This window comes from Microbacterium sp. EG9, assembly GCF_059759475.1.
On sequence record NZ_CM186217.1, the window covers coordinates 1804423 to 1862093 of the forward strand.

The 57671-nt window shown below is 72.3% G+C and carries 49 protein-coding genes and 1 tRNA gene (2 of these 50 only partly in view); 18 read left to right on the forward strand and 32 right to left on the reverse strand.

The window, feature by feature from the left end:
* From AC6CQV_RS08535 to AC6CQV_RS08580, 10 genes are all read right to left on the reverse strand, one after another.
* Positions 1-554, reverse strand: partial view of an FAD-dependent oxidoreductase gene (locus AC6CQV_RS08535; RefSeq protein ID WP_498259225.1) — the 5' end (the start) only. The gene continues 997 nt to the left of window position 1, outside the view; the window shows 554 of its 1551 coding nt (coding positions 1-554); the start codon lies at positions 552-554; the stop codon falls past the left edge of the window.
* Positions 554-1426: an FAD:protein FMN transferase gene (locus tag AC6CQV_RS08540; protein WP_498260693.1), complete on the reverse strand. Its 873-nt coding sequence runs from the start codon at positions 1424-1426 to the stop codon at positions 554-556. Before AC6CQV_RS08540 ends, AC6CQV_RS08535 begins: the two co-directional genes overlap by 1 nt.
* 26 nt (positions 1427-1452) lie before the next feature.
* Positions 1453-1953, reverse strand: coding sequence for an FMN-binding protein (locus tag AC6CQV_RS08545; protein WP_498259226.1), 501 nt, complete (start codon positions 1951-1953; stop codon positions 1453-1455).
* A gap of 133 nt (positions 1954-2086) precedes the next feature.
* On the reverse strand, positions 2087-4807 hold the full coding sequence (locus AC6CQV_RS08550; RefSeq protein ID WP_498259227.1) for an HAD-IC family P-type ATPase: 2721 nt from the start codon (positions 4805-4807) through the stop codon (positions 2087-2089).
* A gap of 70 nt (positions 4808-4877) precedes the next feature.
* Entirely contained in the window at positions 4878-5912 is a 1035-nt protein-coding gene (locus AC6CQV_RS08555; protein ID WP_060959831.1) for a ribose-phosphate diphosphokinase, read from the reverse strand.
* Positions 5887-7359 carry a bifunctional UDP-N-acetylglucosamine diphosphorylase/glucosamine-1-phosphate N-acetyltransferase GlmU gene (gene glmU, locus AC6CQV_RS08560; RefSeq protein WP_498259228.1) on the reverse strand — a complete coding sequence of 491 codons (1473 nt, stop codon included), beginning with the start codon at positions 7357-7359 and terminating at the stop codon, positions 5887-5889. The genes AC6CQV_RS08555 and glmU overlap by 26 nt, the downstream gene beginning before the upstream one ends.
* Before the next feature lies 1 nt (position 7360).
* Positions 7361-7432: transfer RNA gene (locus AC6CQV_RS08565), tRNA-Gln, on the reverse strand.
* 75 nt (positions 7433-7507) lie between these two features.
* Positions 7508-7789 (reverse strand): metal-sensitive transcriptional regulator, encoded by a 282-nt coding sequence (locus AC6CQV_RS08570; RefSeq protein ID WP_498259229.1) that lies wholly within the window; start codon positions 7787-7789, stop codon positions 7508-7510.
* Positions 7789-7950, reverse strand: a complete 162-nt coding sequence (locus tag AC6CQV_RS08575; protein ID WP_498259230.1) for a DUF8730 family Cys-rich protein — start codon at positions 7948-7950, stop codon at positions 7789-7791. Before AC6CQV_RS08575 ends, AC6CQV_RS08570 begins: the two co-directional genes overlap by 1 nt.
* 39 nt (positions 7951-7989) lie before the next feature.
* Positions 7990-9675 carry an FAD-dependent oxidoreductase gene (locus AC6CQV_RS08580; protein WP_498259231.1) on the reverse strand — a complete coding sequence of 562 codons (1686 nt, stop codon included), beginning with the start codon at positions 9673-9675 and terminating at the stop codon, positions 7990-7992.
* 95 nt (positions 9676-9770) lie between these two features.
* Here AC6CQV_RS08580 and AC6CQV_RS08585 point away from each other — a divergent pair, with 95 nt between their 5' ends.
* Positions 9771-10268, forward strand: a complete 498-nt coding sequence (locus tag AC6CQV_RS08585) for a MarR family winged helix-turn-helix transcriptional regulator (protein WP_060959835.1) — start codon at positions 9771-9773, stop codon at positions 10266-10268.
* Between the two features lie 95 nt (positions 10269-10363).
* On the opposite strand, the gene AC6CQV_RS08590 is transcribed toward AC6CQV_RS08585, so the two are convergent.
* From AC6CQV_RS08590 to AC6CQV_RS08605, 4 genes are read right to left on the reverse strand one after another with little or no spacing between them, the layout of a single operon-like run.
* Positions 10364-12160, reverse strand: coding sequence for an ABC-F family ATP-binding cassette domain-containing protein (locus tag AC6CQV_RS08590; RefSeq protein ID WP_498259232.1), 1797 nt, complete (start codon positions 12158-12160; stop codon positions 10364-10366).
* 33 nt (positions 12161-12193) lie between these two features.
* On the reverse strand, positions 12194-13507 hold the full coding sequence (locus AC6CQV_RS08595; RefSeq protein WP_498259233.1) for a GNAT family N-acetyltransferase: 1314 nt from the start codon (positions 13505-13507) through the stop codon (positions 12194-12196).
* A 39-nt stretch (positions 13508-13546) separates the two neighbouring features.
* Positions 13547-14488, reverse strand: a complete 942-nt coding sequence (locus AC6CQV_RS08600; RefSeq protein WP_191008326.1) for a 4-(cytidine 5'-diphospho)-2-C-methyl-D-erythritol kinase — start codon at positions 14486-14488, stop codon at positions 13547-13549.
* On the reverse strand, positions 14485-15549 hold the full coding sequence (locus tag AC6CQV_RS08605) for an aldo/keto reductase (RefSeq protein ID WP_498259234.1): 1065 nt from the start codon (positions 15547-15549) through the stop codon (positions 14485-14487). Before AC6CQV_RS08605 ends, AC6CQV_RS08600 begins: the two co-directional genes overlap by 4 nt.
* Positions 15550-15657: 108 nt before the next feature.
* Between AC6CQV_RS08605 and AC6CQV_RS08610 the strand changes: the two genes are divergently transcribed.
* Positions 15658-17256, forward strand: coding sequence for a stealth family protein (locus AC6CQV_RS08610; RefSeq protein ID WP_498259235.1), 1599 nt, complete (start codon positions 15658-15660; stop codon positions 17254-17256).
* Here AC6CQV_RS08610 and AC6CQV_RS08615 read toward each other — a convergent pair.
* The 11 genes from AC6CQV_RS08615 to hemE form a co-directional block, all read right to left on the reverse strand.
* Positions 17192-18115, reverse strand: a complete 924-nt coding sequence (locus tag AC6CQV_RS08615; RefSeq protein ID WP_060959851.1) for a phosphodiesterase — start codon at positions 18113-18115, stop codon at positions 17192-17194. The genes AC6CQV_RS08610 and AC6CQV_RS08615 overlap by 65 nt on opposite strands.
* Before the next feature lie 78 nt (positions 18116-18193).
* Entirely contained in the window at positions 18194-19039 is an 846-nt protein-coding gene (gene rsmA / locus AC6CQV_RS08620) for a 16S rRNA (adenine(1518)-N(6)/adenine(1519)-N(6))-dimethyltransferase RsmA (RefSeq protein ID WP_101307195.1), read from the reverse strand.
* Positions 19040-19094: 55 nt separating this feature from the next.
* Complete coding sequence (locus tag AC6CQV_RS08625) at positions 19095-19811, reverse strand: hypothetical protein (RefSeq protein WP_498259236.1); 717 nt, start codon at positions 19809-19811, stop codon at positions 19095-19097.
* A gap of 20 nt (positions 19812-19831) precedes the next feature.
* A complete protein-coding gene (gene hemL, locus AC6CQV_RS08630; protein WP_498259237.1) occupies positions 19832-21142 on the reverse strand; it encodes a glutamate-1-semialdehyde 2,1-aminomutase in 1311 nt (436 codons plus the stop codon).
* Positions 21139-22134, reverse strand: coding sequence for a porphobilinogen synthase (gene hemB / locus AC6CQV_RS08635; protein WP_061782172.1), 996 nt, complete (start codon positions 22132-22134; stop codon positions 21139-21141). Before hemB ends, hemL begins: the two co-directional genes overlap by 4 nt.
* The gene (locus AC6CQV_RS08640; protein ID WP_498259238.1) at positions 22131-22913 is read right to left on the reverse strand and encodes a uroporphyrinogen-III synthase; all 783 of its coding nucleotides are present in this window, start codon (positions 22911-22913) and stop codon (positions 22131-22133) included. The genes hemB and AC6CQV_RS08640 overlap by 4 nt, the downstream gene beginning before the upstream one ends.
* Complete coding sequence (gene hemC / locus AC6CQV_RS08645) at positions 22910-23983, reverse strand: hydroxymethylbilane synthase (protein WP_498259239.1); 1074 nt, start codon at positions 23981-23983, stop codon at positions 22910-22912. The genes AC6CQV_RS08640 and hemC overlap by 4 nt, the downstream gene beginning before the upstream one ends.
* The gene (locus AC6CQV_RS08650; RefSeq protein WP_498259240.1) at positions 23980-25221 is read right to left on the reverse strand and encodes a ferrochelatase; all 1242 of its coding nucleotides are present in this window, start codon (positions 25219-25221) and stop codon (positions 23980-23982) included. The genes hemC and AC6CQV_RS08650 overlap by 4 nt, the downstream gene beginning before the upstream one ends.
* On the reverse strand, positions 25221-25910 hold the full coding sequence (gene hemQ / locus AC6CQV_RS08655; protein WP_205282636.1) for a hydrogen peroxide-dependent heme synthase: 690 nt from the start codon (positions 25908-25910) through the stop codon (positions 25221-25223). Before hemQ ends, AC6CQV_RS08650 begins: the two co-directional genes overlap by 1 nt.
* A gap of 9 nt (positions 25911-25919) precedes the next feature.
* Positions 25920-27431: a protoporphyrinogen/coproporphyrinogen oxidase gene (locus tag AC6CQV_RS08660; protein ID WP_498259241.1), complete on the reverse strand. Its 1512-nt coding sequence runs from the start codon at positions 27429-27431 to the stop codon at positions 25920-25922.
* Positions 27428-28462, reverse strand: a complete 1035-nt coding sequence (gene hemE, locus AC6CQV_RS08665) for a uroporphyrinogen decarboxylase (RefSeq protein WP_498259242.1) — start codon at positions 28460-28462, stop codon at positions 27428-27430. The genes AC6CQV_RS08660 and hemE overlap by 4 nt, the downstream gene beginning before the upstream one ends.
* Before the next feature lie 193 nt (positions 28463-28655).
* Between hemE and AC6CQV_RS08670 the strand changes: the two genes are divergently transcribed.
* The 3 genes from AC6CQV_RS08670 (at position 28656) to AC6CQV_RS08680 (ending at position 32363) form a co-directional block, all read left to right on the forward strand.
* Positions 28656-29963 (forward strand): glutamyl-tRNA reductase, encoded by a 1308-nt coding sequence (locus tag AC6CQV_RS08670; RefSeq protein ID WP_498259243.1) that lies wholly within the window; start codon positions 28656-28658, stop codon positions 29961-29963.
* On the forward strand, positions 29960-30916 hold the full coding sequence (locus tag AC6CQV_RS08675) for a LacI family DNA-binding transcriptional regulator (RefSeq protein ID WP_101305995.1): 957 nt from the start codon (positions 29960-29962) through the stop codon (positions 30914-30916). The genes AC6CQV_RS08670 and AC6CQV_RS08675 overlap by 4 nt, the downstream gene beginning before the upstream one ends.
* 160 nt (positions 30917-31076) lie before the next feature.
* On the forward strand, positions 31077-32363 hold the full coding sequence (locus AC6CQV_RS08680) for an MFS transporter (RefSeq protein ID WP_498259244.1): 1287 nt from the start codon (positions 31077-31079) through the stop codon (positions 32361-32363).
* A gap of 29 nt (positions 32364-32392) precedes the next feature.
* Here AC6CQV_RS08680 and AC6CQV_RS08685 read toward each other — a convergent pair whose 3' ends face one another.
* The 4 genes from AC6CQV_RS08685 to AC6CQV_RS08700 all read right to left on the reverse strand — a co-directional run bounded on the left by AC6CQV_RS08685 (position 32393) and on the right by AC6CQV_RS08700 (position 36841).
* On the reverse strand, positions 32393-33061 hold the full coding sequence (locus AC6CQV_RS08685; protein WP_498259245.1) for a hypothetical protein: 669 nt from the start codon (positions 33059-33061) through the stop codon (positions 32393-32395).
* A 97-nt stretch (positions 33062-33158) separates the two neighbouring features.
* Positions 33159-34022: a TatD family hydrolase gene (locus AC6CQV_RS08690; protein WP_498260694.1), complete on the reverse strand. Its 864-nt coding sequence runs from the start codon at positions 34020-34022 to the stop codon at positions 33159-33161.
* Between the two features lie 173 nt (positions 34023-34195).
* On the reverse strand, positions 34196-35758 hold the full coding sequence (gene metG / locus AC6CQV_RS08695) for a methionine--tRNA ligase (protein WP_191008317.1): 1563 nt from the start codon (positions 35756-35758) through the stop codon (positions 34196-34198).
* 69 nt (positions 35759-35827) lie between these two features.
* Entirely contained in the window at positions 35828-36841 is a 1014-nt protein-coding gene (locus AC6CQV_RS08700; RefSeq protein WP_498259246.1) for a LacI family DNA-binding transcriptional regulator, read from the reverse strand.
* Positions 36842-37074: 233 nt separating this feature from the next.
* On the opposite strand from AC6CQV_RS08700, the gene AC6CQV_RS08705 reads away from it, so the two are divergent.
* The 4 genes from AC6CQV_RS08705 to AC6CQV_RS08720 all read left to right on the forward strand — a co-directional run bounded on the left by AC6CQV_RS08705 (position 37075) and on the right by AC6CQV_RS08720 (position 43049).
* Positions 37075-38328 (forward strand): sugar ABC transporter substrate-binding protein, encoded by a 1254-nt coding sequence (locus tag AC6CQV_RS08705; protein WP_191008316.1) that lies wholly within the window; start codon positions 37075-37077, stop codon positions 38326-38328.
* A 73-nt stretch (positions 38329-38401) separates the two neighbouring features.
* A complete protein-coding gene (locus tag AC6CQV_RS08710) occupies positions 38402-40033 on the forward strand; it encodes an ABC transporter permease subunit (RefSeq protein ID WP_498259247.1) in 1632 nt (543 codons plus the stop codon).
* 1 nt (position 40034) lies between these two features.
* On the forward strand, positions 40035-40967 hold the full coding sequence (locus AC6CQV_RS08715) for a sugar ABC transporter permease (protein ID WP_060959322.1): 933 nt from the start codon (positions 40035-40037) through the stop codon (positions 40965-40967).
* 132 nt (positions 40968-41099) lie between these two features.
* Complete coding sequence (locus AC6CQV_RS08720) at positions 41100-43049, forward strand: glycoside hydrolase family 13 protein (protein WP_498259248.1); 1950 nt, start codon at positions 41100-41102, stop codon at positions 43047-43049.
* A gap of 13 nt (positions 43050-43062) precedes the next feature.
* On the opposite strand, the gene rsmI is transcribed toward AC6CQV_RS08720, so the two are convergent.
* Positions 43063-43878, reverse strand: a complete 816-nt coding sequence (gene rsmI / locus AC6CQV_RS08725; RefSeq protein ID WP_498259249.1) for a 16S rRNA (cytidine(1402)-2'-O)-methyltransferase — start codon at positions 43876-43878, stop codon at positions 43063-43065.
* A 23-nt stretch (positions 43879-43901) separates the two neighbouring features.
* Here rsmI and AC6CQV_RS08730 point away from each other — a divergent pair, with 23 nt between their 5' ends.
* On the forward strand, positions 43902-45500 hold the full coding sequence (locus AC6CQV_RS08730; protein ID WP_498259250.1) for a dolichyl-phosphate-mannose--protein mannosyltransferase: 1599 nt from the start codon (positions 43902-43904) through the stop codon (positions 45498-45500).
* Between the two features lie 55 nt (positions 45501-45555).
* Here AC6CQV_RS08730 and AC6CQV_RS08735 read toward each other — a convergent pair whose 3' ends face one another.
* Positions 45556-46383: an aldo/keto reductase gene (locus AC6CQV_RS08735; protein WP_498259251.1), complete on the reverse strand. Its 828-nt coding sequence runs from the start codon at positions 46381-46383 to the stop codon at positions 45556-45558.
* Positions 46384-46507: 124 nt separating this feature from the next.
* Here AC6CQV_RS08735 and AC6CQV_RS08740 point away from each other — a divergent pair, with 124 nt between their 5' ends.
* Genes AC6CQV_RS08740 through AC6CQV_RS08765 form a run of 6 tightly spaced genes read left to right on the forward strand, consistent with a single transcriptional unit; the run spans position 46508 to position 54748 of the window.
* A complete protein-coding gene (locus AC6CQV_RS08740) occupies positions 46508-46927 on the forward strand; it encodes a hypothetical protein (protein ID WP_191008311.1) in 420 nt (139 codons plus the stop codon).
* The gene (locus AC6CQV_RS08745) at positions 46927-48540 is read left to right on the forward strand and encodes an EI24 domain-containing protein (protein WP_191008310.1); all 1614 of its coding nucleotides are present in this window, start codon (positions 46927-46929) and stop codon (positions 48538-48540) included. Before AC6CQV_RS08740 ends, AC6CQV_RS08745 begins: the two co-directional genes overlap by 1 nt.
* Entirely contained in the window at positions 48540-49007 is a 468-nt protein-coding gene (locus AC6CQV_RS08750) for a hypothetical protein (protein ID WP_191008309.1), read from the forward strand. Before AC6CQV_RS08745 ends, AC6CQV_RS08750 begins: the two co-directional genes overlap by 1 nt.
* Positions 49004-49666, forward strand: coding sequence for a hypothetical protein (locus AC6CQV_RS08755; protein WP_060959317.1), 663 nt, complete (start codon positions 49004-49006; stop codon positions 49664-49666). Before AC6CQV_RS08750 ends, AC6CQV_RS08755 begins: the two co-directional genes overlap by 4 nt.
* 21 nt (positions 49667-49687) lie before the next feature.
* Positions 49688-53755, forward strand: coding sequence for an ATP-dependent RNA helicase HrpA (gene hrpA / locus AC6CQV_RS08760; RefSeq protein WP_498259252.1), 4068 nt, complete (start codon positions 49688-49690; stop codon positions 53753-53755).
* A gap of 51 nt (positions 53756-53806) precedes the next feature.
* Positions 53807-54748, forward strand: coding sequence for a quinone oxidoreductase family protein (locus AC6CQV_RS08765; RefSeq protein WP_498259253.1), 942 nt, complete (start codon positions 53807-53809; stop codon positions 54746-54748).
* A gap of 10 nt (positions 54749-54758) precedes the next feature.
* Here AC6CQV_RS08765 and AC6CQV_RS08770 read toward each other — a convergent pair whose 3' ends face one another.
* Positions 54759-56102, reverse strand: a complete 1344-nt coding sequence (locus tag AC6CQV_RS08770) for a M20/M25/M40 family metallo-hydrolase (RefSeq protein WP_061782161.1) — start codon at positions 56100-56102, stop codon at positions 54759-54761.
* A 36-nt stretch (positions 56103-56138) separates the two neighbouring features.
* Between AC6CQV_RS08770 and AC6CQV_RS08775 the strand changes: the two genes are divergently transcribed.
* Together AC6CQV_RS08775 and AC6CQV_RS08780 are read left to right on the forward strand one after the other, a co-directional pair.
* Positions 56139-57170: a Gfo/Idh/MocA family protein gene (locus tag AC6CQV_RS08775; protein WP_191008305.1), complete on the forward strand. Its 1032-nt coding sequence runs from the start codon at positions 56139-56141 to the stop codon at positions 57168-57170.
* Between the two features lies 1 nt (position 57171).
* Positions 57172-57671, forward strand: partial view of an NYN domain-containing protein gene (locus AC6CQV_RS08780; RefSeq protein ID WP_101305977.1) — the 5' portion only. The gene runs 394 nt beyond the window's last position; only the first 500 of its 894 coding nucleotides appear in the window; the start codon lies at positions 57172-57174; its stop codon lies beyond the right edge, outside the window.

Genomic DNA, 57671 nt, shown 5'->3' on the forward strand with positions numbered 1-57671 from the left:
AGCAGGAACAGCGTGATGATGCGCACCTTCTCGGTGCGCACGAGCACCACCAGTCCGAGCAGGATCACCGGGCCGGCGAGGAACGGGGATCCCACCCACCAGGCCGAGGCGCCGAGGTCCGGAAGCCAGACGCTGAGGATCGTGAGGACGGTGGCGCCGACGGCGGCCGGGTTGAAGATGTGTCGCCCCTGCCACACCAGAAGGTACTTGGATGCCGAGGCCACCACGCCCGCCACGAGGACGCCCACGAGTCCCAGCGGCTCGACCGTGGGCCGGAGCACGAACAGCAGGATGAGCGCGGTGATGAGGGAGGACTCCCAGCGCCAGTCCTTGCCGAGGAAGCGGTGCGCGACGGCATCCGTGCCCGCACACGCCAGCGCGAGGACGGCGACGGTGGCCAGCAGCTCCCACGGCGACGGCCCCACCGCGCCGAACAACGACAGCACGAACGAGATCGCCGCGAGCACCGCGAGGGCGAGCACGACCAGTCGGTACATGGAGACGCGGCCGAGCACCGCGAGGGTGCGGTTCCAGGCGGCGGTCAGCGAGGTCATCACAGGAACAACTCTGCCTTACTGTCGGGCGACCACTCCACGCGGCCGTCGGTGGTCATGCGGACCCACGCGACGCCGTGGGCATGGGCGAAACGCGGTCCGCCGTCGAAGAAGAGCGCGGTCGCCGCGGCATCCGCGGTCATCGCGTCGGGCGCCACCGCCCACGTGGCGGCGATCGTCCGCACCGGCTCCCCCGTGCGGGCGTCCAGGACGTGGTGCAGGCCGCCGCCGTCCGCGCCCGGCCAGGCGCGGCGCTGCGTCGCCGACGCGCACAGGGCCGCATCCGTCACGTGCCACACGCCGATCGCACGCGCGGCGTCGAAGGGATGCTCCAGGGCGATGGTCTCGCTGCCGCGGAGGGCGATGTCGCCGCCCGCGTCGACCGTGACGTCTCCGTCGGTGCGGGGGGCGAGGGTCGCGAGCACCAGATCGACCAGGCGTCCCTTCCCGAGCGCCCCGACGTCGATCGTGGCGGCCTCCCGCAGCGTCAGGGTCCCGTCGGTCCACGTCAGCAGTTCCCGCCAGCGTGCCGGCGCCGACTGCGCGCCGCGATCGACGAGGCCGTAGCGGGCGTCATAGCCGCGGCGCGCGAGCGCGTCGCCCACGAGGGGGTTGACCGCCCCTTCGGTGGACTCGCTGAGTGCGCCGTACAGCTCGAGCATCGCGGCGGCGTCGGCGGGAGCCGGGATCGAGCCGGGCTCCGACGCGAGGGGCGCGATCCGCGCATCCGGACGGAACCGGGACCAGGTCCGGTCGAAGTCGTCGATGAGCGCGCTCACCGCGGTGCGGAGAGCCGGCGCGAGCGGCGCCGACGTGTCGATCCGCCACCGCGTGCCGATCGCCTCGAACTCCCACCGGGCCCGCTCCAGCATGTCGCCTCCGCGCGGCGGCGTCGCCGTCACGCCTTCGCTTCGGACTTGATCTCCGCGATGGCCGTGTTGAACCCGCCGCTCGTGAGCGACGATCCCGCGACGCGCGACACCGAGATCTCGTCGATGTTCTTGCCGACGACCTCGCTGCTGATCCCGCCGATGAACTGGCTCTGGTACTGCTCCGACTCGCGCTTGGTGGGGTTGCCCGACACCTCGACGCTCGTGATGACGTCGTCGGCCAGGGTGACGGTGACCGAGATGGTCTCGACGGACTCGGGGGTCGAGTAGGAGCCGTCCGCGGTGTACGTGCCGTCCTTGTAGACGCTGTCGGACGCGGTCGACTCCGCCGCGGCGGTCGACGAGGGCGTCGCGGATGCCGTGGCGGCGGTCGTCTTCTCCGGCGTGGAGCTGGCCGTCGCGTCGGCCGTCGTCGTGGCCGAGCAGCCCGCGAGGGCGACCATGCCGAGGACGGACGCGGCGGCGGCGCCGGCGCGGACGGAACGGGGTACGGCGGTGGTGCGGATCATGATGGTCCTCCTTCTGTCGTGCCCTGCCGCTTCAGATGCACGGGGGCGCATCGCGGTGGCAGTTCCACGGTAGCGGGGGCCGGGTTGGCGTCTGCCAGGCGTTGCCTATGCATTCGCATTGAAAGACGCGCGCTCAGCGCACCGCCGCGACGTCCGGGCCCGACCGACGCCGCAGCGCCTTGAGCCCTTCCACCGCGAAGAACACCGCGACCGACATGCCGACCGGGAGGATCCAGCCCACCGCATCCAGGGGTTCGGAGCCGAACAGCCCATTGAGGAACGGCAGGTAGGTGTACAGCACCTGGAGCACGATGAGAGCGAGCGCCGACCACCAGATGACCGGGTTGCCGCGCAGGACGTCCACCGTGAGGCTCGATCGCCCGAGGAAGCGGCAGTTGAGCAGGAACGCCAGCTGACCGAACGCGAGCATCGCGACGGCCTCCGTGCGCGCGACGTCGACGTCCGAGCCGCGCGCAAGCGAGAGGGCGAAGACCGCGAGCGTCGCGCCGCCGATCAGCAGCGACACCGAGAGCACGAAACCGAGCTCTCGGGCCGACACGATGGATCCGCCCGTGGCGCGCGGCGGACGGGTCATGATCCCGCGCTCGGCCGGCTCGTAGGCGAGCGCGAGCGACAGGGTGACGGCGGTCACCATGTTCACCCACAGCACCTGGACGGGTGTCAGCGGGAGGGTCAGGCCGAACAGCACGGCGACGAGGATCACCAGCGACTGCGCGCCGTTGGTCGGCAGCAGGAAGACGACCGACTTGCGGAGGTTGTCGTAGATGCGCCGTCCCTCGGCGATGGCGCTGCGGATCGTCGCGAAGTTGTCGTCGGCCAGGACGATCTCGGCGGCCTCCTTCGTCGCCTCGGTGCCCTTGATGCCCATCGCGATGCCGACGTCGGCACGGGTGAGCGCGGGAGCGTCGTTGACGCCGTCGCCGGTCATCGCGACGACCTCGCCGTGCGACTGCAGGGCGCGGACGATACGGATCTTGTGCTCGGGACTCGTGCGGGCGAACACGTCGACCCCGCGCACGACGGCCTTCAGCTGCTCCTGGCTGAGCGCCTCCAGCTCGGCGCCGGTCAGCACCGGGGCGTCCTCGTCGGCGACCAGACCCATCTCGCGGCTGATCGCACGGGCGGTGCCGGCGTGGTCACCGGTGATCATCTTCACGCGGATGCCGGCGGCATGGCAGTCGGCGATGGCGGCGATGGCCTCGGGACGCGGCGGGTCGACGATGCCCCACAACCCGAGGAGCTCCAGGTCCTGGAGGTCGTCGACCTCGAGGGTGGTGGCGCGGGTGGGCTTGCGTGCGGCGGCGAGCACGCGCAGGCCCTGCCCGCTGAGCTCATCGACCGCCCGCTCCCAGAAGCCGCGGTCGAGCGGCTCCGAGCCATCGGCCCCGCGCTGGGTCAGTGCGCGGTCCAGGAGGCGGTCGGGCGCGCCCTTGACCAGGATCGCGCGCGAGCCGTCGGCGCTCTCGTTGAGGGTCGCCATGAACTTGTGGGCCGAGTCGAAGGGCACGACGCCGATACGGCGCGTGCCGGCGGTGTCCGTTCCCCCCTTCATCGCGACGACCTTCAGCGCGCCCTCGGTGGGCTCTCCGACCAGCGCCCAGCCGGCGGCGCCGGCCCGCTCGGCATCCGCTCCCGCGGAGACGCGCTCGAGGGACGCGTCGTTGCACAGGTCGGCGACGGCGAGGAGGGCCGCGAGATCGGCGCCGCCGGCCGGCGCGATGTCGCCGGCGGGGTCGTAGCCGAGGCCGGACACCTCGTAGCGTGCGACGGGCGTGACGATCGTGCGGACGGTCATCTCGTTCTTGGTGAGCGTGCCGGTCTTGTCGGAGCACACGGTGGTCACCGACCCGAGGGCCTCCACCGCGGGGAGCTTGCGCGTGATCGCGTGGCGCCGCGCCATCTGCTGCACGCCGATCGCCAGCGTGATGGTGACGAGGGCGGGCAGGCCCTCGGGGATCGCGGCGACGGCGAAGCCGATGGTCGCCGACACCAGCTCGGGCAGCGGCATCTGGTGGAGGTAGCGGCCGATGACCATCATCGTCAGCGCCATGCCGAGGATCACCAGCGTGAGCTTGCGGCCGAAGGCGTTCAGCTGGGTGGTGAGCGGCGTGTCGAGCGATCCGGCGTCGCCGACGAGCGCCTGGATCTTGCCGATCTCGGTGGACGAGCCCGTGCCCGTCACGATGCCGAGGCCCTGTCCGGCCGTCACGATGGTCCCGGAGAAGGCCATCGACGAGCGGTCGCCCACGCCGGCGTCGCCGGCGACGGGGGCGCGGTCCTTCGACGACGACACCGACTCGCCGGTCAGCGCCGCCTCGTCGATCCGCAGCTGGGTCGCCTCCGCCAGCCGCACGTCGGCGGGGACCTTGTCGCCCGGCATGAGTCGCACGAGATCGCCCGGCACGAGATCGGCCGCCGGCACCGTCGCCCACCGGCCGTCGCGACGCACGGTCGCATCGGACGAGAGCATGCCGCGGATGCCCGCCAAGGCCTTCTCGGCGCGCCCCTCCTGCACGTAGCCGATGACGGCGTTGATGATCGCGACCGCCATGATCACCCAGAAGTCGAGCCAGTCGCCCATCACCGCCTTGATGGCGGCGGCGGCGAGCAGGATGTAGATGAGGGTGTCGTTGAAATGCGACAGGAAACGGAGCCACGCGGGGGTCCGCTGGGGCTCGGGCAGGAGGTTCGGCCCGACGACGTCGAGTCGCGACGTCGCTTCGGACGTGGTCAGGCCGGCGTCGTCGACGCGCAGCGCGCGCCGCACCTCGTCGACCTCACGTGCGTGCGGGCCTGCGACGGTGAACTCGGCGTCGACGGTGGGAAGGGTCATAGCGCGATCCTAGAAGGTGCGCGCCCGACTCGCCGTCCGCGCGGCGGGGGAAAACACGGCGGATGCCGACTCAGGCGGCGCCGTCGAACATGCTCGTGACGGAGCCGTCCTCGAAGACCTCCTTGATCGCGCGCGCGAGCAGCGGGGCGATCGGCAGGATCGTCAGTCCCGGGAAACGCTTCTCGGGGGGCAGCGGGATCGTGTCGGTGACGACGACCTCGTCGATGGCGGCATCCTGCAGGCGCTGCGTGGCGGGGTCGCTGAACACGGCGTGCGTGGCGGCGACGATGACGCGCTCGGCGCCGTTCGCCTTGAGCGCCTGGGCGGCCTTCACGATCGTCCCGCCGGTGTCGATCATGTCGTCCACCAGCAGGCAGACGCGACCCTCGACATGTCCGACGATCTCGTTGACCGTCACCTGGTTGGCCACGTTCGGATCGCGCCGCTTGTGGATGATCGCCAGCGGCGCCCCCAGCGAGTCCGACCACTGGTCGGCGACGCGCACACGTCCCGTGTCGGGCGAGACGACGGTCAGCTTCTCGCGGTCCTCCGGCGACAGGCTCTTCTGGAAGTAGTCGAGCAGCACGGGCTTGGCGAACAGGTGGTCGACGGGGCCGTCGAAGAACCCTTGGATCTGCGCGGCGTGCAGGTCGACGCTCATGACCCGGTCGGCACCCGCCGTCTTCAGCAGGTCGGCGACGAGACGGGCGCTGATCGGCTCGCGGCCGCGTCCCTTCTTGTCCTGGCGCGAGTACGGATAGTAGGGCGCGACGACCGTGATGCGCTTGGCGGATGCCCGCTTGGCGGCATCCAGCATGATCAGCAGCTCCATGAGCCACTCGTTCACGGGAGGCCCGAAGGACTGGATGATGAACGCGTCGCATCCGCGGATCGACACCTCGAACCGCGTCAGGATCTCCCCCGACGCGAACGTGCGGTGCTCGGTCGGGACGAGCTCGGTGCCGAGGGCCGCGGCGACGTCGTGGGACAGGGTCGGGTGGGAGCTTCCGCTCGCGACGACCAGACGCTTCTTGGTCTTGGCGACGAGTCCCGGGGCGATCCCGCGCTCGACGTCCAGATCAACCGTGTGCTTCTTGCGCGCCATCGTCCGCTTCCTGTGCAGACCGGGACTGCGCGGCAGCTGCCGCCGCGGCCGTTCCCGGTCGGTGGTTCTCAACCCACCCCTCGACGTTGCGCTGAGGGGCAACGCTCAAGGCGAGGGCTCCGGGCGGGACATCCTTGCGGATCACCGCGCCGGCTCCGGTCTTGGCGCCGTCTCCGATCCTAACGGGCGCGACGAACACGTTGTGCGAGCCGGAGTGCACCTCGTCACCGATCTCGGTGCGGTGCTTGGCGATGTCGTCGTAGTTGGCCGTGATCGCGCCGGCGCCGAGGTTCACCCCGCGACCGATGGTCGTGTCGCCGATGTACGACAGGTGCGGCACCTTGCTGCCCTCGCCGATGGTGGAGTTCTTGGTCTCGACGAACGTGCCGATCTTGCCGCCGGCGGCCAGCACGGTGCCGGGTCGGAGGTAGGCGAAGGGGCCCACCGTGGCGCCCGCGCCGATCACGGCAAGCGTCGCGTCGGCGCGGCGCACGACCGCGTTCTCGCCGACCTCGCAGTCCTCCAGCGTCGTGTCCGGGCCGATCGTGGCGCCCGCGGCCACCGCCGTCGCCCGCAGGATGTGGGTGTTCGGCAGCACGGTGACGTCGGGGGCGAGGGTCGCCGTCACGTCGATCCACGTCGTCGCCGGGTCCTGGATGGTCGCGCCCTCGAGCTGCCAGCGGCGCACGGTGCGGGCGTTGAGCAGCCGCCCCGCCTCGGCGAGCTGGGCGCGATCGTTGACGCCGAGCGTGAGGGCGACGTCCGCCACGATCGAGGCGACCACCTGCTCCCCGGCGGCACGGGCGAGCCCGATGACGTCGGTGAGGTACTTCTCGCCCTGCGCGTTGTCAGTGCCCACGCGGGCCAGATGCCTGCGGAGGGCGGCGGAGCGGAAGACGTAGACGCCGGCGTTGATCTCGGTCACGGCCGCCTCGGCCGCCGTCGCGTCCTTCTGCTCGACGATGCGCTCGACGGTACCGTCGGTCGCGCGGATGACGCGGCCGTAGCCGGTCGCGTCGTCGAGCACCGCCGACAGCAGCGTCGCGCTGGCGCCCGAGTCGCGGTGATCGCGGACGAGGGCGCTGAGGGTCGGCGCGTCCAGCAGCGGGACGTCGCCCGAGAGCACCAGGACGTCGCCGTCGAAGGCCGGCACCGCGGCCAGCGCGACCTCGACCGCGCGGCCCGTCCCGGGCACCTCGTCCTGATCGACGACGACGACCTCGGGTGAGATGCCGGTGACGGCGTCGGCGACCAGGTCGCGCTCGTGCCGGACGACGACCAGCACGTGCGCGGCGGAGAGGTCGCGCGCCGTGTCGAGGACGTGGCCCACGAGCGGACGCCCGCCGATGCGATGCAGCACCTTCGGAAGCGCGGATCGCATGCGCGTCCCCTGCCCGGCGGCGAGGATCACGACGGCCAGGGACGCGTCCCACGTGTTCTCTGTCATGCTCCGCCGCCAGGATTCGAACCTGAACCTCACAGCTCCAAAGGCTGTCGTGCTGCCGTTACACTACGGCGGACCGCACCCCGCGAGTCGGCGGGTATGCCGGTCCAGTCTGCCAGTCTCCGGCGCCGAAGACCGCATCGATCGGCCGTCAGGCGAGCATGAGGAAGAGCTTCTCCAGCTCCTCCGTCGTGAGGCCGTCCTCGATCTCGGCGGCGGCCGGATCGGTGAGGCATTCGCGCAGCGCGGTCGACACGATCGCGAAGCCCGCGCGGTCCAGGGCGTGGGAGACGGCCGCCAGCTGCGTGACGACGTCGCGACAGGGCCGCCCCTCCTCCACGGCCGCGATCACGGCGTCCAGCTGCCCGCGGGCGCGGCGCAGCCGGTTGGCGATCTTGCGCTGGGCGGCGGGGTCGTGCGTCGAGGTCGCCATCAGCGGGAGAACAGTCGGGAGAAGAAGCCCGATCCGCTGTCGGTCCCGTGTCCGGCGCAGCGCTGCGCGGCGGGGACGTTGCGCATCACCTGGTCCACGTGTTGGCCGCAGCCGGCCCAGGTCGTCTTTCCGCAGGTGGTGCACGTCACGGCAGAGCACATGTGAGGTCTCCTCGTCTTTCGGTGTCGGTGTGGGGGGGTTCAGACGGCGGTGCGATCGGTCACGAGCAGGGTGCCCGCGCGGTCGCCGAGGACGGCGCGGAGCGTCAGCATGCCGCCGGAGAGGGATGCCGAGTCGAACCCGGCCTGCGCGAGCACCCGATGCGCGATCGCGGAGCGCACGCCCGACTGGCACATCACGCGCACGGGGCGGCCGGCGGCGGCGTCGCGGACCTCGTCGAGGCGGGCCCGCAGCTGCGTGTGCGGGATCGCCAGGACGTCCGGCAGCCGGCCGGCGGCGAGCTCCGCGGGCGTCCGGACGTCGAGGACGAGCGCCGACGAGAGCACCTCCTCGAGCTCCTGCGCGTACCAGAGGCGGAGCGTGCCGGAGCGCACGTTCTCCCCCACCATGCCGAGCAGGTTCACGGGATCCTTCGCCGAACCGTACGGCGGCGCATAGGCCAGATCGAGATCGATGAGGTCCTCGACGCTCCACCCGGCACGGATGGCGGTGGCGAGCACGTCGATCCGCTTGTCGACGCCGTCGGCGCCGACGGCCTGCGCACCCATCAGACGACCGTCGTCGCGCCGGACGTGCGCGACGAGGTGGATCTGCGAGGCACCGGGGAAATAGCCGGCGTGCTGGCCCGGGTGCAGGTGCACGGTGTCGATCTCGACGTCCGCGGCCGCCAGTGCGGCACGGTTGGCGCCCGTCAGCGCGACCGTCTGCGCGCCGACGCGCACGATGGCGGTGCCGACCGGTCGTGGGATCGCGCGGGCCGTGTGCGGTCGGAGGATCGCATCGGCCACGAGGCGGCCCGCCCGGTTGGCGGGGCCGGCGAGGGCGACGGGGCGCACGGCTCCCGTCACGGCGTCGGCCACCGCGGTCGCATCGCCGACCGCATAGACGTCGGGCAGCGAGGTGCGGCCGTGGTCGTCGACGATCATCGCCCCGCGGACGCAGGCGACGCCGGCCTCTTCGAACACGGCGGTGTCGGGCCGGACCCCGACCGAGAGCACCACCAGATCGGCGTCGAGCCGCGATCCGTCGTCGAGGACGACGACGTCGGCGTCGACGCCCGACTCGATCGCCGTCGCGGCCGCACCGGCGCGCACCTCGATGCCGAGCGCGTGCAGCTCGGCGCTCACGAGGGTCGCGAGCTCCTCCTCCAGCGGAGGGAGGACGTGGGGCGCGAGCTCCACGACCGTGGTGTGCAGGCCGCGCTGGGCGAGCGCCTCCGCGGCCTCGACGCCGATGAAGCCGGCACCGAGCACGACCGCCCGGCGCGCACCGGCGGCGACGCGGTCGCGCAGCGCCACGGCATCCTCCACGGTGCGCAGCGTCCGCACGCGAGGGGAGTCGAGTCCGGCGATCGGCGGGCGCGCCGCCTGCGCGCCCGGTGCGAGCACGAGGGCGTCGTAGGCGAGCGTGTCGACCCCGTCCGCGGTGACGACCGTCACGGTCTTGGCCGCGGCATCCAGGTGGGTCACGTCGTGTCCGGTGCGTACGTCCAGGGCCAGCGCGGCCTTCAGCGACGCGGGCGTCTGCACGAGCAGCGCGGACGGGTCGGCGATCTCGCCGCCCACGAGGTAGGGCAGACCGCAGTTGGCGAAGGAGACGTGCTCCCCGCGCTCGAGCACGACGATCTCGGCGGACTCGTCGAGCCTGCGCGCGCGTGCGGCGCAGCTCATCCCTCCCGCCACGCCTCCGACGATCACGATGCGCATCCGTGCTCCCCCTTCAGGTTCAGTTCTCGCCCGAATATACCCCCGGGGGTATCGCGCGCCAAATCGGGCGGATCGCCTCCCGCGATAATGGAGCCATGGCCACCGAACACGACGAAGTCGACCGGATCGTCGGCGCGTGGGGTGCCCAGCGTCCCGACCTCGACTTCTCGCCCCTCGAGGTGCTCTCCCGCGTCGACCGCCTGTCGCGCCACCTCGACCGGGCGCGACGTGAGGCGTTCCGCCGCAGCGACCTCGAGCCGTGGGAGTGGGACGTACTGTCGGCGCTGCGCCGCGCGGGCGAGCCCTATCAGCTGAGCCCGAAGCAGCTGCTGCAGCAGACCCTCGTCTCCAGCGGGACGATGACCAACCGCATCGATCGGCTCGTGGGCCGCCGTCTCGTGCGTCGCGAAGCCGACCCGGCCGACGGCCGCAGCGTGCTCGTCACGATCACCGACGACGGGAAGACCCGCGTGGATGCCGCCATCACGCGTCTCGTCGACGCGGAGGCCCTGCTGCTCGGCGTGCTCTCCCGCGGCGACCGGGAACGCCTCGCCGCCCTGCTGCGCAAGCTCTCCCTCGGCTTCGACGCCTGACGCAGGCTCGCGTTTCGGTCGCCTCGAGCGCCCGAAACGGCGCCCCAGGGAGTTTCGGACGCCACGAGCGACCGAAACTCCTCCGTCGCGGGGCGTCAGCCGAGAAACTCGGACAGCTCGAACCAGCGCTCCTCCAGCGCGGCGATCTCCGCCTCCAGCGCGCCGATCGCCCGCATCCGCTCCCCCAGGCCGACGTAATCCGACTGGTCGTGGTCGGCGAGCGCCGTGCGTGCGGCATCCACCTGGGACGTGAGCTTCTGGATGCGCCGCTCCGCGGCGGCGACCTCTTTCTGGGCCGCGCGCAGGTCGGCGCCGGCCAGGGCGGGACCCGACGCGGCGCCGCCGGATGCCGCGGGAGCGGCGGCCGGTGCGGACAGCTGCGCGGCGCGCAGGCGCAGGTACTCGTCGATGCCGCCGGGCAGGTGCCGGAGGCGCCCGTCCAGCACGGCGTACTGCTGGTCCGTGACGCGCTCGAGGAAGTACCGATCGTGGCTGACGACCAGCAGGGTCCCCGCCCACGAGTCCAAGAGATCCTCGATGGCGGCGAGCATGTCGGTGTCGAGGTCGTTCGTCGGCTCGTCGAGGATGAGCACGTTCGGCTGGTCGAGCAGGATCAGCAGCAGCTGCAGCCGGCGCTGCTGACCGCCGGAGAGATCCTTGACCGGCGTCGACAGTTGGGCGGAGCTGAAACCCATCCGCTCCAGGAGCTGGCCGGGCGTCAGTTCGGCGGCCTTCGAGCCCGTGCCGATCGTGTAGCTCGTGCGCAGGCCCGAGATCACGACCCGCACCGGGTCGTCCCGGTACTGGTCCAGCTCGTCCATCCGCTGGGTGAGCGTCGCGACCTTCACGGTCTTGCCGCGCTTGACCCGGCCGCTCGTGGGCTCGACCGTCCCGGCCACCAGGCCGAGGAGCGTCGATTTGCCGGCGCCGTTGACGCCGAGGATGCCGGTGCGCTCGCCCGGCGCGATGCGCCACTCGACGTCGGTGAGCACCGGATGCCCGTCGTACGCGACGCCGGCATCCAGCAGGTCGACGACGTCCTTGCCCAGGCGGGAGACGGCGAGGGACTGCAGCTGGACGGCGTCGCGGATCTCGGGGACGTCGGCGATCAAGGCGTTGGCCGCGTCGATGCGGAAGCGGGGCTTGCTCGTGCGCGCGGGCGCGCCGCGGCGCAGCCACGCGAGCTCCTTGCGGGCGAGGTTCTGCCGCCGCTGCTCGATGACCGCCGACTGGCGGTCGCGCTCGACGCGCTGCAGCACGTACGCGGCGTAGCCGCCCTCGAACGGCTCGACGATGCGGTCGTGCACCTCCCACGTGCGGGTGCAGACCTCGTCGAGGAACCACCGGTCGTGGGTGACGACCAGCAGCGCCCCCGTCGAGGCGGACCAGCGGCGCTTGAGGTGCGCGGCGAGCCAGGCGACCGCCTCGACGTCGAGGTGGTTGGTGGGCTCGTCGAGGGCGAGGACGTCCCAGTCGCCGACGAGCAGTCGCGCGAGCGCCACGCGCCGGCGCTGCCCGCCCGAGAGACCGACCACGGGGCCGTCCCAGTCGAGGTCGCCGACCAGGCCGGAGATCACGTCGCGGACGCCGGCATCGCCCGCCCAGTCGTGCTCGGCGCGGTCGCCGACGACGCTCTGGGCGATCGTGAGGGCGTCGTCGAGCGTGTCGCCCTGATCGAGCACGCCCACGCGCACCCCGCCGCGCACGGTGACGCGACCGGCATCCGGCTCCAGACGCCCCGCGAGCATCGCCATCAGACTCGACTTGCCGTCGCCGTTGCGGCCGACGATGCCGATGCGATCCCCCTCGTCGACGCCGAGAGAGACGCCGTCGAAGACGACCTTCGTGGGGAATTCCAGGTGGAGGCCCTCAGCCCCGAGCAGATGCGCCATATCCGCTCCAGGCTACGCGAGAGGTCCCGGCGGTCAGTACCAGAAGCTCAGCCGCGGCGGCACCGTGGAGGCGAACAGCCGTGCGAGCGCGGGGGCGTCGTCGGCGACCAGACGGCCCGCGCGCGCCAGCGTCACGGGCGAGACGCCGCCCAGCAGCAGCGCAGACAGCTCGGCCACCCCGAGCGTGACCGTCGGCACGCCGACCGGCGGCTCGTCGACCAGCTCCACCGCGGCGGTGCCGTCGGCATCCGTCGTCAGCAGGAACACCCCGGAGGCGATGCCCAGCGGATCGGTGACGTCGAGCACGACCGTGTCGACGACGTCATAGGTCCGCGCCGACAGCGCCGCCGGCACGTCCAGGATGCGCGTGTAGTGGTGGTCGCGCAGCGTCACCGTCACGGCGCGCTGGTCGGCGATCATCCACCACAGCGGCTCGTCGACCGACAGCTCGCTGGCCTCCACCGTGCCGATGAGGTCCATCGTGAGGAAGAAGCGCCAGAGGGCGGCGTACGCCTCGTCGCCGGCGGCGAGCAGCAGGCCGATCTCGACGGTGGATGCCGCGAAGTCGTGCTCGTTCTCGGTGACGCGGTACACGGCGACGCCCTCGACATCGCCGGACGGCGAGCGGTACTGCACCGCCCGCAGCTGCTCGGCCTTCTCGACGTCGGCTCTCGTGCCGAAGAAGCGATCCCAGTGTCCGCCGGGCATGTCGATCTCACCGGGCGCGTGCACGCGGACCCGCTCGTGCAGCTCCGCGGCGATCTCCCGTCCCTGCGCACGCGTGACGAAGTCGATGCGTCCGGGGGCGTCGGGTCCGATCCACCGTGCGCGGCGCGCGTCGATCCGCCAGTGCGCGGCCAGCGCCGCGGGGGCGAAGCCGAAGCGGCCGTAGATGGTCGACTCGCTGACGGTGAGGATCGCCACCGGAAGGCCCCGCTCGACGGCGGTGCGCAGCTCGCCCGCCATCACCGAGCGCAGGATGCCGCGGCGGCGATGGGTCGGGGCGACGGTCACGGAGCTGATCGCGCAGGCGGGCACCGCCCCGCCGGGGAGACTGAGCTCCGCGGCCCACGACGCGAAGGTCGCGACCGGCACCTCCGGCTGCGGCGCCGTCTCGTCGAAGACGCCGAGCTTGCGACGGTACGCCGAGCCGGCGAAGAACGCCTCGCGCTGCGTCTCGGTGCGTTCGCCGTCGAGGAACCCGCGCGAGACGGCCTCCAGCCACGGGTCGGTCTCGGTGCGCAGCGCGTCGTCGACCCGCCGCACGACGAGGTCGCGCGCGGCGAGCTCATCGACCAGGGTGCTGTCGAGCGAGGCGTCGTGGTGCGGACGGTGACGATCGGTCATGGTGCTCTCCGTTCGAGGGGGTGTGCGAGATGGCGGCGCTCAGGCCGTGACGACGCGGGCGCCGGGCACGGGACCGTGCGCGTGCAGCACACGCGAACGGGCCGGCGCGACGGCCGAGAGGTCGGCGGCGAGCTCGACGGCGGCGCGCTCGTCGGCCGCGAGGAAGGCGACCGTGGGCCCCGACCCCGAGACGATACCGGCCAGGGCGCCCGCCCGTCGTCCGGCGCGCAGGGTGTCGGCGAGTGCGGGCCGCAGCGACAGCGCGGCATCCTGGAGGTCGTTGCGGACGGCGACGGCGAGCGCCGCGGGGTCGCCCGCCCGCAGCGCCTGCAGCACCACGGGATCGGCCGACGGCACGCCGTGATCGGGGGCGATGTCGGGCAGGTCGCGCAGGCGGTCGAGCTCGCCGTAGACCGCCGGCGTCGACAGCCCGTCCGCACTGGTCACGAGCACCCAGTCGAAGCGCCCGCGGGCGAGCGCCGGCGCCAGCTCGTCGCCGCGGCCGGTTCCGATCGCCGTGCCGCCGAGGACCGCGAAGGGCACGTCCGCGCCGAGGGGCGCACCGAGCTCCTGCAGCTCGAGCGTCGTCAGCCCGCCGCCCAGCAGCTCGTTGACGGCGACGAGGGCGGCCGCGGCATCCGCCGACCCGCCCCCCATGCCGCCGGCGACGGGCACGCCCTTGTGGACGTCGAGGTGGATGCCGCCCTGCCAGCCCAGCCGCTCGGCGGCGCGCCGCGCCGCCCGGACGGCGAGGTTCGTGGCGTCGAGGGGGACGCCGGACACATCGAGGTCGCCCGTGACGGCGATCGTGAAGTCGTCGGCCACCCGCGCCCACACGTCCTCGTACACCGACACGGCCTGGTACACGGAGGCGACGTCGTGGTAGCCGTCGGGCTGGACGTCGCCGACGTCGAAGGCGATGTTGATCTTGCCGGGCGCGCGCGCGTGCACCCGGCGACCGGCCAGCCCGGCGATGGTCACGAAGCGTCCACCCAGATCTCTCCGATGCCGGCAGCGATCACGTCGATGCGCGCGAGCTCCTCGGCGTCGAAGGCGGGCCCGTCCAGCGCGGCGAGGTTCTCGTCGAGCTGCGCGGTCCGCGAGGCCCCGATGAGCGCCGAGGCCACGACGCCGTCGCGCAGCACCCACTGCAGAGCCAGCTGCGCGAGGCTCTGCCCGCGCTCACGGGCGATCACGTCGAGAGCGCGCAGGCCCGCCAGGGCGGAGTCGGTCAGGCGACGCCCGGGCAGCGACGAGCGGTCCTGGGAGCGGGTCGCGGTGCCGTCGCCGAGGTAGCGGTCGGTCAGCAGCCCCTGTGCCAGGGGGACGAACGCGATGGCGCCCATGCCCTCCTGCTGCAGCACGCCGGTCAGACCGTCTTCGATCCACCGGTTGAGGATCGAGTAGGCGGGCTGGTGGATGATCAGGGGCGTGCCGAGCGCACGCGCGACGGCGGCGGCCCGCGCGGTCTGCTCGGGCTCGTACGACGAGATGCCGACGTACAGCGCCTTGCCCTGTCGCACGAGGGTGTCGAGCGCGGCGACCGTCTCTTCGATGGGCGTCACCGGGTCGAAGCGGTGCGAGTAGAAGATGTCGACGTAGTCGAGCGACATCCGCGTGAGGGACTGCTCCGCGCTGGCCAGCAGATACTTGCGCGAGCCCCACTGCCCGTAGGGTCCGTCCCACATGTCGTAGCCGGCCTTGGACGAGATGATGAGCTCGTCGCGGTAGGGCCGGAAGTCCTCGCGCATCATGCGTCCGAAGTTCGTCTCCGCGCTGCCGTACGGCGGGCCGTAGTTGTTGGCGAGGTCGAAGTGGGTGATGCCGCGGTCGAAGGCATGGCGCAGCAGCGCGCGCTGATTGTCGAACGGCACGTTGTCACCGAAGTTCCACCACAGCCCCAGCGAGATCGCGGGGAGGTAGAGGCCGCTGGCGCCCACCTGTCGGTAGCCGGCGGAGGTGTAGCGGTCGGGGGCCGCGGTGTAGGGACGGTGCAGGTCGCCGCCGCGCGACGCGGCGAAACGCTCGGGGGTGTCGGTCACCCGTCCAGGCTATCGAGCGCAGGGCGCCGGCGGCGGCCGGTGGCCGAAACGCGGAGGAAACGACATGCGCGTACGCTGAAGGCTCCCCGGCGACGAAAGAAGGTCTGCGTGACACCACTGGAGGCACTCTCACCGCATCCGCACCCCTGGTCAGGTCTGCTCGCCCGCGACGACCTCCGATGGGTCGACGGTGTCCTCCACCTCGTGCACGACGACCTCACCCCCGAGATGGCCCGGACGGCCGACATCGGCCTCGTCGCCGACGCCCTCGCGGCCGCCGGCCTCGACCCGATGCTCGCGCAGGACGACCACGGCGGCGCGGTGATCGTCGTGGATGCCGCCGAAGGCCCGGCCGCCGTCCGCGCCCTGGCCGCGGCCGGCGCGGACGAACCGCTCTACGCCAAGCCCGCCGGCGCCGCCGCGCGCCTCGCGGTGGATCTGCCCCTCCCCGACCCGGACGGCGTCTGGGGGATGCGTCTGTACCGCCCGCGCGTCAGCGCCAACGGCTCGCTGCGCTACGGGACGGCGGAGTCGGTGCGCCTCGAGGCGTGGCGCCGAGCGGACGGGCTCGTGCACGCGCCGCGCGCCAACGCCCTCACGCGGCGGGTGTTCCCGGCATCCGATCTCACCCCCACGACGGTGTGGCGCCACGGCCGCTCCTGGAGGACGGTCGTGGGCATGTTCGACGCGCGGCCGCATCAGGTCACCGCCGACATCGACATGGTCTTCTCGTGGGTCGACGGCTCGGCCAGCGAGTTCCAGCGCCAGCGCGCCGCGCAGCTCGAGGAGTACGTGGTCGGCGAGGGCGACGACGGGCCGGCGCGCTACCGCCACGTCGACGAGCTGCGCTACGCACTGCGCAGCGTGCACATGTACGCCCCCTGGGTGCGACGGATCTTCATCGCCACCGACTCGCCCAAGCCCGCCTGGCTGGCCGAGCACCCGCGCGTCACGATCGTGCGCAGCGAGGAGTTCTTCGCCGACCCGTCGGTTCTGCCCACCCACAACTCGCACGCCGTCGAGGCGCAGCTGCATCGCATCGACGGCCTCGCCGAGCACTTCCTGTACTCGAACGACGACATGTTCTTCGGCCGTCCCGTCGCGCCGGAGATGTTCTTCACCGCGGGCGGGCTCACGACGTTCGTCGAGTGCGACGTGCGCATCGGGGCCGGGGCGGCGCGCAGCGAGCGGTCCGGGCACGACAACGCCCTGCGCGTGAACCGCGCCCTCCTGCTCGAACGCTTCGGCCGCTCGATCGTGCGCGACCTCGAGCACTGCGCCGCGCCGATGAGGCGCAGCATCGCCGCCGAGCTCGAACGGGAGTTCGCCGAGGACATCGCGCGCACCGCGGCATCCCGGTTCCGCTCGGCGAGCGACGTGTCGGTCACCAACAGCCTCTACCACTACTACGCCCTCATGACCGGGCGGGCCGTGGCGACGACCGCACCGCGGGTGACCTACGTGCAGACCACCATGGTCTCCGCGCTGCGCAAGATGCGCCGGCTGGAGGAGCGCCGCGACGCGGACATGTTCTGCCTCAACGACGGCGGTGAGACCGAGGTGCCGGAGGAGATGCGCGTGCGCCTGCTGCGCGACACGCTCGAGCGCATGTTCCCGGTGCGGGCGCCGTGGGAGGTGCCGGTCAGCGCAGCACGGACAACGGCCGCGTCGGCGGGGCGCTCGGCCTCTGCACGCCGACGCCCGTGATGCCCGCCTCGGCGAGCCGCCGGCGGGCGGCCTCCGGGTCGGTGTACTCCATCACGCGGGGGACGTCGACGGGGACCACGGAGTGGACGACCGTGTCGTCGTAGACGTGCACCAGGTTGTACGACTGGGCCCCGTCCTGCGGGCGGGTGCCGCCGACGGGGACGGTGAGATCCTGCGCGTAGCAGGTGGATGACGCGACCGAAACGGGGATGCCCGCGAACGTCGCGAACGTCGAGTAGTGCAGGTGCCCCGCGATGATGGCGCGGATGTCGGTGCCGCGGACGACGGCGGCCAGACGCGCCTGACCGCGCAGCTCGACGCTCGCCGCCAGCGCGAGCACGCTGGGAACGGGCGGGTGGTGCATCGCCAGGATCGTGCCGAGCGGCGCGGGCGTTTCCAGCACGGCGGACAGCCACGCGAGCTGGGCGTCGGAGAGCTCGCCGTAGTGGTGGCCCGGAACAGAGGTGTCGAGGGTGACGATGCGCAGACCGTCGAACTCGTCCACCCGGTCGACGGGGCGCAGATCGGCGGCCGGATCGTCCCACAGCTCGGCGCGGAACGCGGCGCGATCGTCGTGGTTTCCCATGACCCACACCACCGGCGCCTCCAGGCGCGCGGCGACGGGCTCCACCATCGCCCGCAGCGTCGCGTACGCGGCACGCTCGCCGAGGTCGACGAGGTCGCCGGTGACGACGATGGCGTCGGGCCGCACGCCCGAGGACTCGATGCCGTCGAGCGCGCGGGCGAGGTGCTCCTCGCCCGAGACGGCGTCCCAGATGCGCGAGCCCCCGGCCCGCAGGTGGGTGTCGCTGAGATGAAGCACGATCCGCTCGGGAGCAGGATGCTCGGCCATTCGCATGCGCGTCATGTTACAGACATGTTTCGTGACCGCGCGGTGAACGTTGCGCGTCGTGTCGAGGTCGCCGCCGGCGCGCGGTCAGCGGGAGGCGCGGGCGACCGCCACGAAGTGGTCGATCGTCAGCTGCTCGCCCCGGGCCGTGGGGTCCACTCCGGCCGCCTCCAGCACCGCGGTCGCCGCCGCCGATGAGCCGCCGAGGAGCGGGGCGAGCGCCTGGCGCAGCATCTTGCGGCGCTGCTGGAAGGCGGCATCCACGACCCGGAAGGTGGCGCGGCGGAGGGTCTCGTCGCCGCGGGGCTGCGGATCACGGCGGAATCCGACCAGCACGCTGTCGACGTTGGGCACCGGCCAGAAGACCTGCCGCGACACCGTGCCCGCCAGCCGCCACGCGCCGTACCAGGCCGCCTTGACGCTCGGGGCGCCGTAGACCTTCGATCCGGGAGGCGCCGCGAGGCGCTCCCCCACCTCGGCCTGCACCATCACGACGCCGCGCTCGAGACCGGGAAAGGTCTCCATGAAGTGCAGGAGCACCGGCACGCTGACGTTGTAGGGCAGGTTCGCGACGAGCACGTTCGGATCGCCCGGCAGCGCCGTGACACGGAGGGCGTCGGCATCCACGACCGTCAGCGCACCGTCGGCGACGCCGTGGGCCGCGGCGGTGGCCGGCAGCCGCTCCGCGAGGCGGTGGTCGATCTCGACGGCGGTGACGGGCGCGCCCGTCTCGAGGATGGCGAGGGTGAGCGAGCCGAGACCCGGCCCGACCTCGACGACGCGGTCGGCGGCGGTCACCTCCGCGACGTGGACGATCTTTCGCACCGTGTTGGCGTCGACGACGAAGTTCTGCCCCAGCTTCTTGGTCGGAGTGACGTCGAGGTCGGCGGCGAGCGCGCGGATCTCGGCGGCTCCGAGCAGGGTCACGGGCATGCGCACCAGCCTATCCGTGATGCGTGCGGCCGCCCGAGCCGGCGGGATCCGTGGTCTAGGGGATCCAGTAGCCGACGGCGCACAGCAGGCGCGTCTCGTCGTCGGCCCCCTCGGGCGGATCGATCGCCGGCGGGAACACACCCCACGCGCGCCACTCCTCGGCGAACGAGACGACGTGCTCCTCGAGACCGGCGATCAGCTCGGGGGTGAAGTGGAACGGGATGCCGAGGTGCTTCGCGATGAGCCACGCCTGGAACGCCCGGTAGGTGGCGAGGTGGGCGAGACCCTCGGCGGCCGGGTAGTCGCCGTAGCTGAACCGGAAGGTGTCGGCGTAGCCGCCGGCGCGGACCGCCGCCGTCGCGGCGTCGTTGCGGGCGTCGTACGCGCCGATCGGATCGTCGCCGAGCAGGTCGACTCCCCGCAGGTCGTCGCCGTCGGCCGATGCGCGCCCGCGCAGGACGTCGGGGACCCAGGCCTCGTCGTAGGTGTGCGCCTGAAGGATGTCGCGGAAGGTGGGATCCGCCGTGGAGGTCCATTCGGACGGTGCCGGACGGGTGAGATCGGCCGGGTCGATCCGGTCGATCACGTCGCGCAGGGCGGCGTCGGAACGCAGAAACAGCTCGTCGGTGTCCATGGTCGACACGCTAGAGGGAGCCTCCGACACGGCGTCCTCCGCGGCCGGGTCGGTGCCGTTGTTGGTGCCGTTGCCGGGGCCGTTGCCGAGGAGATGTCGCAAATCGAGGACGGGATGCCGCGGCTCGGCCCGCGGCATCCCGTCCTCTCCTCGGGAACCTACGCGGCGGCCGCGGCGCGGGCGGCCGCGGGCAGGGCGTCGACGATCTGCGCGACGGCCGCGTCGTCGTGGGCGGCGGTGAGGAACCAGGCCTCGAAGGCGGACGGCGGCAGCGAGATCCCGGCATCCAGCATCGTGTGGAAGAACCGGCCGTAGGCGGCGGTGTCCTGTCGCTGCGCCGCCACGTAGTCGGGCACCCCGCCGACGACGTCCGCACCGAAGAACACGCTGAAGAGGGTTCCCGCCCGCTGCAGCACGTGGGGCACACCGGCCTCGGTCAGCGCGCGCGTGGTCGCGTCGGCGACGGCGTCGGCGGCCTGTCCCAGCCGGAGGTAGGCCGCGTCGTCGGCGAGACGGAGGGTCGCCAGTCCCGCGGCCACGGCGACCGGGTTCCCGCTCAGCGTCCCCGCCTGGTACACGGGACCGAGCGGGGCCAACAGATCCATCACGTCGGCGCGCCCGCCGACGGCTGCGACCGGCAGACCCCCGCCGATCACCTTGCCGAACGTGACGAGGTCGGGGACGACCGTCTCCCCCGCCTCCGCGAGCACCTGCGCGTAGCCGCCCGGTGCGGCGCGGAAACCCGTGAGCACCTCGTCGCTGATCAGCAGGGCGCCCTCACGCCGGCAGAGGTCGGCGAGGAAGGCCGAGAACCCGGATGCCGGGGCCACGACACCCATGTTCGCGGCCGCGGCCTCGGTGATGACCGCGGCGATGCGACCGGGGTGGGCGGCGAAGGCCTCCTGGAGCGCGACCCGGTCGTTGTACGGCACGACGAGCGTCTGCGCCGCGACCGCCTCGGGCACGCCGGCCGACCCGGGCAGCGCGAAGGTCGCGAGCCCCGACCCGGCCGCGGCGAGCAGGCCGTCGGAGTGCCCGTGGTAGTGACCGGCGAACTTCACGAGCAGGTCGCGGCCGGTCGCGCCGCGCGCCAGACGGATCGCCGTCATGGTCGCCTCGGTGCCGGTGGAGACCAGCCGCGCCTTCTGCACGGCGGGCACCCGCGCGACGATGAGCTCGACCAGCTCCGCCTCGGCGGGCGTCGGCGCCCCGAAGGACAGGCCGCGTGCCGCGGCCTCCTGCACGGCGGCGACGACCTCGGGGTGGGCGTGGCCGAGCAGCGCCGGACCCCAGCTGGCGACGAGGTCGACGTAACGGCGGCCCTCGGCATCCGTCACGTACGGACCCGCGGCCTCGACGAGGAAGCGCGGCGTGCCGCCGACGGACCCGTAGGCGCGCACGGGCGAGTCCACACCGCCCGGGATGACGGCGCGGGCACGGGTGAACAGGGCGTCGTTGGTGTCGGTCATGCGAGTGCGCGTCCCTCTCGGATCCAGCCGGCGACCTCGATCGCCCAGTACGTCAGAATCGCCTCGGCGCCGGCGCGGCGGATGCCGAGGAGGGTCTCCCCGATCGCACGCTCGCGGTCGATGACCCCGGCCGCGGCGGCGTGCTCGATCATCGCGTACTCGCCCGACACCTGGTAGGCCCAGACCGGCACCGACGAGACGGCGGCGACCTCGGCCAGCACGTCGAGGTAGGGTCCGGCGGGCTTGACCATGACGATGTCGGCGCCCTCGTCGATGTCGGCGAGCGCCTCCTGCACGCCCTCGCGGCCGTTGGCCGGGTCGAGCTGGTAGGTGCGGCGGTCGCCGGTGAGCGTCGACTCGACGGCGTCGCGGAAGGGGCCGTAGAAGGCGGAGGCGTACTTGGCGGAGTAGGCGAGGATCACGACGTCGCTGCGTCCCCCCGCATCCAGGGCGGCACGGCACGCGGCGACCTGGCCGTCCATCATGCCGGACAGGCCCAGGACGTCGGCGCCGGCCTCCGCCTGGGCGACGGCCATCCGCGCGTACACCTCGAGGGTCGCGTCGTTGTCGACGCTCCCGTCGGCGGCGAGCACGCCGCAGTGGCCGTGGTCGGTGAACTCGTCGAGGCAGAGGTCGGCCTGCACCGTGAGGCGCCCGGCCGCCGCGCGCGCCGCGACGGCGATCGCCCGGTTGAGGATGCCGTCGGGGTCGGTCGCGCCGCTGCCGACGGCGTCGCGCACCGCGGGAACGCCGAAGAGCATGATGCCGCCGATGCCGGCCTCCGCGGCGTCGTCGACGAGCGCGGCGAGCTGCTCGATCGGGTACTGCTGGACGCCGGGCATGCTGGCGATGGGCTGCGCCTGGGCGATGCCCTCCTTGACGAACACCGGCAGCACGAGACGACGCGCGCTCAGGTCGGTCTCGGACACGAGCCGGCGCAGCGCCGGCGTCTGCCGGAGGCGCCGCAGGCGGCGGACGGGGAACGTGGTCATGGGGTGACCTCCAGACGTCGGGATGAGGAGTCGAGCTCGGCGATGAGGGCGTCGATGCTCTGCGTGCGGGCGGTGTGGCCGACGGTGAAGCCGAGACGCTCGGCGTCGCGCGTCGTGCCCGGGCCGATCGAGGCGACGAGGGTGGATGCCGGGAGGGTGCCGACCTGGCGGCGCAGCTCGCGGCCGACGCTCAGCGAGGTGAGCAGGACGATGTCGAACCGCCCGTCGTGCAGCTCCCCCGCGACCGCCGGGTCGAGGTCGACGCCGACGGTGCGGTAGCCGATGCAGACGTCCACCGCGAACCCGCGCAGCTCGAGCTCGTCGCTGACGACCGCGGCGGCGAGGTCCGAGCGGACGACGAGGCAGCGCCCGGTGGATGCCGCGTCGTGCGCCGCGGTCCACTGCACGATCATCGTCTGCGCCGACGAGCGTCCTCCCGGGACGAAGGCGACGGCCGCACCGAGGGCACCCACCGCGCGGGCCGTCGACGGACCGACGGCGGCGATCTCGAGGGTGTCCGGCAGGGTCCGCCGCTGCGCGGAGAGGAAGCCGGCGAGCTGCTCGACGCTCGCGGCGCTGGTGACGAAGAGCCACGCGTAACGCCCGTCGGCGAGCGCGGTGAACGTCGCGTCGCGCGCGGCGGCGTCGCGGGGCGGCGCGGTGCGGATCACGGGTGCGATCACGGGCCGGGCGCCGCGCGCCGCGAGCTCCTGCGCAACCCGCTCACCCCAGGCGCCGCCGCGCGGCACGAGCACCCGCGCCCCCTCCAGGGCGGTCACCGTCCGGCTCCCTCCGCGCCGGTGGCGCGCGGGCCGAGGTCGGCGAGATCGCCGGCGCCGGCATCCATGAGCGCCGCGACGACGGATGCCGCGGCGCGATCGCGCCCCGCGGCGTCGGCCAGCTCCTCACGGGTGGCGGTGTGCGCGACGCGGACGGCGCGGGCGCCGTCGAGGGCGTAGACCTCGGCGACCAGCGTGACGGGCGTTTCGACTCGGGCCTGCGGCCCTCGCTCAACGACCGGGACGAGGCCACCGGTCGTTGAGCGAGCGGAGCGCGTCGAGACGTCCGGGCCCGCCGCCTCCGCGAGCCGGGCCGAGATGCCGACCGGCGCGGCGCAGCCGGCCTCCAGCAGCCGCAGCACGGCGCGCTCCCAGAGCGCGGTGACCTCGGCATCCGCATCGCTGATCGCGGCGATCTGCGCGGCGACCGCGGAGTCCGATCGCACCTCGACCGCCAGCGCACCCTGCCCGGCGGATGTCGGCCAGCCGTCCGCGGCGAAGCGGTCGGTGATCCGGTCGGTGCGGCCGATGCGGGTGAGGCCGGCCTCGGCGAGCACGATCGCGTCGTACTCCCCCTCGTCGACCTTCCGCAGCCGCGTGTCGACGTTGCCGCGGATGCCGCGGACCTGCAGATCGGGCCGGCGCCGGAGCAGCTGCGCGACCCGGCGGGGCGAGCCGCTGCCGACGACCGCACCGTGCGGCAGGGTGTCGAGCGTGAGGCCGTCACGGGCGCACAGCACATCGCCCACGGGTGCGCGCGGCGGCACGGCGGCGATCGCGAGGCCGTCGACCTCGGCGGTCGGCAGATCCTTCATCGAGTGCACCACGAGGTCGCACTCCCCGCGGAGGAGGGCTTCGCGAAGCGCCGCGACGAAGACACCGGTGCCGCCGAGCTGTGCGAGGGGTCCCGTGAGCACGTCGCCCGCCGTCGTGATCGGCACGAGCTCCACCTCGCGGCCGGTCGCCGCCCGGAGCGCCGCGGCGACGTGGCCCGACTGCGTGGTGGCGAGCAGGCTCGCACGGGTGCCGAGGCGCAGCGGCGCGGCGCCGGACGCGTCGGTCACGGTCACGGCGCGATCCCGGCGAGCGCGGGCTGGAAGCCCAGGCGCTTGTTCTCGCAGCATCCGGGACGGCACACGTCGTACCAGGGGCCGAGGTCGGTCTCGTGGGGGCGGTCCGCGGCCGGGGTGCCGTCCAGGCGCTCGACCATCAGATCGACGAGACCCGACACGTACGCCGGATGCGTGCCGGGGGTGGGCGTGCGCAGGGCGATCAGGCCGAGCTCCTCGGCGGTCTCCATCGCCTCGGTGTCGAGGTCCCAGAGCACCTCCATGTGGTCGCTGACGAAGCCGAGCGGCACGATCAGCACGGCCCGGCGCCCGCGGGCCGGAAGCTCGGCCATCGCGTCGTTGATGTCGGGCTCGAGCCACGGCACCTGCGGCGGGCCCGACCGGCTCTGGAAGACGAGCTGCCAGGCGCACGACGAGGCGAGGCGCGCCATGATCGCCTCGGCGACCGCGGTGTGCTGCGCGACGTAGGCCCCGCCGGCGCCGAACCCGCGCTCGGGCGGACCGGAGCGGTCGGCGTCGCTGTTCGGGATCGAGTGGGTGGAGAAGAGGATCTCGATCTGATCGTCGGCGAAGCCCTGCGCGTGGAGGGCGGCGAGTCCCTCGGCGACGCCCTCGGCGAACGGCGTGACGAAGCCCGGGTGGTCGAAGAACTGGCGCACCTTGTCGATCTCGACCTCGCCGGACAGGCCGGTCGCCTCCACGGCATCCGCCAGGTCTTCGCGGTACTGCCGGCACGACGAGTACGAGCTGTACGCGCTCGTCGCGATCGCGAGCAGGCGCCGATGACCGGCATCGTGAGCATCCTGCAGCGCGTCGGCGACGTACGGCATCCAGTTGCGGTTGCCCCAGTAGACCGGCAGGTCGAGCCCGCGCGCGGCGAGCTCGGCGTCCAGGGCCGCCTTCAGCTCGCGGTTGTGCTCGTTGATCGGCGAGACGCCGCCGAGGTGGCGGTAATGATGCGCGACCTCCTCCAGGCGCTCGTCGGGGATGCCGCGGCCCGCCGTGACGTTGCGCAGGAACGGGATCACGTCGTCCTGACCCTCGGGGCCGCCGAAGCCCAGCAGCAGCACACCGTCATACGCCGTCGGGACGCTGACGTGCGGCTCGCCGGCGCACGTCGCCGCGGTCGCGGCCGGCACCCGGCATCCGTCGCCGCAGACGGGAGCGGCGCTCGCGCGCGCCGGCTTGGGGCGGAACGGCGCCGCGCCCGCGGCGCGGGGGGCGATGTTCTCGGCCATCAGCTCAGCACCTCCGCGAGCTCGTCCAGCTCGAGCCGTCGGCCGGTGTAGAACGGCACCTCTTCGCGCACGTGGCGGCGCGCGTCGGTGGCGCGCAGGTCGCGCATCATGTCGACGAGGTGGATCGGGTCGTCGCTCTCCAGCGGCAGCAGCCACTCGTAGTCGCTCAGGCCGAACGTGGAGACGGTGTTCGCGACGACGTCGGTGAAGCGGGCACCCTTGCGGCCGTGCTCGGCGAGCATCGCGGCGCGCTCCTCGTCGGGCAGCAGGTACCACTCGTAGCTGCGCACGAACGGGTACAGGCACAGCCAGCCGCGGGCGCTCTCGCCGCGGAGGTAGCCGGGCACGTGCCGCTTGTTGAACTCCGCCTCCCGGTGCACGCCCATCGCCGTCCAGACCGCCGTGTGCGCTTCCAGCGCCGCGGTGCGCCGGAGGGTGCGCAGCGCCTTCTGCAGGACGGCCGGGTCGTCGACCTCGCCGGGCGTGGTGTGCAGCCAGATCATGAGGTCGGCCTCAGCGCGCATGCCGGTGACGTCGTACAGGCCGCGGACGGTGACGCCGCCGGCCGTCACCGCGGCGACGGCCTCGGAGAGCTCGGCGATCGCCGCCGCGTCCGTCGCGGCGACGCGCGGGCGGGGCCCGGCGAGGACGGCGAAGAGGGTGTATCCGAGCGGGGTCTGTGCGGTCATGCGGTGCTCCTAGGAAACCGGGTGGGTGGGAAGAGAGGTCGGCGATGGGGATGCGGCCAGCGCACCGTCGATGCGGGCGGCGAGCGCGCGGGCGTGCGGGATGACGGAGGCCAGGCCCGTCCCTGCCGCGACGGCCCCGGCCGCATGGACGTGCGCCGGAAGCCCGTCGGGAGCGGCGGCCGCGGCGACGGCATCCGGCCACTCCTGGACGACCAGGTCGACGACGTCGGCGGCGGCCACCTCGACGCCGGTGAGGATCGAGACCTCGCGCGCGACGTCGTCGGCCGAGGCGAGGGTGCCGGCGGCGGCGTCGCGGGCGGACAGCCGCACGAGGTGGATGCCGTCGGGGACCGCCGCGCGCGCCCAGTCCCATTTGGCGGAGATGTGGGTGAGCGCCTTGGCCGCCGTCGGCAGCGCCGGGTCGGCGATGACGCCCGATCCGACCGGCTCGGCGGCGAGGCCGGGGTGCGCGACGGCGGCGGCGATGAGGCGGACACCCGCCGCCGTCGGCGCGGGGGCGCGTTTCGACTCGTCGCTGCGCTCCTCGCTCAACGACCGGAGGGCGCCGGCACACTCCTCGCTCGACGACCGGGGGGCGCTCCCGGTCGTTGAGCGAGCGGAGCGAGTCGAAACGCCCGCACCCGCCAGCAGACGCGCCGCCTCCGCGGGGCCCGTCGCGATCACGAGGTGACGCGCCGACAGCGATCCGCCGGCCGTGTCGACCGTGACCGTCTCGGCATCCGACCGCACGGCACGCACCGCGACGCCGGTGCGGATCTTCGCGCCGTGCGCCGCCGCGGCATCCGCGAGCTCCGCCGGAAGCCGCCACATGCCCCCGCGGACACCGCCGACGGCGGCGCCGGCGCGTTGACCGGTCGCCACGGCATCCGCGGCCTCGAGGAGCGAGCCCCGCGCGACGAACTCGCGCCAGAGGCCGGGGTGCAGCGCGGACAGCCGCGCGTCGGCGGCGGGCCGCGAGTAGACGCTGCGGCACAGCGTGTCGACGAGGCGGTCGGCCACGCGAGCGCCGAGACGATCGGCGACGAGGTCGTACAGCGACGGCTCCGCATCCGCCTCGACCGGCAGGCGCCGCTCGGCCCGGGCCCGCGCGGCGCCGTCGGCACCGATGATCGCGACGACGTCGTCGGCCTCGGGGTCGGCGGGGATGCCGAGGACGGTCCGTCGCGGCAGGCGGGCGCGGGTGACGCCGTCCTCGGTGGCCACCGCGAGCCACGCGCCCTGCGGGCGCGGCGCGACCAGCTCGAGGTCGAGCCCGGCATCGGCCACGAGGGTGGCGACGGCGTCGGTGCGCGTGGCGAACGACTCCGCGCCGAGGTCGATGTCCACGCCGGCGAGCGTTCCCCGCCGCAACAGCCCGCCGACCTCGGACGCCGCGTCGACGACGATCACGTCGTACCCGGCGCGGGCGAGGTCATGGGCGACGACGAGCCCGCCCATGCCGGCGCCGACGACGATGACGTCGGCATCCGTCGCGGGCGGCGCCGTGGAGACGGCACTCACCGCACGGACTCCGCGGGGGCGCGCCAGTCGTGCACGGTGCGCACGAGGTCGGTGAGCACGGCGGGATCGGTGTTCATCGGCACGCCGTGGCCGAGGTTGAACACGTGCGCCCGCGCGGCGAGCCCGGCATCGAGGGCGGTGTGCGCGGCGCGGCGGCGCACGTCCTCCGGAGCGAACAGCAGCGCCGGGTCGAGGTTTCCCTGCACCGTGACGTCGCGGCCGATCCGGGCCACCGCGTCGTCGAGGTCGACGCGGTAGTCGACGCCGAGCGCATCCACGCCGATCGAGGCCATGTCGGCGAGGATCTCGCCCGTGCCGACGCCGAAGTGGATCAGGGGCACGTCGATGCCCTCCCCGCGCAGGGCGCGGGCGGGCTCCAGCGCGGCCGCGGATGCCGGGAGCACGGCACGCCGGTAGTCGGCCGGGGCGAGCGCGCCGGCCCACGAGTCGAACAGCTGCGCCGCACTCGCCCCGGCACGCACCTGGAGGGCGAGGAAGCGGCCGGTGACCTCGGCGAGCCAGGCGGTGAGGTCGGCCCAGGCGGCGGGCTCGGAGTGGATGAGGCTGCGGGCGGCGAGGTGATCCTTGGACGGACCGCCCTCGACGAGGTAGGCCGCGAGCGTGAACGGCGCTCCGGCGAAACCGATGAGGGGAAGCGCCTCGCCGCGGCGGTCGCCCTCCTCCGCGAGCATCGCCACGGTGCGCTGCACCGCCTCCACGACGGCGTCGCCGCGCTCCTCCACGAGAGCGGGGTCGATCCGCACGAGGTCGGAGATCTCGGCCGCCGTCCGCACCGGGTGGCGGAAGACGGGACCGCGCCCGGCCGCGATCTCGACCTCGACGCCGACGAGGTGCAGCGGAACGATGATGTCGCTGAAGAAGACCGCGGCATCCACGCCGTGCCGCCGCACCGGCTGCATCGTGATCTCGCTGGCGAGCTCGGGGGTGAGGCACGCGTCGAGCATCGTGCCGGTGGCGCGCAGCGCCCGGTACTCGGGCAGGGAGCGCCCGGCCTGGCGCATGAACCACACCGGCGTCGTCTCGGGACGCTCGCCCCGGAGGGCACGGACCAGACGTGAGGCGGAGGTGCCGTGCGCGGTCAGGGGGTGAGCGGCGGCGGCGGTGGAGGAGGTGATGATGATGCTCCCGACGGGACGGACTCGAGTGGGCGTTAATCGTTATACTAATCACGTTCCCTTCCGATCCGAATCCGACTGGACCCGCGTGCTCGTCTGCCTCTCCGCCCATCAGCGCACCACTCCCCTCGAGGCGTTGGAGCGGCTGTCGGTCGTCGGAGACACCGTCGCGACCGACCTGACGGCGGCGCACGAGAGCATCCGCGGAGCGGTCGTACTGGCCACCTGCAACCGGTTCGAGGCCTACTTCGACCTGGCCGACGGGCCCGACGAGGCCTCGCCGCTGCCGGCGATGGATGCCGCGATGGAACGCCTCGCCGAGCTGTCGGCGCTCCCCTTCCGCGACGTGCGCGAGACGGTCGACTTCGCGCACGGCAACCACGTCGCGCAGCATCTCTTCTCGGTGGCGTCGGGCCTGGACTCGGTCGCCGTCGGCGAGGACGAGATCGCCGGACAGGTGCGCCGCGCCCTCGACGCCGCCCGGCGGGAGGGGGTCACGACCGCGCCCCTCGAGCATCTCTTCCAGCGCGCGACGGAGACCTCGCGTGCCGTCAAGAACTCGACCAGGCTCGGCGAGTCGGGCCGATCGCTCGTGCGGCTGGCCGTCGAGCTCGCCGGCTCCCGCCTCGGCTCCTGGGAACAGGCCCGCGTGCTCCTGATCGGCACGGGGCGCTACGCCGCGGCATCCCTCGCGGCCCTGCGCGACGTCGGCGCCGTCGACATCCGCGTGCACTCGCGCTCCGGACGCGACCGCTTCGCGAAACGGGAGCACCTGACGGCGGTGTCGGCCGAGGACTTCGCCGCCGAGGCCGCCCGCGCCGACGTCATCGTCACCTGCACGACCACGACCGACACCTACGCCCTCGACGTGGAGAACCATTGCGCCGCGCGCGCCGGACTCGCCACGCCCCAGCTGATCATCGATCTAGGGATGCCGCGCAACGTCGATCCGGGGCTCCGATCGCTCCCGGAGATCGAACTGCTCGACCTCGACACCATCCGCGTGCACGCACCGATCGACGAGTTCGCCACCATCGGCGAGGCCCGCCTGATCGTGCAGACCGCGGCGCAGCGTCACGCGATGGCGCGGCGCGTGCACGAGGTGGCACCGGCGGTCGTCCACATGCGCACCCACGTTCAAGCGGTGCTCGACCGCGAGCTCGAGCGGGCGCGCACCCGCGGCGGGAGCGCGGAGACCGAGGCCGCCCTGCGGCACTTCTCCGGCGCGCTGCTGCACGGGCTGATCTCCCAGGGGCACACGCTGGCCGCCGCGGGCTCCGGAACGGCCTGGACCCACGCGGTGGACACCGTCTTCCCCGCCGCCGGCGATCCCCGCACCCGCGCGGATGACGGCGACGCGCGCGACCACGGCGACGGCGACGGCGGACGCGGATGACACGCGTCACGCTCCGCGACGTCGCCGCGCGGGCGGGGGTGTCGACGGCGGCGATCAGCCAGGCGCTCAACGGCCGCGGCAACCTCAGCGCGGAGACGCGGGAGCGCATCAAGGCCGTCGCGGCCGAACTGGGCTACGCGCCCAACAAGCACGCGAGCGCGCTGCGCAGCGGCCGCACGATGTCGATCGGCTTCGTCATGGCCGCCAACTCGCTGCAGGACGGGCGCCGGGCGCTGCAGCGCGCACGCCAGCTCGACGCGCTCGTCGAGGCGGGGGCGACGCGGGGCTTCACCGTGACGGTGCTGCCCGACAGCCGCCCCGACCTCCTGTCGGGCGCGCAGATCGACGCGCTCTACTTCCCCGACCCCGCCGATGACCGCACGATCCTGCGCGACGCCGTGGCCGCCGGCATCCCCGTCGCCGCGAACGACCTCACCGTCCCCGGCGGGGTGCTGACGATCCGCACCGGCTACGCCGCGGCCGTGCGCGCGGGCCTCGCGCATCTGGCCGACGCCGGAGCGCAGCGCATCGGGTTCCTCGTGGACGAGAGCGAGGTCCCGCGCGACCAGCTCGGCGAGAGCGCCTACCTGGCCTGGAGCGCCCTCAACGGGCGCACACCGTTGGTGGCCCGGGTGGACGCCGGGCGACGACGCCTCGTGCCCGCGCTGCACGAGCTCCTGGATGCCGACGTCGACGCCGTCTTCGCGTACTGCGAGGAGGGGCCGGAGATCTACCTGCACCTGGAGGAGATCGACACGGTCATGCCGCGCGACGTGCAACTGCTCGTCCTGTGCACGATCGACTGCGAGATGAACACCCGACTGGGCGTCACCCACCTGTGCCTGCACCCCGAGAAGGCCCCCGAGGTCATGTTCGCCGCGCTCGACGCCGGCGAGGCGCCGCGCTCGATCGAGCTGCCGTACGAGCTCGTCCGCGGCTCCACCACCCGCTGAGCCCGACGGCCGGCGCGGCCTGCGGCCCGCCGACTCGTCCCGAACTCCTCCAACGACGCCGGCCCGCGGCCGCGGAGCCCCGGTTTCGCGGCGTCCGCCGCGCGGCGGTCGTGATTCTGGAGGAGTTCGGCACGTCGGCGGCCGCACCTACGATGTCAGGATGCCCACGCTCGGAACCCGTCGCGCCGTCGGCGAGATCGTCGCTCCCCGCCGCCTGGGGCGCGACTTCCGCTGGCTGCTGGCCTCGTCATGGACGAGCAACCTCGGCGACGGCATCGCACTGTCGGCATCCCCGTTGCTCATCGCCTCGCTGACGAGCTCGCCGATCCTCGTCGCCGCCGGCGCGATGATGCAGTACCTGCCGTGGCTGCTGTTCGGACTGTTCGCGGGCTCCGTCGCCGACCATCACGACCGCCGTCGCCTCGTCATCGTCGCGAACGCCCTGCGCGCGCTCGTCGTCGCGGGCCTCGTCGCCTTCCTCGTGACCGGCGCCGTCAGCGTGTGGATCGTGCTGGTGGCCGCGTTCCTGTACGGCACGGCGGAGGTGTTCGCCGACACGGCCGGCAGCACGCTGCTGCCGATGCTCGTCCGCCCCGCGGATCTCGGTCTCGGCAACGCCCGGCTGCAGGCCGGCTACCTGGTCGCGAACCAGCTCGCCGGTCCGCCGCTCGGCGCCTTCCTGTTCGCGATGGGATCGTTCTGGCCGTTCGTCACCCAGATCGTCTGCGTGACGCTGGCCATCGTGCTCATCGCACGGATCGCCCGTACGCCGATCCCCGAGCGCGAAAAGACGGATGCCGAGCGGCCCGCTCAGCCGATCCGCGAGGGCCTTCGCTGGCTGCGCGCGAACCCGCCGGTGCGGACGCTCGTGATGATCATCCTGGTCTTCAACATCACCTGGGCCGCCCCCTGGGGCATCCTCGTCCTGTACGCCACCGACCACCTCGGCATGGGGCCGGTCGGCTACGGAGCGCTGACGACGGCATCCGCGCTGGGTGGGCTCGTCGGGATCGGGATCTTCGGCGCGCTGGAGAGGCGCGTCTCGTTCGCGACGCTCATGCGGGTGTGTCTGACGCTCGAAGTGGTCATGCATCTCGCCTTCGCGCTGACGACGGTGCCGGCGATCGCGTTCGTGATCATGTTCGGCTTCGGCGTGTACGCGTTCGTGTGGGCCACGATCTCGACCACCGTCCGCCAGCGCCTCGTGCCGTTGGCGCTGCAGGGCCGCATCGCGTCGGTGAACATGGTCGGCGTCTTCGCCGGGCTCGTGATCGGTCAGGCGCTCGGCGGCGTGATCGCTCAGACCTGGGGCCTCACGGCGCCCTGGTGGTTCGCGTTCGGCGGATCGGCGTTGACGCTCCTCCTCGTCTGGCGCTCGATCTCATCGATCGCCGCGGCGAAGCCGGTGTTGGCAGAGACGGACAGCGGTGCCGACGAGCCCCGGTGACGAGGCACGAACGTCCGCGCGTGCGCGTCTCATCGTGGGAGGGTCGTGATCCCCAGGTGGAGAAACGGCAGACTGTCCCGCGGCAGCACGATCGTGCAGACGACACTGTCGTCTGCACGGAACCCGAAAGCGTAGACGAACGGGTCGGTGTCGATGTGCAGGCCGGAGCGGTCGCGGCCGTCGACGGTGAGCGAGGCCGGGGCCACCGACGTCGGCGTCGCGCGCCAGTCGCCGTCATCCGGGAAACCTGTGGGAATCGCCGGCAGCCCCAGCTCCTCGCGGTAGACGTTGCGCAGCACGTCATTTGTGTGGTCGACGAGCAGCTGGGCGAGCGCATGCCTCTCCGGGTCGGGCGATGCCTGCCACGCCGTGCGGACGGCGCTCCACAGCATCGGGTATCGGAAGAACTGGGCCTGTTCGACGAGCCAGGCTGGTCGCCCCCACGGCGGTTCCTCCTCGATGGAACGCCGTGTCTGCTCGTCGAGTTCGATCTCATTCCGCGGATCGGACCGGTCCTCGGGGTACCGCCACAGTGTGTAGGAGAACTCCACCGTCAGCTCTTCGTGACCTGCCCACCCCGAACTCTCCGTGAAGCCCGTGATCGGCAGACGTGTGATGCCCGGTTGCGGGCGCAACTGGAAGACCGGGAACGCGACGGCGCGCAGCCGCGCGTCGGAGGCGACACTCGGATCGGGCACGTCTTCCGGGAGAACCCCGCCGAACTCCATATCCCCAGTGTGACGGACGGCGGGCGATGCCGGGAGCGAGGGGGGCGAGTGGGCCGATCGGCGCCGCTCAGTCCTCGAACGCGCCGTAGACCTCGAGCGTGTTGGCCGCCAACTGCGCGCACAGCTCGTCGAGCGGCATCCCGAGCTCCTCGGCCATGAAGCGCACCGTCACCGGGATCAGGTACGGCGCGTTCGGCCGACCGCGCAGCGGCGTGGGCGTGAGGAACGGCGCGTCGGTCTCGACGAGGATCCGCTCACGCGGCGTCACCGCCAGCGCGTCGCGCAGGTTCTGCGCGTTCTTGAAGGTGATGTTGCCCGCGAAGCTCAGCCAGTAGCCGCGGTCGGCGGCGATGCGCGCCATGTCGGCGTCGCCGGAGAAGCAGTGGAACACCGTCCGCTCGGGGGCACCGACCCGCTCCAGCGTCTCCAGCACGGCCTCGTGCGCGTCGCGGTCGTGGATCTGCATCGCGATGCCGTGCTTCTTCGCCAGCGCGATGTGCGCCTCGAAGCTCTCGAACTGCGCGGGACGTCCCGCCTCGTCGGTGCGGAAGAAGTCCAGCCCGGTCTCGCCGATCGCGCGCACGCGCGGCTGCGCGGCGAGCTCGTCGATCACGGCGATCGCCTCGGCGAGCATGCCTCGCTCGGCATACGCGGGTGCCTCGTTGGGATGGATCGCCACCGCCGCGAGCACGCGGGGGTGGGATGCCGCGGCCCACGCCGACCACCGGCTCGACTCGATGTCGCCGCCGGCCTGCACGGCCCCGATCACGTTCACCTCGACCGCGCGACGCAGCTGCTCGTCGAGCGGCAGCCCCTCGCCGTCCTCGATCTCCAGGTGCGTGTGGTTGTCGTACACCGGCACGGGCAGCGGCTCGGGCGCCGGCGGGTACGAGACGTCGCGCGCGCTCTTCTCACGCACGCGGACGTACATCGACGGATCAACGGCGTCACTCACCGGCATCCCCTCTCTTCATCGCGCCGGCGCACTGGCCCCGCCGCGTGTCCGTGTCCCACTCTCTGTCGAATAGCGCACCCCCAGGGAACATCTTTGGGGACATGCCGCGCCGCAAGTGGGACACAGACGGGCGAGACGGGCGGGAATTCCTACTGGTCGATGCGCGGGAACAGCGGTTCGAGCCCGTTCACGCTCGTACCGGGGACGAGCACGCCCCAGTTCCCGGCCTCACGCAGCGGCTGGTCCTGCAGACGCCCCGCATGCCCGAGCGCCACCCACAGCTTCTGCGTCGCCACCGGCATCACCGGGCTGAGCAGCACCGCGAGGGCGCGCAGACCCTCTGCCGCCGTGTACAGCACCGTTGCGAGGCGCGCGCGCTGGGCGTCGTCCTTCGCCAGCGCCCACGGCGCGTTCTCGGTGATGTAGCCGTTCAGCGCATCCACGATCGTCCAGATCGCGGCGATGGCCTCGTCAGGACGGAACCGCTCCATCGCCGCATCGGCGGCCGACGCGGCATCCGCCACGATCTTCTGGATGCCGAGGTCGCCCTCCGTGTACGCGGCCGGCGGCGGCACGATGCCCTCGAAGTACTTCTCGATCATCGCGGTCGTGCGCGAGGCGAGGTTGCCGAAACCGTTCGCGAGCTCGGCCTGGTAGCGCGCCGACAGGTCCTCCCACGAGAACGAGCCGTCCTGGCCGAACGCGATCGCCGAGAGGAAGTAGAACCGGTACGCGTCCGATCCGAACACGTCGGTGATCTCGGTCGGGGCGATGCCGGTCAGCTTGGACTTCGACATCTTCTCGCCGCCGACGAGCAGCCACCCGTGGGCGAACACGCCGCGGGGCACGTCGAGCCCGGCCGCCATCAGCATGGCGGGCCAGATGACGGCGTGGAAGCGGAGGATGTCCTTGCCGACGACGTGGTAGGCCGGCCAGCGCCGCGCGAACTGGTCGGGATCGGTGCCGTACCCGACTGCGGTCGCGTAGTTGAGCAGCGCGTCGACCCACACGTAGATGACGTGCGACGGGTCCCACGGCACGGTGATGCCCCAGTCGAACGCCGAGCGGGAGATCGACAGGTCCTTCAGCCCGGATCGCACGAACGAGACCACCTCGTTGCGCGCCGACTCGGGCCGCACGAAGTCGGGCTCGGTCTTGTAGAGCTCCAGCAGGCGGTCCTGGAACTCGCTCAGCTTGAAGAAGTAGTTCTTCTCCTGCAGCAGCTCCAACGGCTTGGAGTGGATCGCGCAGACCTTGAGGCCCTCGAACGCCCCGGTGCCGTCGACGATCTCCGCCTCCGGCTTGAACTCCTCGCAGCCGACGCAGTACAGCGCCTCGTACTCGCCCGCGTAGATGTAGCCGCGGTCGTAGAGCGCCTTCACGAACTGCTGCACGCGCTCCTCGTGGCGCGGCTGCGTCGTGCGGATGAAGTCGTCGTTGGCGACGTCGAGCGTCTTCAGCAGCGGGAACCACGACTCGGTGACGAGCTTGTCGACCCACTCCTGCGGCGTCACGCCGTTCGCGGCCGCCGCGCGGAGCATCTTCTGCCCGTGCTCATCGGTGCCGGTGAGCATCCAGGTGTCGTCTCCCGCCTGGCGATGCCAGCGCGCGAGGGTGTCGACGGCGACCGTCGTGTACCCGTGGCCGATGTGCGGCAGATCGCTCGGGTAGTAGATCGGCGTCGTGATGTAGAAGGACTGACCAGATGTCACCCGTCGATTCTAGTTCGGGGCGACCGTCGCCTCCCCCGTGTGACGACGCCGCGGAGCCCTCTCGCGCCGTCAGGCGCTCTCGCGGACGATCAGCGTCGTGGGAAGGACGACGGCGTCGCGCTGGCGGCCGGCGATGGCGTCCATGACCATCTCGACCATGGTCGCGCTGATCTGCGCCCAGGGCTGGCGGATCGTGGTCAGAGGCGGCGTGTGCGCCTCGGCGAGACCCGAGTCGTCGAAGCCGGCGAGCGCGATGTCCTGCGGGATGCGGCGCCCCTGCGCGGCGAGCGTCTGCGCCGCGCCGACGGCGAGCAGGTCGCTGGCGGCGAACACGGCATCCACGTCGGGGGCACGCTCCAGGAGGCGGGCCATCGCCGCGGCGCCGGCGTCGCGCGTGAACGCCACGACCTCGACGAGGTCCTCGTCGAAGCGCTCACCGAGCTCCTCGCGGAAGCCGTCGAGGCGGAAGCGTCCGCTGGGGGTGTCCAGCGGCCCGGTGATCAGGGCGATGCGGCGGTGTCCGGCATCCATGAGGTGCCGCGTCATCGTGCGCGCCGAGCCCACCTCGTCGATCGCGACGTGCGGCACGGCGAGACCCTCCCACAGGGGGATGCCGGAGCACACCGTCGGCACGCCGGCGTTCACGAGCGAGCCGAGCAGATCGTCGGAGTCGTGCGAGGAGACGAGCAGCACGCCGTCCACGTGACCGGCGCGGACGTAGCGTTCGGCGTTGGCCTGCTCGCGCTCGGTGTCGGCGATGAGGAGCACGAGCGTCATCCCCCGCTCGGAGACCGCGTCGGTCGCGCCGCGCAGCAGTAGCGCCATGTTCGGGTCGGACAGGAGGACGTGCTGCGACTCAGTCAGCAGGAAGGCGAGGGAGCCGGTCTTCCCGGTCGCAAGGCTCCGCGCCGCCTGGTTGGTGGTGTAGCCCGTGGAGACGATCGCGGCGTCGACGGCGGCCCGGGCCTCGGGCGACACCCAGTGTCCGCCGTTGAGCACACGCGACACCGTTCCGTACGAGACGCCGGCCGCCGCGGCCACGTCGCGGATGGTCGGCTTCCTCGGCACGTCACTCGGTGTCACGAGAGCCGACTCTACCGGTGTCTACAACGATTCCCGCTCGAAGAGCACCCCTCACTGTAACCGATCACAGTCGCGAAACTGTAACCGGTCACAGTTCGATAACGAAGCCGTTATCTTTCGATTTCCGACCGCACAATTGAGGGCGTTCGCACCCGGTGCGACATCACCCCAGGGCGGCGGAGCAGCCGAGCTACGGCCCCTCTCCCCCTGTGATCCCAGAGAGAGGCACACCGATGAAGGTGAAGAAGAAGGGCGCCGTCGCCCTCGGACTGCTCGTCGCGTCCGGCATCCTGGCACTGGCCGGCTGCTCCGGCGGCTCGAGTGCACAGCCCACCGGCAGCGCAGACGCGGGGGCCGCGACCAGCGGCCAGCTGACCGTCTGGGTCGACGCCGACCGCGCACGCGCCCTGGAGGACGTCGCGAAGAAGTTCGAGCAGGACAAGGGCGTGAAGGTCAACCTCGTCGTCAAGGACTACGGCAAGATCCGCGACGAGTTCACCGCGCAGGTTCCGACCGGGAAGGGCCCGGACATCACCATCGGCGGCCACGACTGGATCGGCGCGTTCGTCAAGGACGGCATCGTCGCCCCGGTCGAGCTCGGCGACAAGGCCGCCGACTTCGAGAAGGTCGCCGTCGAAGCCGTCACCTACGAAGGCAAGACCTACGGACTGCCCTACGCGATCGAGAACATCGCGGTGCTGCGCAACACCGCGCTGGCCGACTCGACTCCGGCCACCTACGACGAGATGATCGCCAAGGGCCGCGCCGCCGGCACGGAGTACCCGTTCGTCGTCGGACTCGACCCGCAGGCGTCCGACCCGTACCACCTCTACCCGTTCCAGACGTCGTTCGGCACCTCGGTGTTCGCCCGCAACGCCGACGGCTCCTACGACGCCGGCAAGCTCACCATCGGCGACGAGGGCGGACAGAAGTTCGCCGCCTGGCTCGCCGCGCAGGGCGACACCGGCACCAAGGTGCTGAACCTGAACCTCTCCGGCGACCTCGCCAAGGAGGCCTTCAACGCCGGCAAGTCGCCGTACTTCCTGACCGGCCCGTGGAACGTCGCGGATGCCCAGAAGGCCGGCATCGACGTCGCCGTCGACGCCATCCCCACCGCGGGCGGCGGCGACGCCCAGCCGTTCGCCGGCGTGCAGACGTTCTTCCTCAGCGCCAAGAGCAGCAACGCCCTCATCGCCAACGAGTTCCTGGTCAACTACATCGCCACCGCCGACGTCCAGACGGCGCTCTTCCAGGCCGGCGGACGTCCGCCGGCACTGACCGCCGCCTTCGAGGCGGCGCAGTCCGACCCGATCGTCGAGGGCTTCGCGAAGGTCGGCGCGAACGCCGTGCCGATGCCCTCGATCCCGCAGATGGGCTCGGTCTGGGACGACTGGGGCAAGACGGAGGCCGCCCTCATCAAGGGTGTCTCCGACCCGGCCGCGGAGTGGACCACGATGGCCGACTCGATCACGAGCAAGCTCGGCTGATCCCGCGAGGAGGGGCGGCCGCACCGCCGCCCCTCCTCGACCGCTCCCCCACCCTTCCCGACAGGAGTCGAAGATGACTGGCCCCACCATCGCCGCGCCGCCCCCGACGCGCGCGCCCGAAGACCGCGCCGCCGCTCGGCGCCGCAGACGCGCCGAGGCCTGGGCGGAAGCCGCCGGTGCCGGCTGGAAGGTGTGGCTGGTCAAGATCGTCTGCCTCGGCATCATCGACGCGATGGCGGTCTACGCGATCCTGGTGCTGCTGACCAAGGACAGCCTCCTCGTCGCCGCCGTCGTCGCCCTCGGCATCCTCGCGATCAACGTCGTGTACCTGAAGCCGGGCCTGCTTCCCGCGAAGTACCTGACCCCCGGGCTCGTCTTCCTCTTCGTCTTCCAGATCTTCGTCGTCCTGTACTGCATCTACATCGCCTTCACCAACTACGGCTCGGGTCACGTGTCCAGCAAGGACGATGCGGTCAACGCGCTCCTCATCCAGAACCAGCAGCGCGTCGAGGACTCGGCCGCCTACCCCGTGTCGGTGCTCGAGAAGGACGGCTCCCTCTTCTTCCTGGTCACCACGCCGGACGGACAGGCCGAGATCGGCGGCGCCGACCGGCCTCTCGCCGCGGCGCCGGATGCCGAGTTCTCGGGCGGCCGCGCCGTCTCGCTGCCCGGCTACACGACGCTGGACTTCGCCCGTCTCGTCGCCGACCAGCAGGCCGTGTCCGCGATGGCCGTGCCCTTCTCGGACGATCCGAACGACGGCACGCTGCAGACCCGCGACGGTTCGACGGCCTACCAGTACGTCTCGACGCTCGTGTGGGACGCGGATGCCGACACGATGACGAACACCGACACCGGTGTCGTCTACACCGACAACGGCAACGGCTCGTTCGCGTCCGCCGACGGGCAGACCCTCGCCACCGGCTGGCAGGTCTGGGTCGGCGGCGACAACTTCGTGCGGGCGTTCACGACCGAGTCCATCCGGGGCCCGTTCCTCGCGGTGCTCGTCTGGACGTTCGTGTTCGCGATCCTGTCGGTGGCGACCACGTTCGCCCTCGGCCTGTTCCTGGCGATCGTGTTCAACGATCCGCGGATGAAGAGCAAGAAGTACTACCGGGTCATCATGATCCTGCCCTACGCCTTCCCCGCCTTCCTGTCCGCCCTGGTCTGGCAGGGCATGTTCAACCAGGACTTCGGCTTCATCAACCAGACGCTCCTGGGCGGGGCGGCGATCCCGTGGCTGCAGGACCCCCTGCTGTCCAAGATCTCCATCCTGGTCGTGAACCTCTGGCTCGGCTTCCCCTACATGTTCCTCGTCACCACGGGGGCGATCCAGGCCATCCCCGACGACATCCAGGAGGCCGGCCGCGTCGACGGCGCGGGTGTGTGGCAGATCTTCCGCCACATCAAGTTCCCGCTGCTGCTGGTGTCGGTCGCGCCGCTGTTGATCTCGTCGTTCGCCTTCAATTTCAACAACTTCAACCTGATCTACATGCTGACCGGCGGCGGGCCGCGGTTCGCGGACGCCTCCATCAACGTGGGCGCGAGCGACATCCTCATCTCGATGGTCTACAAGGTGGCCTTCGTCGGCGCGGAGCGCGACTACGGACTGGCCAGCGCGTTCTCGATCATCATCTTCGTGCTGGTGGCGGTCATCTCCTACCTCAGCTTCCGCCAGACCAAGGTTCTCGAGGAGCTGAACTGACATGACCGTCCCGGACACCCTCCCCCGCACCGCCGCGGCACCCGCGGCACCGGCCGCGACGGCCGCGACGCACCCGCGGCGCCCCTTCGGCCGCTGGTTCCGCGAGACCGGCTGGCGCCACCTCGTCGGCATCGTCATGCTCGTGTTCGCGGCGTTCCCGCTCGTCTACGTGCTGTCGGCGTCGCTGAACCCCGGCGGAACGCTGCTGACGGCCAACAGCCTGTTCGCCAAGGTCGACATCGGCAGCTACATCGCCCTCTTCCAGGATCCGCTGCGGCCCTACGGCAACTGGTTCGTGAACTCCGTGTTCATCGGGCTCACGACCTCCTTCTTCACGGTCGTGCTGTGCGCGCTCGCCGCGTATGCGTTCTCGCGGCTGCGGTTCTCGGGGCGCCGGTTCGGCCTGCTCACGCTCCTGCTGGTGCAGATGTTCCCGCAGCTGCTCGCCGTCGTCGCGATCTTCCTGCTGATGAGCGCGATCGGCGACATCTTCCCGGCGCTGGGACTCAACTCCCAGATCGGACTGATCATGGTCTACCTGGGCGGGGCGCTCGGGGTGAACACGTTCCTGATGTACGGGTTCTTCAACACCGTCCCGGCCTCGATCGACGAGGCCGCGAAGATCGACGGGGCGGGGCACGCCCGCATCTTCTTCACGATCATCCTGCGCCTGGTGGCGCCGGTGCTCGCCGTGATCGGGCTGCTCTCGTTCATCGGCACGATGAACGACTTCCTGATCGCCTCGGTCATCCTCGTCGATCCCGACAAGCAGACGCTGGCCGTGGGGCTGTATCAGTTCGTGTCGCAGGAGACCGCGCGCAACTGGAGCGTCTTCGCCGCCGGTGCCGTGCTCGCCGCCATCCTGCCGATGGCGCTCTTCCTGTCGCTGCAGCGCTTCATCGTCGGCGGCCTCACGGCCGGCTCGGTGAAGTAGGGCTCCGCCGCTCGGCGGCGCCACCAGACCACACGCCACCAGTACACAATCAGAGGGCTCTGTCACGGACCTCCGTGCAACCACGTCGCATCCATCGCCGACGTGCGCGTCGGCATCCTTCCGGAGGTTCTCATGATCGATCCCGCACGCCCGCACCACGACGGCTCGCCGTTGCACGTCTCGCACGCCGACCCCGCGCTGGGCGACGAGGTCACCGTCCGCCTGCGCGTCCCCGCGCACTACGGACCGGTCGTCCGCGTCGTCGTGCGCAGCAACCCGGACCACGAGCCGGCCTGGGTCGAGGCCGTGCACGACGGGACCGCCGAGGGATGGGAGTGGTGGTCGGCGCGCATCGTGGTCGCCAACCCCCGCCACGGCTACCGCTTCCACCTCGTCGCGGCGGACGGCCGGGTCGAGGTGCTCAGCCAGACGGGACTGTCCGACATCGACGCCCTCGATGCGCAGGACTTCGCCCTCGTCGCCGGGAACCCGCCGCCCACCTGGATGACCGACACCGTGCTGTACCAGATCTTCCCGGACCGCTTCGCGCGCTCCGCCGCGGCGGACGATCGCCCCGCCCCGCCGTGGGCGCTGCCGGCGGCGTGGGACGAACCGCTGGATCCGACCCACCCCGGTCGCAGCCGCCAGCTCTACGGCGGCGACCTGGACGGTGCCGTCGAGAAGCTCGACCACCTCGTCGACCTCGGCGTCACGGCGCTCTACCACACGCCCGTCTTCCCGGCCGAGTCCAACCACCGCTACGACGCATCCCGTTTCGACCTCGTCGATCCGCTGCTCGGCGGCGACGACGCGTATCGCCGGCTCATCACGGCGGCGCACGGCCGCGGCATCCGCGTGATCGGCGACCTGACGACCAACCACTCCGGAGTGGCGCACGAGTGGTTCCGCGCCGCCTACGGGTCTCCGGAGGCCCCCGAAGCCGCGTTCTACTACTTCCGCGACGAGGCCCACACCGTCTACGAGACCTGGCTGGATGCCGCGACGCTGCCCAAGTTCGACTGGAGCTCGGCAGAGCTGCGCCGCCGCTTCATCGAGGGCCCCGAGTCGGTCGTCGCGCGCTGGCTGACGGCCCCCTACGGCATCGACGGGTGGCGCATCGACGTCGCCAACATGACGGGCCGACTCGGCGCCGAGGACCGCAACGCGCAGGTGCGCCAGACACTGCGACGCACCATGGTCGAGGTCGCGCACGACACCCTGCTGCTGGCGGAGTCCACCAACGACGCGGCGAGCGACCTGCAGGGCGACGCCTGGCACGGCGGGATGACGTATCCGGCGTTCACCCGGGGCGTCTGGGCCTGGCTGGCCGAACCGCGCTCCCTCCCGCACCGCGGGTTCGACGGGCGCGTCACCGACGAGATGTGGTTCTTCGGTCTGCCGACGGGGATGCCGCGCTACACCGCGGAGCAGTTCGTCCGACAGCTGCAGCGCTTCACGAGCCAGATCCCGTGGCGCGTGCAGCTGGGCACCATGAACGCGCTCGACACCCACGACACGGCCCGTTTCGCGACGTACGCGACGGAGGAGGCGATCGTGCCGGCGGTGGGGCTGTCGATGACCCTCCCCGGCATCCCGGTCGTCTACGCGGGCGACGAGTTCGGCCTCGAGGCGGTCGACGGCGAGATGAGCCGGACGCCGATCCCCTGGGACCGGGCCGACGAGCCCGCGATCTCCGCCCGCATCGCGCTCTACCGCGAGCTCATCGGGCTGCGCCGAGGCCATCGCGCACTCTCGACCGGCGGCCTGCGCTGGCTGCACGCCGACGCCGGCTCCGTCGCCTTCGTGCGCGAGAGCGCCGAAGAGGCGGTGCTCGTGGTCGCCGCCTCCACCGACCTCGACGTGATCCTGCCCAGCGGCGCGCTCATCGGCGCCGACGCGGCACGGCCACTGTACGGCGCGGTCCGCCTCGACGCCGACCCGAGCGGCGCGGTGCGGCTGCGCGGCACGGGCGCGTCGTTCGCCGCGTGGGCGCTTCCCGGCGTCGACGCGCCCGCCGCCCGCGCGACGTCCGCCGAATCGACGCCGGAGGCGTTCGCCCAGCTCGGCGGACCGGAGCTCTGACCGGGTTCCCCGGTCATCGGGCGGCGAGCACCGCCTGGTAGAGGTCGCGGCTCGACAGCCCCGTCGCGGCCGCGACCTCGGCCGCCGCATCCTTCAGCCGCACACCGTCGGCCACGAGCGCCTGCACGTGTGCGACGGCGTCCGCGGCGGACACCTCCCGGGCGGGCGCACCGCCCACCACGAGGACGATCTCGCCGCGGACGCCGTCGGACGCCCACGCCGCCAGCGCCCCGACGCCGTCGCGCACGACCTCCTCGTGGAGCTTCGTGAGCTCACGGCACAGCGCCGCGGGGCGGTCGGCGCCGAACGCGGCGGCCATGGCCTCCAGCGTCTCCGCGACCCGCGAGGGCGCCTCGAAGAAGACCATCGTGCGCGGCTCCGCCGCGAGCAGACCGAGTGCACGCGCCCGCTCCCCCGCCTTGCGCGGAAGGAAACCCTCGAAGGTGAACCGGTCGGTCGGCAGCCCTGCCACGGCGAGCGCGGTCACCACCGCGCTCGGACCGGGCAGTGCGGTCACGGTCACGCGTTGCGCGACCGCCTCCGCGACCAGGCCGAATCCGGGGTCGCTGACGGTGGGCATGCCGGCGTCGCTGAGGACGAGCAGGTCTTCGTCGCGGGCACGGGCGACGAGCTCGGCCGCGCGCTGCTTCTCGTTGTGGTCGTGGAGCGCCACGAGGCGGGGCCGATTGGCGATGCCGAGCGCCTGCAGCAGCCGCACCGTCGTGCGGGTGTCCTCCGCCGCGATCACCGTCGCCTGCTCCAGGGCCGCGACCAGCCGCGGCGAGGCGTCGCCCAGGTTGCCGATGGGAGTCGCGCCGAGGATGATCACCGCTTCAGCTTAGGCTTGTGGCCGTGTCGACCACCGCCGAGTCGCTTCCGCCGCTGCTGCCGCCCGCGCGCACGTCCGCCTACGACCACTGGCGCGAGCGCGTCGCCGCCGAGCCCCGCCTCCAGCGGCTGTACGCCTGGCTGGCGCCGCTGCTGGTCACGCTGCTCGCCGGCATCCTGCGCTTCGGGAACCTGGGGCATCCGCACGCCCTCGTCTTCGACGAGACGTACTACGTGAAAGACGCGTGGAGCCAGTGGAACCTGGGCTACGCCGCGACCTGGCCGGACGGCGCCGACGCACGCTTCGCGGCGGGCGAGACCGGCCTCTTCACGACGGATCCGAGCTTCGTCGTGCACCCGCCGCTGGGCAAGTACCTCATCGGCATCGGGATGTGGCTGTTCGGCCCGGACAGCTCGTTCGGGTGGCGGTTCATGACCGCTCTGTTCGGCACGGCGTTGGTGCTGCTGCTGTTCCTGGTCGCCAAGACCCTCACCGGCTCGACCGTGTTCGCGACCGTGACGTCGTTCCTGCTGGCGATCGACGGTCTGGGGATCGTGATGAGCCGGGTGGCCCTGCTCGACGTGTTCCTCGCGTTCTTCGTGCTCCTCGTTTTCTGGTTCGCGCTCCTCGACCGCCGCCGCCATCTCGATCGCCTCGCCGCCGCGACGGTCGCGCTCCGGGCAGGCGACGCCCCGCCGGCGTGGGGCGCCGTGCTGTGGAACCGCCCGTGGATCATCGCGGCCGGCGCCGCGGCGGGAGCGGCGACGGCCGTCAAATGGTCGGGCGTGTGGGTGCTCGCCGGGATCGGGATCTACCTCGTCGTCACCGACGCCCTCGAACGCCGCCGGCTCGGGGTGACCTTCTGGCCGATGGATGCCGTGCGGCAGGGGCTCGTCTCGTTCGTGCTGCTGGTGCCCGCCGCCGCCGTCGTCTACCTGGGCTCGTGGAGCGGATGGCTGCTCAGCGACGGCGGTTACGACCGCAACGCCGCCGAGATCAGCCCCGCCACGGGACTGTTCTCCTGGGTGCCGCTGCCCATCCAGAGCCTGTGGACCTATCACCAGACGATCTACGGATCGATGGTCGGGATGACATCTCCCCACAGCTACTCCAGCGCCGCCTGGGCGTGGCCGTTCCTGTGGCGGCCGACCTCGATGTACGCCTTCTCCAGCGCCGACGGGCAGAACGGGTGCACCGGCGACAACGGCTGTCTGCAGATCCTCTACAGCATGCCGAACCCGCTGCTGTGGTACGCCTCGGTGATCGCGGCCCTCTACCTCGTCTACCGTTTCGCGGTCGATCGCGACTGGCGCCACGCGGTCGTGCTCGTGGGCATCGCGGCCACGTGGGTGCCGTGGCTGCTGTACCCCGAGCGGACCGTGTTCCAGTTCTACACGATCGCGATCTGGCCGTTCCTGCTGCTGGCGCTCGCGTTCGCGCTCCGCGAGATCGCCGGTGCGGCCCATGCCGAACCCGCGCGCCGCACGGCCGGACAGCGCGTGGTGATCGTGTTCCTCGTCGTCGCCGTCGTCCTGTCGGCGTTCTGGTATCCGCTCTGGTCGGCGATGCAGGTGCCGTACGACTTCTACCGGTTGCACAACTGGATGCAGGGCTGGGTCTGACCCCGCGCGCGAGCTCCACCGGGGCGACGGGATGCCGCCCCGGCGAAGCCGGGCGTCAGTTGACCTCGTCCGGGTGGGCCGAGACGCGACCGCCGCGCTCGAGCGCCGTGATGGCCGCCACCTCGTCCGCGGTCAGCGCGAAGTCGAACAGGTCGAGGTTCTCGCGGATGCGCTCGGGGTTGTTCGACTTCGGGAAGATGATGTGGCCCTGCTCGATGTGCCAGCGCAGCACGACCTGGGCGGGCGTCTTGCCGTGGGCCGCGGCCGCGGCGGCGACGGGCTCCTCGTCGAACAGCGGGTACTTGCCCTGACCGAGCGGGCCCCACGCCTCGATGAGGATGCCGTGCTCCTTCGCGAACGACGTGACGTCGCGCTGCTGGTAGGCCGGGTGCAGCTCGATCTGGTCGACGGCGGGGGTGACGCCCGTCGCCGCGATGATCTCGGACAGGTGCGCGGGCAGGTGGTTCGAGACGCCGATGCTGCGCGCCTTGCCGGCGTCGCGGATCTGCACCATCTTCTCCCACGCGTTGACGTAGGCGCCGTTGGCCGGCGCCGGCCAGTGCACGAGGTACAGGTCGACGGCCTCGAGGCCGAGCTTCTCGAGGCTCTCGTCGATCGCGGCGAGCGGCTCGTCGCCCCGCTGGCGGTCGTTCCACAGCTTGGTGGTCACGAACAGCTCGTCCCGCGACAGACCGCTCGCGGCGATGGCACGGCCCACGCCCTCCTCGTTGCCGTAGATGGCGGCCGTGTCGATGTGGCGGTAGCCCGCCTCGAGCGCGTCGGAGACGATCCTCTCGGTCTGCGCCGGGTCGACCTTGAAGACGCCGAAGCCGAGCTGGGGGATGGTGTGACCGTCATTGAGTGTCATGAGGGGAATCGTCATGTCCTCCAGCGTAGGTGCGCCCGATCGCCCTGCGGGCGGATGCCGCGGCATCCGGGGCATGGGTTGTTCTCCCCATCGCGACGCGTCGAGGGCTCCCCTAGGTTGTCAGGAGGGAGGCGGACAGATGAGCGATCTGAAGATCGATGTGAGCGAGGTCCTGTCGAGCGCGTCGCGCGCCGAGAGGATCGCGGGCGACTTCTCGACGGCCGAGCGCATCGCCGACGAGACGGCGGGCTACACGGGTCACGACGGGCTGGCCGGCAAGGTTCGCGACTTCGGCGGCAAGTGGGACATCGCGCGCGGGAAGCTGGAGGACAACCTCACGTTCATCGCGGACTACCTGCGCGCGGTCGTCGACACCTTCGAGGACCTCGACACCGACCTGGCCGCCGCGGTGCAGCAGAGCCGGTCGGGCGACGCCGCGGCCGCCGCCGACGTGCGCGACGCGGCCTCCGCGACCCCCACGCCCGCGCCCGCGCCCGCCCCCGTCCCGACGCCGACACCGGGCCCGGCACCGACGCCCCCGACGGACGGAGACCGCTGATGACCCTTCCCGGCAACCCCGACGCGCTGGCCGAGCGCGCGGCGACCTACGTCTCGTCGGCCAGCCGCATCGAACGCGCCGCCGACGACCTCCGGGCGCTCGCGTATGCGAGCACCGCCCGCTCGCTGGACGCGATCCGCGAGCGCAGCGGCCAGGTGGCCGGAGACCTGAGCGCCGCCCACGGCCGTTACGCGGGCACGGCGCACGCGCTGGTCGAGTATGCGGCGGCGCTTCGCGACGCCCACCGCAAAGCCGACGAGGCCGACGCGAGCGAGGCGTACGCCGAGCGGCACGCCGGCAGCGCGGGCACGCAGGTCTCCGCGCTCGACCGTCACGTGCGCAGCCTGGAGCAGTCGGCCGCGCCCGCCGCGAACATCGAGACCGCGGAGCGTCAGCTCGCCGACGCGCGCGCCGCGGCCCGACGGTACGACGACGCCGCCTCGGCGGCTCGCGAGGCCCACGAACAGGCGCGACGCGACATGGAGGAGGCGGCGCAGCGCGCGATGGCGCTCATCGACAGCGCCATCGACGCGACCAACGAGGGGTGGCTCGATCGCGTCGGCAACTTCTTCGAGGGTCTCGGCTCGTTCTTCGCCGATCTGGCGAAGTGGGTCGGCGACTTCCTTCAGGATCTGTGGGACGAGCTCCAGCGACTCGTCTCGACCGTGCTCGCCCTGGTGGGGACCGTCCTGATCCTCGCGCTGGTCTATGCGCTGCTCTCGCTCATCCCCGTGATCGGTCCGCTCATCGCGGCCCTGGTGGTCGGACTGCTCGCGGGGTTCCTCCTCTCGAGCATCCTCTCGGACGTCCTCAAGCCCACCCCGCAGGTGAGCGAGTACGACCGCACCCGGCGGGAGAAGCGCGATTCGCAGGGCGAGCCCACCGATCTCGCGCACGCCATCAAGGATGCCGGCTACGTCGACTCCCTCGGCCACTACACCGCCGACAGCGCCGACGAGACCGTCATCAAGGTCACGAAGGTGGTCGACGCCGACGGGGTCGTGCGGTGGCGTGTCGCACTGCCGAGCACGCAGGAGTGGCTCTCGCGGTTCAACGGCGACCAGGGCGCGGTCAACGACCTCGACAGCAACCTCGCCCTCATGCTCACGCCCTCCCTGCGCTCGCAGTACGAGCGCGCGGTCCTGCAGGCGATGCAGCAGGCCGGGGTCGGGCCGGACGACCCGGTGATGCTCGTCGGCTTCAGCCAGGGCGGGATCATGGCGGGCCACCTCGCGGCCTACAACTCCGACTACAACTGGGATGCGGTCGTGGTCGCCGGCGCACCGATCGACAGCATGCCCATCCCGTCCTCGACGACCGTGGTCTCGGTGCAGCACGACGGCGACCCGGTGCCGCGCCTCGACTCGGTGATCTCCCTCGGCACCGGCGGATACGCCCAGCAGCGGCCGAACTGGACGACGATCAACACGCCGTCGCCTCTGGCGGCTCAGGGCGTCGGCGGCATCCACAACGCCTCCGCCTACAACTCGACGCTGCAGAGCCAGATCGATCGGGTGCCGCCCGCCACGCAGGACGACCTCAACGCGTACTTCATCGGCGACGGCAGCACGTACGGTTATGACACGACCTACTACTCCTGGCAGGAGAAATGATGCCCGGAACGACTCGACTCGCCGTCGCCGCGGCCGCCGCGGTCCTCGCGGTGGCGGCGCTCACCGCATGCACCGGCGGAGGCGGCGCGCCCGCCGCGTCCAGCGCCGCACAGGAAGGAACCGACGTGGATCTGCAGAGCGTCTACGCCGCCGTCTCGGCGGCCGATCCGGGGGTCGAGGATCCGCTGGGCACCGTGAGCACCTCCGGCATGGCGAAGACCCTGTCGGTGAGCGTGCTGGTGCCCGCCGACGAGCCGGTCACCGCCGAGCGCCTCGTGGCGATCTTCGTCGCGATCCGCGACACCACGCCCGCGAGCATCGAGACGGTCACCGTGATCGCCCGCGATGCCGCAGACGAGGAGAAGATCGTCGACCTGTCCGCGGCGGTCGCGGGACTCCCCGACGATGTGACGGCGCTGCACGACGGCGGCGTCACGCTCAGTCGCGTCGACCTCGAGAAGCTGTGAGCGACGACGCCGTCCCGGAGCTCGTGTTCCGCCTCGTCGGCACCTGGTGGCCCGTGGCGCTGGACAGCGACGAGGAGGCGCGCGCCTCGGCGACCGACGTCGCCCGTGGCACGCTCGGCACCGCCGATCAGCACGCGACGGCCCGCCGTCGGATGCGCGACGACCTCGTGGAGGCGGCGCGGGCCGCGCGCGAGGCGCACGGACGACTGCTGCTGCTGCAGACGGAGCTCGGTCCCGGCGAGCCGATGTCGGCCATGCTGACGCTGTTCGACGACGATCGCCTCCGCATGAGCCCGTCGATCGGCACGAACCCGCAGCACGTGCTGGCGGTGCTCGAAGAGGCCCTGCCCACCATCGCGCCCGACATGGCCGCAACCGCTGTGCGACGCCCGTTCTCCGACGGAGAGGTCGTCCGCGCGCATCGCGTGGACGAGTCGGTCGAGTTCGAGGACGGTGCCCCGTTCACCCAGCGGCGGCTCGTCGCGCAGTACTGGTATCCCGTGCCGGACTCGAAGAAGCTGAGCCTCGTCGTGCTGTCGACCCCGCTCGGCGACATCCCGAACGCGCTCCTCGCCTACTTCGACGCGATCGTCGAGGTCTCGGGGTTTCGCCCGGCATCCGCGCCCGTCGTGGACCACGCGGGCACCGTGGCGCGCTGACGCGCAATACGATGGAGGGCTATGCCTCCCGTCGCCCCCGTGATCTCCTACCCCCCGGAGCTGCCCGTCAGCGCCGCGCGGGAGGAGATCTCGCGCGCCATCGCGACGCATCAGGTGGTCATCGTCGCCGGCGCGACCGGTTCGGGCAAGACGACGCAGCTGCCGAAGATCTGCCTGGAGCTCGGCCGCACCCGCATCGCCCACACCCAGCCGCGCCGCATCGCCGCACGCACGATCGCGGAACGCATCGCGCACGAGCTGCAGGTTCCCCTCGGCGGCGCCGTCGGCTACAAGGTGCGCTTCACCGATCACGTCTCCGATGAGACGCAGGTCGCTCTGGTCACCGACGGCATCCTGCTCAACGAGATCCACCGCGACCGGTTGCTGCGCCGCTACGACACGATCATCATCGACGAGGCGCACGAGCGGTCGTTGAACATCGACTTCCTCCTGGGCTACCTCGCCCGGATCCTCCCGGAGCGTCCCGACCTCAAGGTCGTGATCACGTCGGCGACGATCGACCCGGAGAGCTTCGCACGGCACTTCGCGGATGCGGAGGGCACCCCCGCGCCGATCGTCGAGGTCTCCGGCCGCACCTACCCGGTCGAGATCCGCTACCGTCCGCACGTCCCCGAGGCCCCGGCCGTTGAGCGAGGCCCGAACGCCACCCCGGCCGCAGAGCGAGGTCCGAACGCCACCCCGGCCGTTGAGCGAGGCCCGAAGGGCACCCCGGTCGTTGAGCGAGGCCCGAAGGGCACCCCGGTCGTTGAGCGAGGCCCGAAGGGCCGAGTCGAAACGCCCGCCGACGGCGACGACGTCGACGCGCTGCTCGCCGCGCTGCGCGAGCTCGATCGCGAGGCCGAGGGTGACGTGCTCGTCTTCCTGCCCGGTGAAGCCGAGATCCGCGACGCGATGGATGCCGTGCGCGGCATGTACGCCAGAGACGCCCGCCCGACCGAGGTCCTCCCCCTCTACGGCCGTCTGTCGGCGGCGGAGCAGCACCGCGTCTTCGAGCCGTCCGGCGTCGCCGGGGTGCGGCGCCGGGTCATCCTCGCCACCAACGTCGCCGAGACGAGCCTCACCGTCCCCGGCATCCGCTACATCATCGACGCGGGCACCGCGCGCATCTCGCGCTACAGCGTCCGCTCCAAGATCCAGCGCCTGCCGATCGAGGCCATCTCGCAGGCCTCGGCGCAGCAGCGCTCCGGCCGTGCGGGACGCACGTCGCACGGCATCGCGATCCGGCTGTACGGCGAGGACGACTTCCGCTCGCGGCCGGAGTACACCGAGCCCGAGATCCTCCGCACGTCGCTCGCGTCGGTCATCCTGCAGATGCTCTCCCTCGGATTCGGCGACATCGAGGACTTCCCGTTCCTGACCAAGCCCGACAGCCGCGGGGTGAAGGCCGCGTTCGACCTGCTCACCGAGCTGCGCGCCGTCACGCCGTCGCGGCGGCTGACGTCGCTCGGACGCGAGATCGCACGCCTCCCGATCGATCCGCGGTTCGCGCGCATGTTGATCGAGGCGCGGCGCCTGCAGGTGCTGCCCGACGTCCTGGCCATCGTGGCCGGGCTGTCCATCCAGGACGTGCGCGAGCGGCCGTCGGCGGAGGACGGCGCCGGACGCGAGCAGGCCGATCGGCTCCACGCGCGGTTCACCGACCCGACCAGTGATTTCCTCACCCTGCTCAACCTCTGGAACCACCTGCAGCAACAGCAGCGCGAGCTCGGGTCGAGCGCGTTCCGGCGGCTGTGCCGCAGTGAGTTCCTGAACTACGTCCGCGTGCGCGAGTGGGTCGACGTGCACCGACAGCTGCGCCAGCTGATGGGCACGTCCTCGCGCACCGCCGCGGGCGACTCACCGCGCACCGACGGGAGCGCCGCCGATCCCGCCCTGGTCCACCGTGCCATCCTCGCGGGGCTGCTCTCCCACATCGGCATCCTCGACACCCGCTCCGTGGCGGGAAAGGCCAGCGGCCGGCCCGCCGACAAGCGCAAGCCGATCCCGGTGTTCCGCGGCGCACGCGGGAGCGCGTTCGCGATCTTCCCCGGTTCGGCGCTGCGCAAGGCCACCCCCGACGCCGTCATGGCCGCCGAGCTCGTCGAGACGTCGCGTCTGTTCGCGCGCACCGTGGCGGCGATCGATCCGGCGTGGGCCGAGGAGCTCGCCGGCGATCTCGCCCACCGCCAGCTGAGCGATCCGCACTGGTCGAAGGATGCCGGGGCCGCCGTCGCCGCGGAGAAGGTCACGCTCTTCGGCGTCGAGATCATCCCCCGCCGGCGCGTGCAGCTGGCGAGGATCGACCGGCCGCTGGCACGCGAGCTGTTCGTGCGGCACGCGCTCGTCGACGGCGACTGGAACAGCCAGCACCTCGACAAGCGGCTGACGGCCTTCGAACGGCGCAACCTCGACCTGCGTCGCCGCCTCGAGAAGGTGGAGGAGCGCGAGCGCCGCCGCGACATCCTGGTCGGAGACGAGGCCGTCTTCGCCTTCTACGACTCCCGCCTGCCGTCCGACGTGTTCGATGTGCGCTCGTTCGAGTCGTGGTGGCGCGACGCCTCGGCGCGCACCCCGCGGCTGCTCGACATGACCGAGGCCGACCTGCAGGGCGACGCGTCGCGTTCCGATGAGCGCGCGTTCCCGGGCCGGTGGCATCAGGGCGATCAGGTGCTCTCCCTCGCGTACCGCTTCGAGCCGGGCGATCCCGAGGACGGCGTGAGCGTGGTCGTCCCGCTTCCGCTGCTGGCGGGGCTCCGACCGGACGGCTTCGACTGGCAGGTCCCGGGGCTGCGCGCGGAACTGACCACCGCGCTGCTGAAGGCGCTGCCCAAGGCGATCCGCCGCCACGTGGTGCCGGCCGCCGACTGGGCGGCCCGCCTCGGCGAGGAGCTCAGCGACGCCGGGCCCGAGCATCACGACGGGCTTCCGCCGCAGACGCTGCGCGCCGCCCTCGCGACCCGCATCCAGCGCATCGCGAACCAGCCGGTGACGGTCGCCGATTTCGACCTCGACCGCGTGCCCTCCCACCTGCTCGTGACGTTCCGCGCCGTCGACCACCGCGGCCGCTCGGTCGGCACCTCGCGCGATCTGGGCGAGCTGCAGGATCGGCTCGCGAGCCGTGCCCGTGAGCAGGTGGCGCGCACCCTCGCGCGCGAGACGCCGCCCGCGGCCCGCGTCGCACGGGCGGCGGCCGGCGCGCCGCCGGCCGCCGCGGCCCCCGCTCTCGCGGAGCGCACCGGCATCCTCACGTGGGACCTCGGCACGCTGCCGGAGGTGGTCGACACCAAGGTCGCCGGCGGCGTCGTGCGCGGCTACCCCGCTCTCGTCGACGAGAAGGATGCCGTCGCCCTGCGCATCGAGGCGACGCCGGAACGGGCCGAACGCCTCACCCATGCCGGCGTGCGCCGGTTGCTGCTGCTGGCCGACTCCTCCCCCAGCGCCTACGTGCTCGATCACCTCACCGCGGCCGAGAAGCTCTCGCTGGCCGCGTCCCCGTACCCGTCGGCCAAGGCTCTCATCGAGGATGCGCGCGTCGCGGTCGCCGACGCCGTGCGGGACCGCGTGGCCCCCGGCGGCGTACGCACGCCGGAGCAGTTCGCGGCCGTCCGCGACGCGTTCTCGGCCGCCGTGGTCGACGAGCTCTTCCAGGCGGTTTCGCTCACGGCGCGCATCCTCACGCTCCAGCGCGACGTCGACAGGGCGATCAAGGGCCAGAACTCGATGACGCTGCTCACCGCGCTGGGCGACGTGAAGGGGCAGCTGGCGGGACTGATCTTCCCGGGGTTCGTGTCGCGGTCCGGTCTCGACCGCCTCCGGCACCTGCCGCGTTACCTGCAGGGCGCGCTCGAACGCGTCCGGACCCTCGCCGACAACCCCGGCCGCGACCGGCAACGGCTGACCGAGTTCGAGCGCGCCGCCGCGCTCTACGCCGACGCGGGGGGCACGCTGCCCCTGCCCGCCGACGCGACGCCGGCGCTGGTGCACGCGCGGTGGCTGCTGGAGGAGTACCGGGTGAGCCTGTTCGCGCAGGCGCTCGGCACCGCCGAGCCGGTCTCGCTCCCCCGCATCACCAAGGCGCTCAGCGCCTGATCCGGCCGCCCCGACGCGGAATACGGGCGGGGCGGGGCCGTTGCATCCCGCATGAGCACCGCGATCGTGTACACCGAGTTCGGAGGACCCGAGGTCCTCACCGTCGCCGACGTCGAGGTGCCCGCCCCCGGGCCCGGCGAGGTCACCGTCCGCATCGAGGCGGTCGGCGTCAACCCGATCGACCACAAGCTGCGCTCGGGCCTGCGCGCATCCGACCCGATCGTCGAGCCGCGCCGCCTGGGCTCGGATGCCGCCGGCATCGTCACGGCGGTCGGATCCGAGGTCGAGGGCTTCCGGGTCGGCGACCCCGTGGTCGTCTTCGGCGCCGCCGGCACCTACGCGAGCGCGCTGACGACCTCCGCCGCGCACGTCTCACCGCGTCCCCCGCAGGTGTCGGCCGCCGAGGGGGCCGCCCTCGGCATCCCCGTCGGGACGGCGTACCAGACGCTCCGCTCGCTCGCGGTGGGCGCCGAAGACACCGTGCTCATCCACGGCGGCTCGGGAGCCGTCGGGCAGGCCGCCATCCAGCACGCGGTGCTCTCGGGCGCGACGGTGCTCGCGACGACGAGCGACCGTCGCGCCGACCGGGTGCGGGCGCTCGGCGCGCATCCCCTGCCCTACGGCGCCGCCGTCGTGGACGACGTGCGCCGGCTCGCGCCGCAGGGCGTCACGGTCGCCATCGACCTCGCCGGCACCGACGACGCACTGCAGCAGTCACGCGAGCTCGTCGCCGATCATCGCCGCATCGCGACGCTGGTGCGCGGGAAGGATGCCGCAGCCCTCGGCATCCGGGCCTTCAGCGGCGGCAGCCCGGTGCCCTTGACGGCGCACGAGCAGGCGTGGCGGGCCGAGGCCGTCCCGGTCACGGTCGCCCTCCTCGCGGCCGGACGGTTCCGCATCGAGCTCGGACCGCGGCTGCCGCTGGCCGAGGCGGCGGAGGCGCACCGGCTCGTCGCCGCCGGCGCCGACGGCAAGATCGTGCTGGTGCCCTGACCCTCCCGGCTCAGCTGGCCGCGATGAGGGCCCGGTAGAAGCGGATGCCGGCCAGCCACGACGCGACCCGGATGCGCTCGTTGTGCGAGTGCAGAGCGTCGCGTTCGGCGCGCGTGAGGTGGAACGGCGTGAAGCGGTAGACGTGCGCGCTGATGGCGGTGAACCACCGGCTGTCGCTCGCACCGAGCTGGATGTAGGGCGTCGTGACGACCTCCTCGCCCAGCGTCTCGCGGACCGCCGTGGCGATGCGCCGCCACGGCCGTCCGCGCCACGGCGAGACCGGCGACGGATCGGACCCGTGCCGCACCTCCACCTCGACATGCGGGTCGGCGACGACGCGGCGGATCCGCGCCGTCGCGGAGGCGACCGTGTCGCCCGTGAGCAGGCGGACGTTGACCGCGGCGCGCGCGGTCGTCGCGAGGACGTTCTCGCCCGGGGCGCCCGACAGCTCGGTGGCGACGGCGGTGGTGCGCACCATCGCGTTCATCTCCGGCCCGAGCCGGGGGAAGACCCGCGCCACCACCGGCGCCAGCAGGCCCAGATTGGCGAACACCGTCCGCAGCGGCTGAGCGGCGTGCGGGGCGAGGGTGGCGAAGAGCGCCCGCACCGGCGGCGCGATGCGCGCGGGGAACGGATGCCGGTGGATGCGGTCGATCGCCCGGGCCAGGCGCGCCGTCGCCGGGAAGGCCGGCGGCGTCGACGCGTGCCCGCCGCCCTCCCGGGCGGTGAGACGGAGCGTCATGACGCCCCGCTCGGCGACACCCACCATCGCGGTGGGCACCGAGATCCCCGGCACGACGCCCTCCACGACGGCGCCGCCCTCGTCCAGGACGAGACCAGGCTCCACGCCGCGCTCGCGCAGCAGCGCGACGATCGCCCGGGCGCCCCCGCCGGCGGTCTCCTCGTTGTGCCCGAAGGCGAGATAGACGTCGTGCTCGGGTGAGAAGCCGTCGGCGACGAGCGCCTCGACCGCTTCGAGGATGGCGACGAGCGCGCCCTTGTCGTCGATCGCTCCGCGCGCGTGGATGGCCGCATCCGCGCCCTCGCCGGCGATCTCCGCGGCGAACGGCGGGAGATCCCACTCCTGCTCGACCACGGGCACGACATCCAGATGCGCCATCAGCACGAGCGGGTCCGCCCCGCCGCGGGCGCCCGGCCAGCGGTAGAGCAGCGAATGCCCGTCGACGACCTCGCGCTCCAGCACGGCATGCAGCGCCGGATACAGGCGCACAACCGCGTCGAGCAGCCGGTCGAAGGGCTCCCAGTCGATGAGGCCCTCGTCGGCATGCGAGACGGTCGGAATCTGCAGCAGCTCACGGAACCGGGCGATCGAGGCGGCGTTGTCGGCACTCACGGCTCGAGCCTACGCGGCCGCCGATAGGCTCGAGGCATGACCGACATCGCTCCCGGCAGCCCCGGCGCCGCCTCCCCGATCCCCGGCGCCCCCGTCCGCTGGGGCATCCTGGCGACGGGCGGCATCGCCCACGCCTTCACGAAGGATCTCCGGACCGCGGGGCTGACGGTCACCGCGGTCGGTTCGCGTCGCGCCGAGTCCGCGGAGGCGTTCGCGCAGGAGCACGGCATCCCCCGCGCCCATGGCTCGTACGAGGAGCTGGTCGCCGACCCCGAGGTCGACATCGTCTACGTCGCCTCGCCGCACAGTCATCATCGCGAGCACGCCGTCCTCGCTCTCGAGGCCGGAAAGCACGTCCTCATCGAGAAGGCGGTGACGCTCGACGCCGACGAGGCCGTCGCGATCCGCGACATCGCGGCCGGCCGCGGACTGCTCGCGATGGAGGCGATGTGGACGCGGTACCTGCCGCACATGGTGCGCATCCGCGAGCTCATCGCCGACGGGACGATCGGCGAGGTGCGCACGGTCGTGGCCGACCACACCCAGTCGCTCCCGCTCGATCCCGGCCACCGCCTGAACGCCCTCGAGCTCGGCGGCGGTGCCCTGCTGGACCTCGGCATCTACCCGGTCTCCTTCGCATGGGACGTGCTCGGACCGATGACCGAGGTGCGCGCGGTCGGTCGGCTCGGCGAGACGGGCGCCGACACCGAGGTCGCGATCGCCGCCGTCCACGAAGGAGGCGCGGTGTCGTCGCTCGTCACGAGCTCGCGCGCCGCCGGACCGAACGCGGCGCACGTCATCGGCACGGCCGCCCGCATCGACATCGACCGCGTGTGGTACGAGCCCACCTCCTTCCGCGTGACCGCGACCGACGGCACGGTCATCGAGGAGTACCGCTCCACCGTCGACGGGCGCGGCATGCAGTTCCAGGCTCTGTACGCCGAGGCGCTGCTGCGCGCGGGACGCACCGACAGCGACCTCCTCCCGTTCGACGAGTCGATCGCGATCATGGCCGCCCTCGACGGCGTGCGAGCCCAGCTCGGCGTGACCTACCCGAAGGGGCACTGACATGGCCGAGCTGCAGGGCAACCGCGTCGCGGTGTATCTCGACTTCGACAACATCGTGATGAGCTGGTACGACCGCGTGCACGGGCGCAACTCCTACGCGGCCGACCGGCAGAAGATCATCGCCGACCCCGACGCGCCCGAGATCGCCCAGCGCCTCAAGGACGCGACGATCGACGTCGGCGCGATCATCGACTACGCGGCATCCTTCGGCACCCTGGTGCTCACGCGGGCCTACGCCGACTGGTCGTCGCCGGTGAACGCGCTGTACCGCTCGCAGCTCGTCGCGCGCGCCGTCGACCTCGTCCAGCTGTTCCCGGCCGCCGCGTACGCGAAGAACGGCGCCGACATCCGCCTGGCCGTCGACACGGTCGAGGACATGTTCCGCCTGCCCGACCTCACCCACGTCGTCATCGTGGCGGGAGACAGCGACTACGTGCCGCTCGCGCAGCGCTGTAAGCGTCTCGGCCGGGTCGTCGTCGGAGTCGGCGTCGCCGGGTCGAC

What these genes read in the sequence shown, in the direction of transcription:
- AC6CQV_RS08540 (WP_498260693.1), bottom strand. Translation starts at nt 1,426, where the DNA reads ATGCTGGAGCGGGCCCGGTGGGAGTTCGAGGCGATCGGCACGCGGTGG.
- AC6CQV_RS08545 (WP_498259226.1), bottom strand. Translation starts at nt 1,953, where the DNA reads ATGATCCGCACCACCGCCGTACCCCGTTCCGTCCGCGCCGGCGCCGCC.
- AC6CQV_RS08550 (WP_498259227.1), bottom strand. Translation starts at nt 4,807, where the DNA reads ATGACCCTTCCCACCGTCGACGCCGAGTTCACCGTCGCAGGCCCGCAC.
- AC6CQV_RS08555 (WP_060959831.1), bottom strand. Translation starts at nt 5,912, where the DNA reads ATGGCGCGCAAGAAGCACACGGTTGATCTGGACGTCGAGCGCGGGATC.
- glmU (WP_498259228.1), bottom strand. Translation starts at nt 7,359, where the DNA reads ATGACAGAGAACACGTGGGACGCGTCCCTGGCCGTCGTGATCCTCGCC.
- AC6CQV_RS08570 (WP_498259229.1), bottom strand. Translation starts at nt 7,789, where the DNA reads ATGGCGACCTCGACGCACGACCCCGCCGCCCAGCGCAAGATCGCCAAC.
- AC6CQV_RS08575 (WP_498259230.1), bottom strand. Translation starts at nt 7,950, where the DNA reads ATGTGCTCTGCCGTGACGTGCACCACCTGCGGAAAGACGACCTGGGCC.
- AC6CQV_RS08580 (WP_498259231.1), bottom strand. Translation starts at nt 9,675, where the DNA reads ATGCGCATCGTGATCGTCGGAGGCGTGGCGGGAGGGATGAGCTGCGCC.
- AC6CQV_RS08585 (WP_060959835.1), top strand. Translation starts at nt 9,771, where the DNA reads ATGGCCACCGAACACGACGAAGTCGACCGGATCGTCGGCGCGTGGGGT.
- AC6CQV_RS08590 (WP_498259232.1), bottom strand. Translation starts at nt 12,160, where the DNA reads ATGGCGCATCTGCTCGGGGCTGAGGGCCTCCACCTGGAATTCCCCACG.
- AC6CQV_RS08595 (WP_498259233.1), bottom strand. Translation starts at nt 13,507, where the DNA reads ATGACCGATCGTCACCGTCCGCACCACGACGCCTCGCTCGACAGCACC.
- AC6CQV_RS08615 (WP_060959851.1), bottom strand. Translation starts at nt 18,115, where the DNA reads ATGCGAATGGCCGAGCATCCTGCTCCCGAGCGGATCGTGCTTCATCTC.
- rsmA (WP_101307195.1), bottom strand. Translation starts at nt 19,039, where the DNA reads ATGCCCGTGACCCTGCTCGGAGCCGCCGAGATCCGCGCGCTCGCCGCC.
- AC6CQV_RS08625 (WP_498259236.1), bottom strand. Translation starts at nt 19,811, where the DNA reads ATGCCGCGGGCCGAGCCGCGGCATCCCGTCCTCGATTTGCGACATCTC.
- hemL (WP_498259237.1), bottom strand. Translation starts at nt 21,142, where the DNA reads ATGACCGACACCAACGACGCCCTGTTCACCCGTGCCCGCGCCGTCATC.
- hemB (WP_061782172.1), bottom strand. Translation starts at nt 22,134, where the DNA reads ATGACCACGTTCCCCGTCCGCCGCCTGCGGCGCCTCCGGCAGACGCCG.
- AC6CQV_RS08650 (WP_498259240.1), bottom strand. Translation starts at nt 25,221, where the DNA reads ATGGCCGAGAACATCGCCCCCCGCGCCGCGGGCGCGGCGCCGTTCCGC.
- hemQ (WP_205282636.1), bottom strand. Translation starts at nt 25,910, where the DNA reads ATGACCGCACAGACCCCGCTCGGATACACCCTCTTCGCCGTCCTCGCC.
- AC6CQV_RS08675 (WP_101305995.1), top strand. Translation starts at nt 29,960, where the DNA reads ATGACACGCGTCACGCTCCGCGACGTCGCCGCGCGGGCGGGGGTGTCG.
- AC6CQV_RS08680 (WP_498259244.1), top strand. Translation starts at nt 31,077, where the DNA reads ATGCCCACGCTCGGAACCCGTCGCGCCGTCGGCGAGATCGTCGCTCCC.
- AC6CQV_RS08690 (WP_498260694.1), bottom strand. Translation starts at nt 34,022, where the DNA reads ATGTACGTCCGCGTGCGTGAGAAGAGCGCGCGCGACGTCTCGTACCCG.
- AC6CQV_RS08705 (WP_191008316.1), top strand. Translation starts at nt 37,075, where the DNA reads ATGAAGGTGAAGAAGAAGGGCGCCGTCGCCCTCGGACTGCTCGTCGCG.
- AC6CQV_RS08710 (WP_498259247.1), top strand. Translation starts at nt 38,402, where the DNA reads ATGACTGGCCCCACCATCGCCGCGCCGCCCCCGACGCGCGCGCCCGAA.
- AC6CQV_RS08715 (WP_060959322.1), top strand. Translation starts at nt 40,035, where the DNA reads ATGACCGTCCCGGACACCCTCCCCCGCACCGCCGCGGCACCCGCGGCA.
- AC6CQV_RS08720 (WP_498259248.1), top strand. Translation starts at nt 41,100, where the DNA reads ATGATCGATCCCGCACGCCCGCACCACGACGGCTCGCCGTTGCACGTC.
- AC6CQV_RS08735 (WP_498259251.1), bottom strand. Translation starts at nt 46,383, where the DNA reads ATGACGATTCCCCTCATGACACTCAATGACGGTCACACCATCCCCCAG.
- AC6CQV_RS08740 (WP_191008311.1), top strand. Translation starts at nt 46,508, where the DNA reads ATGAGCGATCTGAAGATCGATGTGAGCGAGGTCCTGTCGAGCGCGTCG.
- AC6CQV_RS08745 (WP_191008310.1), top strand. Translation starts at nt 46,927, where the DNA reads ATGACCCTTCCCGGCAACCCCGACGCGCTGGCCGAGCGCGCGGCGACC.
- AC6CQV_RS08750 (WP_191008309.1), top strand. Translation starts at nt 48,540, where the DNA reads ATGCCCGGAACGACTCGACTCGCCGTCGCCGCGGCCGCCGCGGTCCTC.
- hrpA (WP_498259252.1), top strand. Translation starts at nt 49,688, where the DNA reads ATGCCTCCCGTCGCCCCCGTGATCTCCTACCCCCCGGAGCTGCCCGTC.
- AC6CQV_RS08765 (WP_498259253.1), top strand. Translation starts at nt 53,807, where the DNA reads ATGAGCACCGCGATCGTGTACACCGAGTTCGGAGGACCCGAGGTCCTC.
- AC6CQV_RS08775 (WP_191008305.1), top strand. Translation starts at nt 56,139, where the DNA reads ATGACCGACATCGCTCCCGGCAGCCCCGGCGCCGCCTCCCCGATCCCC.